Source organism: Nibribacter koreensis, assembly GCF_039541795.1.
GTDB lineage: Bacteria > Bacteroidota > Bacteroidia > Cytophagales > Hymenobacteraceae > Nibribacter > Nibribacter koreensis.
Window position 1 is genome coordinate 519,045 of sequence record NZ_BAABGX010000003.1, and the last position, 56,815, is coordinate 575,859.

Sequence of the window (56,815 nt, forward strand, 5' to 3'; positions counted from 1 at the left end):
CACGTGTACGGCGACGCCCAGCAGTGGCACAAAATACACCAAGCCAATACAGACCAGGTTAAGGATCCTAACTTGATCCACCCAGGTCAAAAGTTAATCATTCCTAGATAGCAAGACATTCAAAAAGCTTCTTTGTAGGTTTGTTTGGAAAAAGAGTTTCGGTGTGAGCACTGAGGCTCTTTTTTTATGCCCTGCCTTAAGTGCTAACAAAAGAGCCGTTTTTGGTCTGTTTTCCAGAAAACAGACCAAAAACGGCTCTCACTATTCTACAAGACGTGTGCTCTGCTTACGCCTGCGGATTCTTCTTTAAGTAGGTGGCCACGGCGGTGCAGGTAGCGCGTACCTCAAAACCGTTTTGTTTGGCGTGGTCCAGGCCGTGTTGAATCAGTTCTCCGGCCAGGCCTTTGCCGCGGTATTGGTCCTCAATGTAGGTATGCTGAAAATCCATCACCTTGTCTGCTGGCAGGGCGTAGGCCAGTTCGCCAATCTCCTGGTTGTCCATATAGGCAGTGAACTGCTGGTTTTCTGTGTCGTGTTTTATATCTAAGGCCATGATAGGGTAGTTTAAATGGAAAGATGTTCCTGCTTGTACCCTGTTTCAGGTAAAAGGTTAGCCCATGGGGTATAGGTGGCCCAGGCGAGGAAGAAAAAAGGAGCCTACAAGGCTCCTTTTACAATCTCATCTACCACCGGCGGGTCCAGCAGGGTACTGGTATCGCCTAGGTTAGAAACATCGCCTTCGGCTACTTTGCGTAGAATGCGGCGCATGATCTTGCCAGAACGCGTCTTAGGCAGGCCGGTCACAATCTGGATCTTGTCTGGCTTGGCAATTTTGCCAATCTGGTCCACCACGGTTTCAATGACCTCGGCCCGAAGGTTTTCTTCATTGGTGGGTGCCTCCTCCCCACAGACCACAAAGGCGTAGATGCCCTGGCCTTTCACGTCATGGGGGTAGCCCACCACGGCGCTTTCTACAATGTGCCGGTTCTGGTTGATGGCGTTCTCAATCTCGGCAGTGCCAAAACGGTGCCCCGACACATTGATTACATCATCTACGCGGCCAATGATGCGCCATAAACCGCCCTTATCGCGCTTGGCGCCATCACCGGTAAAGTACAGGTTTTTATAGGTGCTAAAATAGCTTTGGCGGCAGCGCTCATGGTCGCCGTAGGTGGTCCTGATGATGCCCGGCCACGGGAATTTCATGCACAGGTAGCCTTCCTGCTCGTTCTCCGTGATTTCCTGGCCTTCCTGGTTGATGAGAATGGGTTGCACGCCCGGCAGCGCGAAGCCCGCGTGACTAGGTTTGGTAGGCGTGATGTTGGCCAAGGAACTAAGCATGATGCCGCCGGTCTCCGTCTGCCACCACGTGTCTACCACCGGACAGCGCTCTTTGCCCACGTGAATATGGTACCAATGCCAGGCTTCCTCATTGATAGGTTCGCCCACTGAGCCCAGCACTTTCAAGGAGTCCAGGCTATAGGATAGGACGTGGTCCAAACCAGCCGCCATCAAAGACCGGATGGCGGTAGGGGCGGTGTAGAAGATGTTCACGCCAAATTTGTCAATCACCTGCCAGAAACGGCCCGGGTCTGGGAACGTGGGCACTCCCTCAAACATCAAGGTTGTGGCACCAGACAATAGCGGCCCATAGAGCAGATAGGAGTGACCGGTTATCCAGCCAATGTCGGCGGTGCACCAGTAGATGTCACTTTCCTCGTACTGGAATACATTCCGGAAGGTATAATCTGTGTAGACCATGTAGCCGCCGCAGGTGTGCACCACGCCTTTGGGCTTGCCCGTTGAGCCCGAAGTATACAAGATGAACAACAGATCCTCGGCGTCCATTTCTTCTGCTGGGCAGTTCTTGTCCACGTGCTCCAGCTCTTCATGGTACCAGACGTCACGGCCTTCTACCATGTTCACGGCCCAGCCTATGCGGTCTACCACCACTACTTTCTCTACGCTGGGGCAGTCTACCAAGGCTTCATCTACTACGCGCTTGACCGGGATCTGCTTAGGCCCGCGGTTCAAACCATCTGAGGTGAGGACTATCTTGGCCTGGGCGTCATTGATTCTATCGGCCATGGCCGTATGTGAGAACCCTGCAAAGATTACCGAATGCACTGCGCCAATGCGCGCACAGGCCAGCACGCTAAACGCCAGCTCTGGGATCATAGGCATGTAAATGCACACGCGGTCGCCTTTCTGCACGCCGTTGCGCTTTAAGATGTTGGCCATCTGGCAGACCTTCTCGTGCAACTCGCGGTACGTGAACCGGATGAAGCGCTCCTTGGGGTCATTCGGCTCCCAGATTAAGGCCAGTTTGTTGCCGCGTTTCTCCAAATGACGGTCCAGGCAGTTCTCCGTGATGTTGAGCTTGCCGTTTACAAACCACTTCACGTTAGGCTCCTCAAAATTCCAATCCAAGACCTTGTCCCATTTTTGACGCCATGTAAAGTTCTCGGCCACGTCTGCCCAAAATTGCTCAGGCTGGTCCACGCTTTTTTGGTACGCAGCCTGGTACTCTTCCATTGATCTGATGCGGTAGTCCATAGGTTAGTAGGGTGGTGTTTGGTCGCTTAAAGTTAGATTTTCTCAGTAAAGTGCCAATACTAAGACGGAGTTAGTGAAGAGATGGGTGCGTTTTTAGGCTGTTTCTGAGAAAGTAGGCTGAAAACGGATTTGAAATGGCGGGATGTCCTTGATGTGGTTGGGGTTCTCGCCAAGGTGCATGACAGCCTCTTTGGCTTTTCTTTTTTGGTGCGGATGTAACACTTGTGACTTTCTGAGGTGACTTGAGTACTAGCTGTTGGCAGTTCCCTGAGTAAGACCGCTCTTTCTGGTGCGCACTACCATTCTAGTTGCATTTTGTCCGCTAAGCGCTCAAGGCCGCGGGGCCCCGTCTTGGCCCTTCGCACTGCTGTTGTACTCTGGGCCTTTGGCCCCGCCTTTCAGACGACGAAACAACAGAGGCGCTCAGAGCCAAGACTGGTTCTGGTTCCTCTCTGCATAGGCTGGATGGTTGATTGGTTGTTTGCAGGTGATGACTGACACTGTCGCTGCAGAGTCATGCGTGCTGCCGCACGGCTGTAACTATCTGCTTGCACGTGGCCATGGTTGTTCAAGTCTTTGACTTGGACCCATGATGGCGGGCAGTTTGCAACTGCCCTGAAGCGCTGGCTTCAGGCTGCGCATTCCGTCCCCTTTGAAGTCGAAGATCCCGGACTTGTTTCGGGAGGGGTAGGGAGAGGAAAGGAGCTCTTTCAGACTAAAGACTCATGACTCAGGACTAAACAAGTAGAGTCCGGCAGCACCTGCGAGCGTCTGCGGCTATGTCAGTCCTGCCAGCAGCATCTCTTTTAAGGGAATGGGGCGGTTCATGGTAGATAGATAAGTAGACCCTTCTGCGTATCTTTACCTCGAATTATTTCTAGAGAAGCGCTGTTTTACCTTCGCATTGAAAATAAAGAAAGCTCATGCTGATTGCCAACCATAGTGGTAAGATTTTAGAAGCGGGACTGGACGAGGCGGGGAGAGGCTGCCTGGCCGGGCCAGTGGTAGCGGCGGCCGTCATCCTGCCACCCGACTACCACCATGCCCTGCTCACAGACTCTAAGCAACTGTCTGCCAAGCAGCGTAACCTGCTCCGCGAAGAAGTGTGCAAAGAAGCCATTCACTGGGCGGTGGCCGAAGTCTCACCTCAGGAAATTGACCAGATCAACATCCTCAATGCCTCTTTTGCCGCCATGCACCGCGCCGTGGATCAATTGACCGTAGTGCCAGAATATTTACTAGTGGATGGCAACAGGTTCAAAGCATATAGAGAGATTCCGCATGCGTGTATGATTAAAGGAGATGGGCGCTATTTTAGCATTGCGGCGGCGTCTATCCTGGCCAAAACCCACCGGGATGACCTCATGCGACAGCTGGGTGAGCAGCATCCTTTTTATGGCTGGGGGCAGAATGCGGGTTATCCTACCAAAGCCCATCGTGCAGCCATTGCTCAGTACGGTACCACTGCCCATCATAGAATGACCTTTAAATTATTGGCCGAACAAATGCCTTCCTTGGAGCTTTTGTAAGTAGCAATCAACGTATAAACAGAAAGGCGTTTTTGGCGTGTTTCTTGGGAAACAGGCCAAAAACGCCTTTTTTATGCTAAAATAGGACGTGCCTATTGCGGTTTCATTTTCAAGAGGTCCAGGAACAGGCTAAAGGAGTCAATGCCAGAGCCGCCTTCGCCAAAGGAGTCAAAAGAAAGTGGTTTTACAATGTAGCCGCTCACGCGCAGGTCTTGGGCCGCATGGCGGTCAGAGTCTTCGTTAGAAGTGGTCATGATGAACACGTTTAAGTTGGACAGGCTGGGGTCTCTACGTATTTCCTGTAAGAATTCAATGCCGTTCATGCGGGGCATGTTGATGTCTAAAAGCACAACGGTTGGTAAAGGGCTTAATTTGGGAGTGCCTGGTTCGCCGCGGAGCATGGCCAGGGCCTCGCGTCCGTTTTTGGCTTTGTGTAGCGGGGCCATCACCTTGATTTTACGTAGTTCACGCTCTACGCTCATGGCATCCAGGTAATCATCTTCCACTAACAAAATACTGGCTTGAGATTCACTCATAATATATATTTAAGGACTAAAAAAGTTTCAATACTAATTTTTAGGCTGCCTGAGCCAATTTGGCTTTGGGCCAGGTAAAGGTAAAGACAGAGCCGTTGCCTGGTGTAGAGGATACTTCTATGCGCCCGCCTTGCCGTTCTATGATCTTCTTGACAATGGAGAGGCCCACGCCCGTGCTTTCTACGGCATCGCGCTCCTGGAGTGTCTGAAATAAGACAAAAATTCTTTCATGGTACTCTGCCTCAATGCCCGGGCCGTCATCTGCCACAGAGAATTGGTGGTAGTCTGGGAACTCCTGGTACCCAATGGAGACGTTGCCAGTTTGCTTGTCATGGTACTTGATGGCGTTTCCTATCAAGTTACTGAACACTTGCTGCAACTCTACCTTGGCAGCGCGCAGGACGGGTAAACGGTCTGGCAAATGCACCTGAAAACCGGCCGGCGGGTTTAGCATATCTATCACGTCAAAGAGTAAATGCTGCACGTTGACGGCTTCCTCCTCTAGTTTGGCTCTACCCACGCGGGCCAGGGCCAGAATTCCGTTAATGAGGTTTTCCATGCGGTGCACGCGGGCGCGCATCATGAGCAGGTATTCTTGTATGTGGCTGGGCAGTTCTTTGCCCATGTCTTCTTCTACCCACTTAGAGGCGTTCTCAATGCCGCGCAAGGGAGCCTTCAAGTCATGGGAGACCACGTAGGCAAACTGGTCCAGCTCCTTGTTCTTGCTGTCCAGCTCAGTAAAGGTTTTGTCAATGGTGCCAGACATGCGGTTAAGAGAGTCTGACAGCAAGGTGAGCTCATCATGGGCATCGTCTTCAATGGCAATCTTATATTCACCGTTGGCAATGCGGTCTGCCAGGTTCACCATCTTCATGATGCGTCTGGAGATGAGGCGGGTAATGTAGTAGGCCCAGGCCAGACCCAGCATCACCGAGATGATAGTGAGGGCAGTAGAGACCCGGCGCGTCTCATTGATACTTTTGTCCAGGCGCTCACGGCGCACCTCGCGTACTTTGTACTCAATGCTGTTAAACGCCCTGAAGTAGATACGCATCTGGTCTGTGAGGCGCTTGCCTTCTTCATTGATCACCAGATAGCCGTGTTCCAGGTTTCTAATGCCTCTAATGCTCACACCTGCCTCGTTCTCCTTGCGCTTCTCGGCAATGAGTAATTCGGCAAAGTCGTTTTTCCATTTCACCTGCAGTTCCTCAATCTCCTGAATCTTCTTGAGTTGCTCCGGGGAGTCGTCCACCAGCTTTTTAAGGTCTGTGAACAAGGCAGGCATAAGACGGTCTGCCGTATGGTAGGGTTGCAGGAACTCCTCATTGCCGGTAAGCAGAAAACCGCGCATACCGGTCTCCATGTCAATGATGTTCCGTTGCAGGGAAGAAGAGTTACGGATAATGTTCTGAGACTCAGAAACAAACTTGGAGTTCTCAATCACGTCTTCAGACAGGCGGTAGTTCACCACCCCCACGGCCGTAAAGAGAAAAGAGATAAGGACAAAACCAGCAAAAAGCTTGGTAGATAATTTTATATGCATGGGTATAGATGACGAAAAGGCCACCTCCGGGAGTCCAACATGAAAACGGAGCGCCTCCCATGAAAAGAGGTATCTCCGCAAAAATAGAAAAATATCTTAACCTGCCTTGGGCCGAAGGTCTTGCGGCAACCTTGATGGCGTACAACAGATGGTTAATGTGATATGGTCATGATATACAAGTGTTTAGCGCGCCGGTGCCTGGCGTAATGCCTATGCGTGTTGCGTAACTTCTGCCCGACTAAGCGCTATAGGTACTTGTAGCTGAATGGCTGTACGGCTACCGCCCTAAGTGAGTTTTGGACCTTATGCGAAGAATGCTGTACTCAAAAAAGAATCAACCTATGCAAGTCTTATTAAAGGAGCAGTGCTGGATTTAACCGGCTTTTTGCGTTCACTGTGCCGCATAGTGGCGTACGGGCCTGCTAAAGACCATTAGGTTGTACCCTATAGGCTGTCTGCAAAACTTGAGGAGATGTGGTTTTCAAACCCGCGCCAAATCAGTACTTTTGCTCAGGTAGTAAAGTCATTCCTTCTAACAAAGACATATATGGAATTAAAGAAAGTTGCCCTTAATGACGTGCATGAGGCCCTAGGTGCCAAGATGGTGCCTTTTGCCGGATACAACATGCCGGTGCGTTACTCTTCAGACTTAGAGGAGCACCACACGGTACGCAAGGCCATGGGTATTTTTGACGTGTCGCACATGGGCGAGTTCATGGTGACCGGACCGGGTGCCTTGGACCTGATTCAGCGCGTTACCTCCAATGACGCCTCTAAACTGACGCCGGGCAAAATCCAGTACTCCTGCTTCCCTAACCAGGAGGGCGGTATTGTGGACGACCTGCTGGTGTATTGCCTGGGTGAGGAAGAGTACATGCTAGTGGTAAACGCCTCTAATATTGAAAAGGACTGGAACTGGATCAACCAATTCAACACCGGCAATGTGAAGCTGGAGAACATCTCTGATGAGATGTCCCTGTTTGCCGTGCAAGGACCAAACACTGCGCAGGCGCTTCAGTCTCTGACCCCGGTGGACTTGCCTAATATGGTGTATTACACGTTTGACAAAGGCACCTTTGCAGGCGTACCCAACGTGATCATCTCGGCCACGGGTTACACCGGCGCCGGTGGATTTGAAATTTACGTACCCAATGAAAACGCCAAAGAGGTGTTTGAGAAAATCATGCAAGCCGGCGAGCCTTACGGCATCAAGCCAATTGGTTTAGGCGCCCGTGACACGCTGCGTCTGGAGATGGGTTACTGCCTGTACGGCAATGACATCACAGATTCTACCTCGCCACTGGAGGCTGGTTTGGGCTGGATCACCAAGTTTAGTAAGGACTTTACCAACGCAGACAACTTAAAGGCCCAGAAAGAGCAAGGCGTGAGCCGCAAACTAATTGGCTTTGAGATGATGGAGCAGGGCATTCCGCGCAGCCACTATGAGATTGTGAACGCCGAAGGCGCGACTATTGGCGAAGTAACTTCGGGCACCATGTCGCCTTCTTTGGGTAAAGGCGTTGGCTTGGGCTACCTGCAAACTGAGTACACCACGCCAGGCACCGAGATCTTCATCAAGGTGCGCAATAAGCAACTCAAGGCCCAAGTGGTAAAACTGCCGTTTTATAAACCAACAGTATAGTATAGTTAAGAGTTAAAAGTTATGAGTTAAGTGTTGGTGTTTTGAGGAGCTCCGTTTTTGGCTTGTTTTCTAGAAATCAGGTCAAAAACGGAGCTCCTATTTTATGCCTAACTGCTACTTCCAAAACTTTGAACTCTTAACTTTTAATTCTTAACTCAAAAAACCGTGCCTTCTATAGATGTTTGCTTCAGCCCAGAGCTGTTGCCTTTGTATGATTTAAAAGGAAAGATTGCCGTAGCTGTAGATGTGTTGCGCGCTACGTCCAGCATGGTCACCGCCCTGGCCCACGGCGTCACGCACATTGCCCCCGTGAGTGAACTGCATGAATGTTTGGCCTACAAAGAGCAGAACTACCTGGTGGCCGCAGAGCGCGACGGCGTAAAAGCTGAAGGGTTTGACCTGGGCAACTCGCCGTTCCATTACCGTGAAGATGGCGTAAAAGGCCGTTTCCTGGCCATCACGACCACCAACGGAACGCAGGCTATCAATCGGTCCCGCACCGCAGACGCGGTCATAGTAGGCGCTTTCCTGAACGTTGGGGCGGTGGCCAATTACCTGAAGGCCGCTAACAAAGACGTAGTGGTGGTTTGCGCCGGCTGGAAGGGGCTGTTCAATCTGGAGGATACGCTGTTTGCCGGCGCCTTGGCTGAGCGCTTAGAAGATGATTTCTCCCTGAACCATGACGCCACGCTGGCCGCGCATTCTATGTACCAAAGTGCCAAGCATGATTTGCTAGGCTACTTGTCCAAGTCCAGCCACGTACAGCGCCTGGAGCGCCTGCACATTCTACCAGACATTGAGTTCTGTTTGCAGCATGACGTCTATGACGTAGTGCCGGTGCTGGAAGGCGATTTTCTGGTACCTGCTAAATAGTCGTTGTTAGTTATCCATTGTTCAAAGCAAAAAACGGAAGGGGCCCTTACTTACAGAGTAAGAGCCCCTTCCGTTTTTTGCCTGTTTTCCAGAAACTAGACTAAAAACGTTTTTGGCTCAGTCTTTCAGTTTCGGGTTGTTCTGGTGGCGGTCCTTGTCGCGGTGGGTACGTTTGGCCAGGCCTTTTTCAAACTCCTCGGTGAGGTTGACGCCGGTCTGGTTGGCCAGGGCAATGAGCACAAACAGCACATCGGCTAGCTCTTCACCTAGGTTCACGTCCTCGTCGCTTTTCTTGAAGCTCTGGTCGCCGTAGCGGCGGGCAATGATGCGGGCTACTTCGCCTACTTCCTCGGTGAGAATGGCTAGGTTGGTGAGTTCAGAGAAGTAGCGCACGCCTACGTCTTTTATCCAGGTATCTACGGTTTCTTGGGCTTCTTGTAAGGTCATTTGGGTAATGTGCTAATGATTTAATGTGCTGATGTGCTAATTGATTTGAAAATTTGGAGATGAGCAGATTTGGAAATGCATGGGGCGTGGCCAGCTTTTTCGTTTTTGGCCTGTTTTCTGGAAAGTAACCTAAAAACGGTCTAGTGGTCTTTTCACGCAATCAGTCATTAACAACCAACAACCTATTCTTTGTTCTGAGAATCAATGGTGATGGTGACTGGCCCGTCATTGATGAGGCTAACTTTCATGTCTGCGCCAAAGACACCGGTGGGGATGGGTCTGCCTAGTTCAGCCTCTAAAAATTGATGGAACTGCTCATACAAGGGAATGGCCACGGCGGGCGGCGCGGCCTCAATGTAAGAGGGACGGTTGCCTTTCTTAGTACTGGCGTATAGCGTGAACTGACTGATGAGGAGAATGCCGCCGTTTACGTCCTGCACACTCAGGTTCATTTTGTCCTGGTCATCTGAGAAGATGCGCAGCTGGGCTGTTTTCTTGGCGGTCCATTGCAAGTCTTCTTTGGTATCTGTGGGCGTAAAGCCGGCCAATACCAACAGCCCCTGCTCAATCTGTCCGTTCACTTTTCCGTCTATTACTACAGAAGCCTGGTTTACTCGTTGTATCGCTACGCGCATAAAATCTATTTATTTATTAAAAGCTAAGAGGACATGAGGAGCTATTGAAGAGCCACTTCTAGTAAAATCCGTTTTTGGCTTATTTCCCAGAAATCAGGTCAAAAGAAGAGCAGCTTACCACCCGCCACCCATTTGCAAATTTTCACATCTATACATTTCCAAATCAATTAGCACATCAGCACATTCCCCATTAGCACATTTATCCTTGGCAAGATAAAAAGAAAAGTGCGGCCACAAGGCTAGAATGACAGTATATGCAAATTGCCGGGGCCTAAACGCTGAAGCGCAGCTTTTTCCGTTATTTTTGTGGTTCCTAACTCTGTAAGGATGCCGAAAAAGACGATTTACTGGCTGTGTGGCTTGTTGGTGCTGGGTGCGCTGGGATTTTACGGATTTACAAAATGGCAGGAGACCCGCGAGAAAGTGGATCTCTGGACGGTAGTACCCGATGATGCCGTTTTTGTAATTGAGACCAACAACGCGCCGCGCTTTGTTGACCACCTGCAACAGACAGATTTGTGGGCCACGGTGTCCCGCATGCCGTACGTGCTTCGGTTAGAAGACCAACTTTCACTGCTAGACACTCTTTCCTCGGGCCGCATTCAGCTTAAGAAATTCCTGACCAAGAAGAACGTGCTGGTGTCCATGCACGTGCTGGGCCGCTCAGACTTTGACTTTATTTATTACGTGCCGGTAAAGACCGTAGGCGAGCACCGCTACATACGCACGCTGGTAGAGAACCTGGGGCGCAACCCAGAATACCGCCAGGAGCTTAGAGAGTACCAGGGCTTCCAGATCACAGATATATCGCATAACGGTAACAAAGAGAACCTGTCCTACTTCTCTTACCACAACAACTTGATCATAAGCCCCAGCCCAGTCTTGATTGAAGAGATTGTGCGCAAGATCAACCGCGGGCAGTTAGAGTCGCCGGCCAAGGACTACAAGACCACCAACTACCTAAGCCAGAAAGACGTCTACGCCAACATCTTCATCAATTACCAGCACTTGCCAGACCTCTTAGGCGTTTTCTTGCGCAAAGACCTGCAGGGCGATGTCAACCTCATTAGTAGCCTTTGCCGAAGCAGTCTTTTAGGCCTCAAGCTAGACAACAACCGCCTGTTCATGAACGGCTTCTCTGTACCTGAGACGGTAGAGGGTTCCCTTTACAGCCGTCTTAAAGGCCATGCGCCCAAGACCTTTAAGATGAAGGACTTTCTGCCCAGCAGTGCGGCGGTGGTCTTGCACATGGGCCTGGACAAGATGGGCGCGCTCAAGGGCGGACCGGGAAAGGACGGCCCTGGCTTTGTAGACACGCTGGCCAACTCGTTTGCCGGTGAACTGGGTTTGTGCTACCTGGAGTCATATGACACCAAGACTGCCACAGAGAAAGTATTGTTTGCACAGTCTAGCAATCCGGCGTATACCAGTGCCCTGCTCAACCGCCTGCAACCCGGGCGCACCAACGGCACTGAGGAACGCCACGGCAAAAACGTGATCAGGCTCCTAACCACCCGTGAACTCCCAGAACAATTGTTTGGCGAGCTGTTCAGGGGCTTTGAGCAGGTGTATTACACTACCTTGAGTGATTACATTCTGTTTACAGATGATGTGCAGACCATGCGCACGCTCTTAAAAGAGGTAGAGGCGGGCAGGGTCTGGAGCAAGTCAGAGGCCCTGCAACCCCTATTAGAGCAAACCCAGCAAGAAGACAACGTGGGCCTCTACATCAATACGGCCAATGCCTGGAACCTGCTCATGCGCGGCATGAGTACAGAAAAGCAGACGGCCCTGGTGCGCAACAGCTCCATCATCAAGAAATTCAACCACTTCAGTTTTCAGTTTAGTGCCAAAGAGGAACGCTTCTATACCAGCCTGTTGCTAAGGCACCAGGAAGAATCTTCTGTGAAGGCGGTGCTGGCCAGTGCGGGGTTCAGGCAGGAGGATGCATTTGCCTTTAAAAGCCAGTTGCTGACCTCGGCGTTCTTGACGCAGTATCCCGTAGACCGTTCAGACGAAGTGGTGGTGCAGGACTCCTCCTTGGTGGTATATGGCCTGGGCACGCAGACGGGCAAGCAGAACTGGACCGACACCTTGGAAAGCCCCCTCATTGGACAGGTGCAGCAATTGATTTACGGACCGGACAACCGCCTCAAATACCTTTACGCCACGCCTAACCGCATCCATTGCGTTGATAAGAACGGCAAGGATGTCAACAGCTTCCCGTTCACGTTGGGAGACACGCTAAAATTGCAGCACCTCACGGCCTTTGACTACAACAAGAACGGTGACTACCGCCTGGCCGCCGATGACAACCTGGGCAATCTGTACTTGCTGGACATGCAGGGGAATCTGCAGACAGGCTGGAGCCCCATGCGCCTGGACAGCCGCTTGGCCGCGCCGCCCCAGCATCATAAGGTAAATGGCCGTGATGTGATTGTGGTGGTCTTGGAGAATGGATTTGTCTATGCGTTCACCACGCAGGGCGAAACGTATCCGGGATTCCCGTTGAACCTGGAGAAGAACCTGCGCTCTACGGTGTATGCCAAGCCGGGTATTTCGTTTAGGCGCTCCCTGTTCACCACCGTCACCCAAGACGGACAGGTGATCACCTTTGACTTGACCGGCGAAATCACCAAAAGAGAGCAACTCCTGCGCACAGACAGAAGAAGCACGTTTGAGCTGGTGCCCGAGGTTGGGGGCAAGTCGTTTATCATTGCCAGGACAGACCCGGGTCGCGTAGCCTTGTATAGCCAAGACTTAAAACTACTTTTAGATAGGAGGTTTGTGACCTCGTCCAGGAAAGTGATCCAGTACTTCCATTTTGGGGGCGACCGCAAGCTCTATGTGATTACAGAAACAGGGCCTGGCAAAGCGTATCTGTATGACGTGCAGGCCCAGCCGCTAGGGCAGGAGCCTATCAACGCCAGTTCACCGGTAACAGTGCGCTACCATGAGGTGCAGAACCAATACACCGTCTTTGCCACCTATAAGGATGCGGTGCAGAAGATCATAGTGCAGGGCCGGGATTAATCTCTGCTTGCGGCCGCGCAAAAATTCCCGATTAATTAAAAAGAGAGTCTCTGCTCAGACAGCTTTTCGTTTTTGCCCTGTTTTTTAGAAAACTGTCTGAAAAGGAAAAGCTGCGTGGGTTTTGGTAGCGGGCAGTGAGCTACGCCAATCTTCAATCCTAAAAGAAATTTGGCTCATACCTGAACCAAAAAAATATTTTTCATGTAAACATATGTATATACATCATTTGTTTATACATTTGTAACATCAAATAAAAAATAACCATAGCCATGAAATTAAAAAACACCTTATTAGTAGCCCTGGTGGCCTTTGTAACGTTCTCTTTTGCCGGCAAGGGCATTGACTACAAAGTAGTAAACGGTCAGTCTAAAGTAACCTGGGTAGGGAAGAAGGTAGCCGGTGAGCACTCGGGCGCCATCAAAATTGCGCAGGGTAAATTGACCAGCAACGGTAAAAACATCACTGGCGGTACGTTCACTATGGACATGACTTCTATCAGTAACACAGACATCACTGACGCCAAATACAACCAGCAGTTAGTAGGGCACTTAAAGAACGATGACTTCTTTGCCACAGACAAATATCCAACTTCTACCTTGGCTATCACTAAAGTAACCAAAGCCAAAAACGGCCAGTACCTAATCAACGGTGACCTGACCATCAAAGGCATCAAAAAGCCAATTTCGTTCCCGGCCACGGTGACGCACGCTGGCAATCAGATTAAAGCCAAAGCCGCTATTAAAGTTGACAGAACTGCTTATGACATCAAGTATGGTTCTGGAAGCTTCTTTGACAACCTAGGCGATAAAGCCATTGACAATGAGTTCATCTTGAACGTTGACCTGGTAGCCCAGAAATAATAAACACCTTTTCTTTAAAAGCCCTGTCCTTGTGCATATGCATGGGGGCAGGGCTTTTTGTTTTACCGTTGCTTTTAGTCAAGCAATCTTTTATGCAGGTGCCTGCCTGGTTAGAATATTTGGATAAGAGAGGATAACATGGCAAACGCGTTGCTAGTCTGGTACAGTGGTAGTTTTTATTTTATAATGAGCTTGATACCAACGTGTAAGGCCGTTTAAAGAAAAAAATATGCTCTTTTTGTAAACAATTAGATAGTAGTTATTGTCTTTGTAATAGTATTGCTATTATTTTTGAGGGTAGTAGCCTTTTTTATAATCTACGTCCGCTAGCTGCATGAGTACAACCATTAAGGTAGAGTTGAACAATAAGCTTTATATACGAGATCCTGAGCTCACGGAACTGGGTAGGGTGATTGTGCGAGAGTCTATCAAGCTCATTGATGAATTGGGCTTTGAGCATTTCACGTTTAAAAAACTGGCCATAAGCATCTCTTCAACAGAGGCGTCTATTTACCGGTATTTTGAGAACAAGCACAAGCTTCTGCTGTATCTGGTGTCCTGGTATTGGAACTGGTTGGACTACAGGCTTAGCTACCATACCCACAACGTGACCAATGCTACAGAGAAGCTAGAGATTTTCCTCAAAATATTAGCAGAAAGCCAGTTGCATGATGGTTTAAACCCGCAGGCAGACGTGCAAGCGCTGTCTAGGATAGTCATCTTAGAAGCCTCTAAAGCCTACTTAACCAAGGAGGTAGACTCTAACAACAAGGAAGGGCTTTTTCAGGATTACAAGAGCATCTGCCATAAGATGGCCTTGGTGGTGTTAGAGATAAACCCGGTTTACCTTTTTCCGCATGCGTTGATCACCACGCTGTTTGAGGCCACCCGCAAGCATTTGTTTTTTGCGCAGCACCTGCCGTCGCTTACAGAGGTACAAGTGAATGAATCTGGCGAAAATACATTGTTGCCGTTTCTGCATCACCTTGCTTTTAGTGCCATTGCCCCAGGGGCAGACTTGCCCTCTTTAAACCGTTGATGTATATATGTCTACAAAGCCACTAATCTCACCTACTCCTTTCAAGCGGTTTTTAGAATTGCTCTCATCTGAGCGCAAGGTCATTGGGTACATCTACCTATATGCCATTTTCTCTGGACTAGTAAGCCTTTCCTTGCCTTTGGGTATACAAAGCCTGATTGGGTTTGTCTCCAGTGGGCAGATGGTTACGTCCGTAACGGTGCTTATTGTGTTAATCATTCTGGGCGTTTTGGTAGTGGGCGGGTTGCAGGTCATGCAGCTTTACCTGGTTGAGCACATCCAGCAGCGCATCTTTGCCACCAAGGCTTTCCAATTCACTACGCACCTCACCAAAATAAAAGGCAACCAGCTGGCCAAGCAGAACCTGCCCGAGATGATGAACCGCTTTTTTGACGTCATCTCCCTGCAAAAAGGATTGGCCAAAATGCTCACAGACTTCTCTGCGGCGGCCATTCAGATTCTGTTTGGGGTGATTCTGCTATCTTTTTACCATCCGTATTTCATCTTCTTCGGTTTGGTGCTGGTGATCATGCTCATCCTCATCATTAAGTTCACCAGCCCTAAAGGCATGCGGACCAGTCTGGAGGAGTCTAAGTACAAATACCGGCTGGTGCACTGGTTAGAAGAGGTGGCCAACAACATCACCATCTTTAAATCGGCTTCGCAGGAGAAGTTGTCCTTAGAGAAGACAGACTTTTATACCAGCAGATACCTAAAGGCCAGAAGCAATCATTTTAAAGTCCTCATCACTCAATACATAGGGTTCATAGGTTTTAAAACCGTCATTACTGCGGGTCTGTTGTTGATGGGAAGCATGCTGTTGCTAAACCAGGAGATCAACCTGGGGCAGTTTGTGGCTTCTGAGATCATCATCATCCTAATCATTACCGCCGTAGAAAAGCTGCTGGTAAAACTAGACGTGGTGTATGATGTCTTAACCAGCCTTGAGAAACTAGGAGGCGTGACAGACCTACCCATGGAAGAAACCAAGGGGCTTACCAGAGAAATGCCTTCTACCACGCAGGGGGTGTCTGTCCAGGTAAGGAACCTGTTCTTTACCTACGCCAACGCCCAGGCGCCTGCCCTGCAGGGAGTAGACCTCACTGTAGCTTCCGGCGAAAAGCTATGTCTGGCCGGCGCTGAGGAGGCGGGCAGGTCTACGTTGTTACAGATTCTGGCGGGCATCCATACAGACTATGAGGGCGCGGTGGTAGTGAACGGCCTGTCCCTGAATGATTACCAGCCCGAGGCCCTGCATGAACACATTGGCTTCTACCTCTTGCCCGCCCTTTTGTTTGAAGGATCCATCTTAGAGAACATCACGCTGGGGCAACCCAACGTCACCTTAGAAGATGTCTTGTGGGCCCTGCAGACGGTAGAACTCTCTGACTACATCCAAAGTAGGCCAGAGGGGCTTTACACCATGATTCACAGCAATTCAAAGGGAATTCCCAATGGCGTGGCGCAACGGTTGGCCCTGGCGCGCAGCATAGCCAGAAAACCTAAACTGCTGTTGCTGGATAATTTTCTGCCGCTGGTAAACAAGCCGCTCAGGGCTAGAATAGCCGGTCGGCTCTTCACCCCAGAAATGCCTTGGACGGTAGTGGTTATCTCTAATGATAAGGCCGTCATGGGGCATTGCTCCAGAGTGGCGCTTTTGCAAGCAGGTAAAGTACAACAAGTAGTGACCGGGCCAGAAGCTGTCAAGGCAGCATTTAACAAGGTGGTGTAATGGCAAAGCAGACAACAAATCATCCGGTGCAAGAGGAGTGGGAACAGTTCAGCTCCTTTAAGCTAGTAACCAAGCCCAAGCTGGCCAAAGTGCTGGCGTATTGGACCATCGGGCTGTTTACCTTACTGTTCATTGCCCTTTGGTTGCCCTGGACGCAGAACATACGGTCTACCGGGTCCATTACCACGCTACAGGCGCAAGACAGACCCCAGACCGTGCACAGTACCATTGCGGGCAGAATAGAAAAATGGCAGGTGCAGGAGGGTCAGAAGGTGAAAAAAGGAGACACCCTAGTGGTGCTTTCTGAAGTAAAGGAAAAATACTTTGACCCCCAGCTGCTGAGCCGCCTAGAAGAGCAGTTGCAGGCCAAGGGAGGAAGCCTGTCGGCTACCCAGGCAAAAGCCGATGCTCTTCAAAAACAGATTGCCGCTTTGCAAGAAGGCTTGCAGTTTAGTTTGCAGAAGGCCCGCAACAAAATGCTACAGGCCAACTTAAAGGTGCAAAGTGACAGCGCAGAGTTGGTGGCCATGCAGGCAGAATATGAGGTAGCCCAGAGCCAGTACGCCCGGCAGGAAAAACTCTACCAACAGGGCCTTAAATCCCTGACAGAGCTGGAAAGCCGCCGGCTCAAGTTCCAGGAAGTACAGGCCAAGCGGCAGAGCGTGCAAAACAAACTCAACATCAGCCGAAATGAAAAGCAGAACGCCCGCATTGAGCTTTCTTCTTTAGAGGCCGAATACCAGGATAAGATTTCCAAGGCGCGGTCTGACCTGAACGCCACCCTGGCCTACGTGAACGACAGCAAGGGCGAAATCTCTAAAATGGAGAACGAGTATGCCAACACTCAGATTAGAAGCTCTTTTTATCAAATCACCGCGCCGCAGGATGGGTACGTGGTACGGGCCTTAAAGGCTGGTATTGGCGAAACGCTTAAAGAAGGGGAGCCGGTGTGTAGTATTATGCCGGCAGATCCACAGCTGGCCGTGCAGCTGTATGTACGGCCCATGGACGTTCCGCTTTTGGCGGTAGGCCGGGAGGTGCGATTGCAGTTTGAAGGCTGGCCGGCTTTGGTCTTCTCTGGTTGGCCCAATCTGGGCTTTGGTACGTTTGGGGGCAAAGTGGCTGTCATTGACAACCTGGACAGCCAAGGCAAATACCGGATTCTGGTAGTGCCAGACCCCGCCGAAGGTCCTTGGCCGGAAGCGGTGCGCGTGGGTTCAGGCGCCTACGGTTGGGTGATGTTAAATGACGTGTCCATCTGGTATGAACTATGGCGCCAGCTAAATGCCTTTCCGCCGGACTACGTGGGCGAGGTGACTGGCCAGAAAGAGGAACAAGGAAAAGCATCCGTGAAAGAAGAGAAATGAGAGGCAACAGGTTTTTCTTGTGCGTAATCTTAAGTGCAGTCTTGCTCCTGATGAGTGGGCAAAGCCGTGCGGGAGACAGTACCGCCGTCTTTACCATCCAGGATTTAATCAATCAGATGGCGTTGCACCATCCGGTAGCGCGGCAGGCCAACCAGCTTTCTGAGCAGGCCCGGCAGGAACTACGCATGGCCAGAGGGGTTTTTGACCCGGTGGCAGCGTCAAAGTTCTACCAGAAGGAATTAGGCGGCAAGAACTATTATACGTTGTGGGACAATGTGCTAAAAGTGCCGCTCTGGATTGGCGAGGTAAAGGCGGGCTATGAGCGCAACCAGGGCGCCAATGTCAATCCTGAGAACGTCACCTCGTCTCAAGGACTCCAGTACGTGGGCCTCTCTGTACCCATTGGGCAGGGATTGCTCATAGACGAACGCAGAGCCACCTTACAGCAGGCCAAACAGGCGCTTGCCCTGGCAGAGGCTGACCGCGTGAAGAACATCAACAAGTTGCTGCTGGAGGCCACCAAAGCTTACTGGGACTGGGCCAATGCCTACCATAGAGGACAGTTGCTGGCGCAAGGGCTGCAATTGGCCAACGTGCGCTTACAGGCAGTGAAGGAAAGAGTAAAGGAGGGAGACCTAGCAGCTATTGACTCTGTAGAAGCCCAGATTGAAGTCCAGAACCGGCAAGCCTTACTTGCCCAAGCGCAGCTAGAAAGCCAGAACGCCGCCCTATTGGTGTCCAATTATCTGTGGGGAGAAAACAACACGCCTCTGGAGTTGCCCGCCCAGGTGACTCCCTCCTTGCAGGGCACAGAGCTAGAGCCTTTGGCTGCTCAAGACGTTGCTGTTTTGTTGGACCAGGCCCGGGAGCGGCACCCAGAGGTGATGAAGCTTCAGATAAAATTGAGGCAGCTAGACATAGAACGGCGCTTTACGCAAAACAAGCTGTTGCCCAAACTCAATCTGGAGTACAATGTGATTGGAACCGGCGGCACGGCAGGAGAGCAGTGGCTGCAAGAGCGGTATCTGTCAGATAATTACAAGCTGGGCGCCAGCTTTAGCGTGCCTCTTTTCTTACGGCAGGAGCGGGGCAAGTTGCAGATAACGCGGCTCAAGATCAACGCCACCCAACTAGAACTGGCCCAAACCACCCGCGAGAGCCTGAACCTGGTCCAAGCCTCTTACAATGAACGGAAACAGCTAGAAGAGCAGATACAATTGCAGGAACAGATTATACGCAACAGTGAATTGTTGCAGCGCGGCGAGCAGGAACGGTTTGAAAACGGCGAAAGCTCCCTTTTTCTGGTCAATACCCGCGAGGCCAACCTTCTAAGCCAACAGATAAAGCTCTATGAGCTAAAGACCAAATACGCAAAAGCCAAGTACTACCTGCAATGGGCCGCAGGAGACCTTGGCATTGGGGCAACCAGATAGGCTTTAAAAACAGATGATAGGTTGTTGGTAAAATTACTGCCAAACCTACAGCGTCACCTCTAAGGCTGTTTTATGCACATAAGGAGGTCATCTGCACATAAAATGAGGATGGCAGGTACTTAATTTAGCCAGCCTTTGCGGTAGAAGTAATAGACCATGCCCACCACTACCAAGCCCATAAAGCCCAGCAAAGTCACATAGCCGTAGGGGTGGTAGAGTTCCGGCATGTTCAAGGGGTTTATTTCGCCGTCAGGCTGCTCTCTGGAGAAGTTCATGCCGTACAAGCCCACAATAAAACTCAAAGGAATGAAGATGGTAGAAATGATAGTAAGTACTTTCATGACCTCATTCATGCGGTTGCTCACATTGGACAGGTACAGGTCTGTGAGGCTGCTGGTGGTCTCTCTGTAGTTGTCTACCAAGTCTATCAACTGAACCGCGTGGTCATAGATGTCTTTAAAGTAGATTCTAAGATCATGCGGAATTTGTGCCTCGTCCATGCGCAGAATCTCATTGATCTTGTCGCGCTCTGGCCAGATAATGCGCCTTATTTTAACCACCTCGCGCTTCAGGTCCAGGATCTGGCTCAGGAGTTTTTTGCTGGGGTTTTCAAACAGGCAGTCTTCCAGTTCCTCGGCGTACTCGCCTAGTTGCGCCATGGCCGGGAAGTAATGATCCAGCACCACGTCCAGGATGGCATAGGCCAGGTATATGGAGGATTTCTTCCGGATGCTTCCCTTGCCCGCCCGTATGCGTTCGCGTAAGGGGTTTAGACAATCCTCATAATCACTCTGCAGGGTAAGCACGTAATTGGGACCCGTGAACAGGGAAATCTGGTCATCGTCAATCTCATGCTCTTCGGTAAAGGTGACCATGCGCGAAATGATGAACAACCGGTTGCCGTCTTCCTCTACTTTGGGGCGCTGGTAGTCATTGATCACGTCCTCCATCTGCAAGGCGTGTATCTGAAAGTCTAGCATGAGGCGCTCCATCAGCTCCAGGTTTTGGTAGCCCCGCACATCTATCCAGTGGCGCGCCTGCGGCTGACTCACAAAGGCCGCCATGAGGCTGTCATAGTTCTCAAACTCGCGGCTTTCATACAAATCACCGTCAAAGGAGACCATAAACAGCCTGGGCGGAAGCGAATGCTCATGAACATTCAAAAAGCCCGGTTTCTGCCCGACTTTGCGTTCTAAGATGTTTTTGGTGAATTGCTTGGTAGGACTAGGCGTCATGCAATAGTGATTTTAGGCAGTTAGGCGCTACAAGAAACGCCCACGAGCAAAAGGTACGCAAAAGCTAGAAGAATGATTAATGACCACTGAATAATGACCAGTAACTAGTAATTAATGACCAATGAAAAATGAAAAGCATATGGTATTTAATGGGATAATGATTAATAGTATCCAGGCAGCGACTACTAAAGACTTAATTCATAGTATCCTGGCTTCAAACAGTAGGGAAGTCCCTTCTCCCTGAGGGAGAAGGTTAGGATGAGGGGGAAAGGAATTGAGGCAACAAGCAGAAGCCTATGAAATGATACCCTCACCCTAGCCCTCTCCCAGAGGGAGAGGGGATTTACATCCAGGTCCGTTTTTAGCCTATTTTCCAGAAAACAGCCCAAAAACGACTCGTCCACTTTCCATTATTCACTAACCACTACCCTCGTTTCTAGTTTTTCAAACTGCTCCTGCAGCTGAGGGACAAGGCCTTTTCTGGCTTCTAGGGTAAGACGGCAGTCCAGGTTAAAATCTTGTTGGCGCACGGGCAGCTCATGGTCTTTGACCAGTTTCATCACTTCGTTCATCTGCTCGTACCCAAACTGAATGGTCAAGAATGACGTCTCGTGGCGTTCAATGAGGTCGGCTTGCGACAGAGCTTCTGCGGTGGCGGTTTTGTAGGCATGGATGAGGCCGCTTACGCCCAACTTGGTACCTCCAAAATACCTGATCACCACCACCAGCACATTGCTCAAACCGGCAGATTTTATCTGGCCCAGAATAGGATCTCCGGCTGAGTGGTTGGGCTCACCGTCATCATTGGCGCGGTAGATGGCCCGGTCGGCGCCCAAGAGGTAGGCGTAGCAATGGTGGCGGGCATCAAAGTACTCTTTGCGCAAGGCTTGCAATACTTCTTTGACCTCGTCCTCTGAGTACACGGCATAGGCCTTGGCAATAAACTTACTGCCTTTCTCTTTGTACAACCCTTCTGTGGGCGCGGCTATGGTGCGGTACTTGTCCTCCATGCAGGCAAAGGTACACAGTAAAACAGAATTGCGGGAAGGCTCCGTTTTTGGCCTGTTTTCAGGAAAAGAGGCTAAAAACGGAAGCAGTAGTTGAGCCACCTCTGGAAGGGAAGCCCACCTGCCGGAAATGAGATTAAAACGCCCAGCTGAATTATAGTTGCTTACTTAGAAAGACCGAAGTCCCCGATGGTTAACCCCACGTATACTCCGCCGTAGGCTACTTCTTTGGTGGCCGTGGCGGTGAGACCTGTGGTCAATCCTAAAGATTCTCCCAAAAGAAAGGCGAACTCTGTTTTAGCGTTCCAGCCAAAGAGCCCAAACTCCTTTGTGTCATATTCATAAGAACTGCTTCTTATGATACCGCCCCATCCTCCTGTATCAATGGTGATGTTGTAAGGCATTTCATATTTGACAAAAGAGGGACCAGTGCTGTAGGTGAAAAACACTTTCCTGCTGATTGGCGCTAGACCTCCAATTGAAAAGTTGAACTCCTTGATTTTATGGATGGGAGGGTTGATTTCGGCTTCTTTCTTGTCATACTTTCTGTCTTTGTAATTGACAGCAGTAAAACCCAGAGAAAGGAGAAAGTTGGCTTTGGTCTGCGCCACTAGGGATAGGTTCACGCCAGAGCCCCTGCCTTCAGAGAAAGGATAGAGGTAGCCCAGAGAACCATAGGCAATGGTTTGTTTGGTAGCGGTAGAATCTTGCCCCGCCGCCTCCAATCCAAAGAACAGGGAAAGCGCTAAGCATAGTACAGTGGCTCTTTTCATGATTTAATTTTGGTATAGCTATATCTTATTCAACTTCATTAACCTTACAGGAAGATATGGTTTCTTTTTAATATAGAACTGTATTTTATCTATGTTTTATGTTGAGTGAAAGTCATCTTCCGTTTTTGGCCTGTATTCCAGAAAACAGGCCAAAAACGGAAGATGCACTAGGCCACCACTTCGGCTAACTGCTTGTCAATGGCTTGGAATAGAGCTTTATTTCCATCTTGCTGGTAATGCGCAAGCTGCTTTTGAAACCCAGGTACGTCATACAGAAACGCCTTTAGGCCGTCTGCGGTGAATTCTGCAAAATACCGGCCGTACCCTAACTGCTGCACATATGCCGCATTCATGAACTGCTCAAACTGCTTGGGAATAGGCACTGAGCAGATGGGCTTCTGTAAATACACCGCCTCACTTATCAAGGAGAAGCCTCCGTTGGCCACCACCGCCTTGGCAGAGGCCAAGTCTTGTATGAAACCGTCTTCACTAAAGGCTTTCAAGTGCACGTTGCCGTGTTGCTCTTCTTTATTAAAGCCATACACATAGAAAGTTTCCTGAGGCAACTGCTGCAAGGTCTCCAGCAAATTCTTCTGGTTGGTGCTGGACTGATACACCAGTACATGGTTGCCCTGGCTTGGCTTTGCCCGAAGGATTTCTTCTCTTATGATAGGCGGTACCACCGTGGTATTCTCCTTGTGGACCGGCGCCTTAAAAAAAGAAGAGACCAGGTAATGAGCCGCCCGCGGTACTTTGGCCTTGACAATGTTTTTGGCCACCTGGTAACTGCCGCGTTCTTCTTTAGGAATGGGTATGTCTAGCTGGCAGCGGTTCATCACCTGCATATTGTCTATGCTGATGATGGGCAGGCGGTGGTGCTTGGCAAACAGAAACGTGAAAGACTCAAAATCTGAGATCACTACCTCTGGCGCGAAACTTTCCATGAGGCCCCGGTACCGGTTGAAATTTACCTTAAGGCTTTCTGGGGCTGTTTTGAGCGTAAGCAGAGCGGTATTTAATTTAGAGACAGCCGCCTCACGGTACGCAATGTGAAAACCTTTAATCTCCTGCACGCGGCCCGGGAATGCCTTGTTCAAAAACTGGTAGGCCCTGGCGCTGGAAACCACCTGCACGTCATGGCCCTGGCTTAACAGATGGGTGATGATGACCTTGCTGCGCGTGGCGTGGCCCATGCCCTCGCCGGGCACTCCATATAAAATCTTCATATATTATTTTCTGGGTGAGAAGTAGTAGCCGCTTTAAAGACCTTATGCAACAGGCCCGTCACCGAAAGCACATATGCCACGGTAAAGCCAGCGGCAGAGCCCAGGGCAACGTCCCATTCTGAGTGAACGCCTAACGCCACTCTGGAGAGGCATACCAGGAGCGCCCAGCCCAGAGGCACTAGGAGCCAAAGCTGCTTTCTGCGGGGCAGCTGCCAGCCAAGGTATAAGGTGAGCATGGTCCCTAATAAAAACACGTTCAAAGAATGGCCCGAGGGGAAAGAATACCCACATTCCTGCACCCAGTGGGCTAACACCAAGGGAGAGACATTGCTGGAGACAGCAGGATTGCTGTGCAGGTATTGTTGCAGAAACGCTGGCCGGGCAGACACGTCTTGCAGGTAGAATTTCTCTATCTCGCCGGCAGGCTTTAACAGAAACAAATGGCTGGGCCGCGGAACCTGTGTAATGGGCTTGATAAAGTATTCATTGACAAAGGCAATGCCGCCTAGGGTAACCAGTAGAAACCCGAATGCTACGGCAAAAGACCGTATCTTCTGTTTAATGCCTTTTTGCTGCCCCGCCGCCAATCCGCAGAGGAGTACGGCTAAAGCAGTGGTGCCAAACACGCCGCCAGACTCAGAGAGCCAGTACCAGAAATTTGTGTCGGCGTCTGAGGCCAGGTATCCGCTAAAGGCAATGGGTAAGGTCCAAAGCAACACCACCAAGAACAGCCAGACGCCTCCAGAAATCAAAAGGGCGCTTTTATGCTGACGATAATGCGTTTTCATGAGAAGGTATGGAATATGGTATAGCTATCGTGTAGGGCAATGAAACCAAAAATACAAAGTTTCAAGGAGTTGGTGGGTGTAGCGGGCTGGCTTAAATGGTTTTTGGCCTACTTTCTGGAAAATAGGCCAAAAACGCGTGCCTAGAGTAATTGGGTTTAGACAGTGCGTGCCTCAGGTTAGACCTTGTATTGTGAGACTATGTGGGCCAGTTGCTGCCACCAATTGCGCGGCATTGCGTAACTTGGGCACATGAACTACCCGGCGCCGCATTTACTTTCTTTTAAGCAAATCAATAACGTAGAAGGCATCCTTATCTCCACCCAAGATGAGAAAGGCCTGCCGTTTACCGCCAAGCGGGTATTCTGGGTGATGGACACCACGGCCAACTCTGAACGCGGCGGTCATGCTCACCATACTACCCAGGAACTTATGACGGTGCTGCGCGGCACCGTGCGCATTGAAACCGAAACCACTCAAGGCACTGACTCTTTCCTGCTGGATGCGCCCACCATGGGACTCTACATTCCGCCGTACTGCTGGATTAAGGTATTTCCCACCCCAGACGCCATTCTCTGCTGCATGGCCTCTACCGTGTATGACGAGGCTGATTATATGCGCGACTACCCCGAGTTTAAGAACATCATCCAACAGCAGGCAACCTCCAAATAATAGTAGATTCTCTGGTATTCACTGAACCACCTATGCACGTTCCGTTTTTTGAGTTGAGGGATTTCCCCGAAGGGATAGAGACTGCCATTCAAGAAAAGGTGGCTTTTACCCTGGCAGAGAAACGGTTTGTGTTGGGCCCCGCAGTGAGTGCTTTTGAAGATGAGTTTGCCCGCTATCAAAATGTGCCGCACGTGGTGGGCGTAGGTAATGGCTATGATGCCCTGGTCTTGTCTTTAAAAGCCTTAGGGGTTGGCAAAGGGGACAAAGTATTGCTGCCGGGCAACACCTACATTGCCACTATCAACGCCGTGCAACAAGTAGGCGCCATGCCCGTGCTGGTAGAGCCCGATCCAGAATCCTACAACCTTACTGCTTCTGGAATAGCCCGCGCCATTGACAAAGACGTGAAAGCCATCTTGCCGGTGCATTTGTACGGTCAGGCCTGTGACATGGAAACCATCATGGGCATTGCAAACCAGGTGGGGCTGCTGGTGGTGGAAGACTGTGCCCAGGCCCATGGCGCCGAAGTAGGAGGAAAGAAAGCAGGGACCTTCGGGCAGGCCAACGCCTTCAGCTTTTACCCCACCAAAAACCTGGGTGCCTACGGTGATGCTGGTGGGGTCACTACTCATTCTGAGCAGGTGGCAGACTTCCTGCGCAAGTACAGAAACTACGGCCAGTCAGAACGGTACTATTATGACGTGGTAGGCGTGAACTCACGGCTGGATTCCCTGCAAGCAGCCATCCTTTCGGTCAAGCTAGCGCACCTGGACGCTTTAAATACTGAGCGCCAACGCTTGGCCAAAATCTACCTTCAAGAGTTACAAAGAGTAGGGGATTTGGTGCTTCCTGCAACACAAGCGGGTTGCGGACACGTGTACCATCTGTTTGTGGTGAGAACCCAGCGCCGTTATGCCCTGCAACAATACCTTCAGGCGAAAGGAATCACCACCTTGATTCATTACCCGGTGCCTGCCCATCTGCAACCCTCTTATGCGCATTTGGGCTTGAAAGCCGGCGACTTGCCCATCACCGAAGAACTTGCCAATACCAGCCTCAGTTTGCCGCTTTTCCCGGGCATGACGGAGCAAGAACAGACGGCAGTGGTGGAAGCCATCAGGCAGTTCTTCGCTTAATCTCACCTGTCAAGTAAATATATTTGTCGTTTTTGGCCTGATTTCCCGAAAAGAGGCTAAAATCGGGAATCCTGCACCAATCTTCGTAGTTTGCACCATGGCTCGCAAACAGCTCATTCATCAGTTTTTGGGAGGTTCTTTGTGGTCGGGGCTGTCTACGGTGGCCCGGGCGGTGAGCGCCTTGGTGGTGAATAAACTGTTTGCCATGGCCTATGGCCCCAGCGGCATCACCTTGCTGGCCCATTTTCAGAGCCTCATCGCCATTCTCACCACCCTGCCTAACAGCGGCGTGAACGTGGGCCTAATCCGGTACCTGGCCAAAGGCACACCCGAAGACGCTGGATACCAATCCTATTTCTGGACAGGCCTCGGGCTAAACCTGCTTACTTTTTTGGCGGTGTTAGGTGGCTTGTTACTGTTTCCAGAGTTCTTCTTTGAGCGGTTCGGTATGCCAGAGTTTCTGTCACTGCACCCGTGGTATTGGATAGCAGGACTGGGACTTTTTCTGTTGCTGCTGTTGCAGTTGTTCTGGCTGTCGGTGCTGTTGGCGCGGCAGGCTTTGCAGGTGTACGTGGGCTTGAGTCTGCTCACCAGTGTGCTTTCCATTACCATTACCTGGCTAACGGTGGGTAAGATGAGCTTGCCCTTGGTGCTCTTGTTCTTTCTGGGGGCGCAAGCGGTGACCGGTCTGGTGGCTACTGCTGTGGTCCTTAGTAAAAAGCTGGTGCCAGCCTTGCAAGGTCATTTCTCCAAAGTGTCGCTCCAGGATTTGGGGAAGTTCCTTCTAATGGCCATTGCGATGTTAGTAGGGGGCAAGCTGGCCGAGTTCCTAGTCAGGGAGATGGCTATCCAGCATTTCTCTCTGCATGAGACAGGCATGTGGCAGGCCGTGGCTAAAGTTTCTGATTCGTACACGCTGGTCTACACTTCCGTCTTGGGCATGGTGTACTATCCTAGAATTGCGGCCCTGCTGCACCAAGAGGAAAACGACCTCCGGAAATACGTACGCACCATCTTCTTCACCTTGACCCCTTTGATTGCAGCCGGTTTGGCCTTGGTCTGGCTGTTACGGCGCTTCCTGCTGCTGCTGTTTTTTAATGATGAATTCTTGCCTGCCCAGTCGCTTTTTGAGTACCAGTTGTTAGGCGATTTTCTGAAGATGGTGGCCTGGATTCTGTCCTATGTGGTGACCGTGCGGGCGCAGGTAAAGCTGTACGTGGGCGTGCATCTGGTGTCGCCGGCTATTTACGTGTTGCTGGTACTGTGGCTGTTGCCCTTGTATGGCTTGCAAGGTTTGTTGTGGGCGTATGCCTTAGACTGGGGACTGTTTCTGCTATTTCACGTATGGCTGTTCAGGTCGTATTTTTATCCCCAGAAATGACACAGCCGCTGGTTTCTATCATCTGCCTCTGTTACAACCATGAGCGCTTTTTGCGCGAGGCCCTGGATTCTGTCCTGATACAGACCTACCCGCAGATAGAAGTGATTGTGGTGGATGATCTGAGCTTGGATAACAGCGCGGCCATCATACAGGAATATGTAGCCGCGCATCCTCATATTCAGTTCATTCAGCATGCCCAGAACCAAGGTAACTGCCGCTCTTTTAATGAAGCGTTTGCCCTGAGCAAAGGTGAGTTTATCATAGACTTCGCCACGGATGATGTCCTTCACCCAGAACGCGTGGCCAAACAAGTAGCGGCGTTCCTGTCACTGCCAGAAAAGGTGGGCGTGGTCTATACTGATGCCGAATTGATAGACGAGCAGTCCAAGCCCTTAGGCCTTTTTTACCGAAGAAATACCAAAGGCGAACTATTCCCAAAACCAGCTCAAGGAGACGTATTTGCCGATGTGCTGGGTCGTTACTTTATCTGTCCGCCTACCATGATGGTGCGCCGGCAGGTGTTGGAAGAATTAGGTGGGTATGACGCCTCCTTGGCCTATGAGGATTTTGATTTTTGGGTACGCTCTGCCCGCAACTGGCACTACTATTTTTTAGACGAAGTGCTGTGCCTACGCCGCGAACATGCCCATTCGCTGTCCAACCAAGTCTACAAGCCCGGCGACCGACAACTCCAGTCCACCATTCAGATTATTCAGAAAGCCCAAGCCTTAGTGCAGACCGAGCGAGAAAAAGAAGCCCTGGTGATACGCATCCAGTACGAGGCGCGGCATGCCTACTTCACGGGTAACTATGCAGAAGCGCTAACGCTGTTGCAAATGTTGGAGGATGAAGGAGGCATGAGGCCTGCGTATAGATTACTAAAGTGGCTTACTCAGAAACGCGTGCCTTTGCAGATGTTCCGGAAGTGGTATCATCTATTGCGCTATGGACGTACCGCCGCATAAAATTGCCTATCATTTGCGTGAATACCTTGTCTACACTCAAACCGCTGCCGCTTTGAATAGAACCGGTAGCTAGTACCGCATGTTGCTTTGACAACTCAGTAATAGTCATCTCGCCGCCGCCAGTACTATCCCAAGCATTGTCCTCTTGCTTATAAACTTCCACATCAGAGGTAGCAGTGGCTTTGTTCAAGCCACGGGCCAAGACCACTGTATTTTCAGGGCTGCTCCAGGTAGTTTTATCGGTTTCATCCCCGCAAATGGGTAAGCCGTCTATTCCTGCCTGGCCAAATATATCGCCGTTTTTCACCTCGTAGTTTTCAAATAGCCAATGACTTGCTTCTATAACTTGATAGGGAGCGTAGGTGTTTATGCCGGCTTCGGTGAAGTGCGCGCCCAGCAGTAGACTTTCTGGGGTGGAGGTATGTCGCCAGAGGCCTCCTCGTTTTGGGCTGTTTTGGAAAAAAGAGCCGTTTTTCGGGCATTCTACCTGCGTGAAGTTCTGGTGCCAGCGCACTTGCCAGTAGACTTGGTTTCCGCCTAAAGACAGTAGAGATTTGTTTTGTTGCAAGACCAGATTCTGCAGGGTTTGGAACATGGCCTCAGAGAAATACTCGGCGTGGTAGGATAGTACCAGCACTTGATAGGAATCCATTCGTTCTGGATGCTTCTCCAGCCAATAATCGGGGAGGAGGTCTGCCTGGTAGTGTTCCGCAAACCAATGGTAGATATGGGATTCTAGGCGCAGGTCGTGCTGGTGGCTGCTGCTTCTGTGGTACGTCAAAGCAGTGTTTGGTCTGAGCGTTGAGACGAAAGACACGGATTCTGCTGCCACGGCGTTCCGGTAGAGGGAATGTCCGCCGTAGGCATTATAGGCTTGCCAAGTGGTGACTGGCGCCAGCACAGCCACCTTGCTGATGGGTTGAGCGCTTCCTACTATAAAATGAGTTTCTGAAGACAAGTTGAACGCCTCATTGACCAATAATGCCCGATAATAGCCTTGGGGCTGGTTATGCGGCAACGCGTATTCCCAACCCACGCTCCAATGGCATCCCTGCTGCGCATCCTCCAGCGTTTCAGGCTTTACTATTTCCCCAAACGAATGCTCTGTGACAAGCTCCCAAGTTTCTGTCGCGGTTCTGCGTTGTAATACCAACCGGTTGCCGTGTTGTAACGCTTTTAAGTGGAACAGGACAGTTTGGCCCGGGGTGTAAAAGAGTTGGTGGGCATAGCCTTCCAAGGGTTGCGGAACCATATCTAGTGTGACAGGGTCCGGTGCCGTTGGTTTGGTGAGACGCATTCGCCACCAAAAATGCCGTAATGGCCCGGCCCACCGTAAGGCCAGCTTTTGCAAGGCGGGTGTTGCGTGTATCAGGCGCTTAAGCAGGGACATGGGCAGAAGGAGTGGCCACAAAGATGATTTCTTGCTGACCCAGGCCTAGGTGTTGCTGTTCTTGGCTGGTTCTGGTTTGGGCGTAGTCTACTGGACTCACTGCAAAGCCTTGCGCGCTCACCCGCTCACTAAAATCCAAGCCGTACTTCCTGAACCTGTCTGCCTGGCCATGGGCTTTAAGGCGTTGCTGCGGCGTGGCTACGTCGGCTTCTTCCAGCGTCTGCGGCAGGTCTAGGAAGATTCTAGCTTGGAGTAGCAACCGGCCTTTTGGTTTTAAGACACGGCTCAATTCCTGCAAGGCTAACTTCTCATCTGGCACGTGGGCCAGCACATGGGAACACAAGATCAAGTCAAAGGACGCGTCTGCGTAGGGCAAGCGTTGGATGTCTACTTTGTCCATGGCCAGGGGAGAGGATAAATCTGCGCTGCGGTACTGGAGGTTGGGCAGGCGCTTGAGTTTCTCCTGCAACACCGGCTCAGGGGCCATATGCAGGACAGACAGCTGCTGGGTTTCTACCTGTACCTGTTCCTGCAAGTACAGCCATAGCAGGCGGTGCCGCTCCAGGGTATGGCATTTTGGGCACAGGGCCTGCGGTCTGCGCTCTACGCCAAAGGGCAGAAACTTCTGAAAGTGGCCTTCGCACAGTGGGCAAAACACTTCCTTGCCCTGGTAGAACCAGCCTCTGGCCCACCAGGAATAACTGCGCAGGCGCAGACGGGTTTGGGCGGGCAAAAGGGCTTTCAACAGGTACATGGGCAGGGCAAATCTTACCAAATATACAGACCGTTCCGTATTTTATCTGCATGCGCACGGGATTAGTACTGACATCTTTAACGGCTGGTTTACGTAGGTATCAGTTCCTTCCTTCTCCCTTTCTTAGCGTAGGTTCAGTAATTAGGCCAAGAGTCGGGTAGAATGCTTGAAAACTAGTATATTTGACATTCCATATAGATACACGTATGATCTCAACGCTCACGACCACCCGTTCTGAGGTAATGAAATACCTGGAGAATTTCCTGGAGCAGAAGCTTCCGGAGTTCCTGAAATCAGTGGAAGACAGCTGGCAACCCGCAGACTTTCTGCCAGACGCCCGCTTTGACAACTTCTTCTCTGAAATAAAAGACCTGCAAGAGCGGGCCAAAGAACTGTCTTATGACCTGCTAGCCGTGCTTATTGGTGACACCATCACCGAAGAGGCCCTGCCTACCTATGAAAGCTGGATCATGAGCATTCATGACATCAACAATGACGAGCACAGCGCCTGGATGAAGTGGAACCGCGGCTGGACCTCTGAGGAGAACCGCCACGGCGATTTGCTCAACCGCTACCTCTACCTGACCGGCCGCATTGACATGCGCCAGATGGAGGCCTCTACGCAGTACCTGATTGCCGACGGCATGGACATTAAGACTGACAATGACCCATACCGCAGTTTTGTGTACACCTCTTTCCAGGAGACGGCTACCAACGTGTCTCACCGCCGCGTGGGTGCCCTGGCCAAGAAAGTAGGCGAAACCACCTTGTCCCGTATCTGTAACTTTATTGCCGCAGATGAAGGACGTCACGCCCTGGCTTATAAAACCTTTGTGAAGAAAATCTTTGAAGTAGACCCGTCAGAAATGATGATGGCCTTTGAAGACATGATGCGCAAGAAGATTGTCATGCCGGCCCACTACCTGCGCGAACTAGGAATTGACCAAGGCCAGACCTTCGGGCACTTCACAGACGCCGCCCAGCGTATTGGTGTGTACACGTCTACCGATTATGTAGAAATCATGGAGACCTTAATTAGAGAGTGGAAAATTTCTACCATGACCGGCCTCAATGAAAACGGCGAACGCGCCCGTGACTACATCATGCAACTGCCTAACCGCCTTCGCCGCGTGGCAGAGCGTCTGCGTGTGCCAGAATTGGAATACAAGTTCAAGTGGATTGAAGTATAAGGCAAGAGCCGTTTTCGGCCTCTTTTCTAGAATATAGCCTAAAAACGCCCTGCTGAAAAGTGGGGCGTTTTTGTTTGATACAGTTTATTATTTAGTAACTTCAATAACTATATTACACATCGAATTCTTAAATGATATTATAAGTGAAGAAGTGTTTAATAGGGTTTATTTTGATTTTAGTGATTGTCATCGAATCGCGAGATTCTATTTTGGGTTATATTATCCAATTTACATTGACTAGGGTTAATCTGAATTTACTATCAGAACAAGTGCCTCTAGTAATCTCAAGCCAAAGAGGCGATGGTTCTGAAATGCTGGTAAAAGATTTGCCCAAAGAATTGCAAAGTGACTTTACTACCTTAGTTTATGGAGCAAAGGTGTTTTATGGCCCTAGCACAAGGATTTACTTCACCTTGAGGAAGGAAATAGCTGAACGTGCATCTGATAGCAAAAATCATGATAGTATTTATCATTTGCATATAGAAGCTTCTCCTTTATGGCGAGATAGCTTTATGTTTTATAATATAGGTACTACTTTTCATTACTATAGCAATGAGGATATAATAGACAGTGATATATTAGAAAATAAAATAAAAGTTAATTCTAATGTTTTAAAAGAATAGGGTCTTTTCTAGTGACAATCACAATAAGGAAAAAGTATTTGGAACAAGGGAAGGTTTATTAAAGTGAATTATATTGTTTATTATGAGCGATATTTTGTAGATATAATGGTTTTATAAAATCAGTTCATAATATTTTTAAATATCGGATTAAGACAAATTCAATTTTAATTTTCATTAATAAACCAAAACGCCCCACTTCTCAGCGGGGCGTTTCTTTTTACCAAATCACCATTAACTGTGTACGGGAGACGGGTGGCTGTGGACCACTTGTACCCCTTTCCAGAAGGCCACGTAGCCTTCAATAGGTTTGGCGGCTTGTTCTTGGGTGTTGGAGTAAGTCCAGGCGGCGTCTTTGTTTTCAAACAGTCCCACCTTTACAGAGTAGTAAGAGGCTTCGCCTTTCCAGGGGCAGAAGGACTGGCGGGTGCTAGGCTGCAGAAATTCCCACTTAAGGGCACTCGGCGGAAAATAATGATTGCCTTCTATCTCCACGGTCTGTTCGCTCTCTGCAATAATTGTGTTTTTCCAAATGGCACGCATACTTTACTATAAAAAATGTAATTATTTTACTAAAATGATTGTATTCTCTCTAGTTGTTTACTGCTTTGCCTTGAGAAGGTTGTGCATTTAAGGAACAATGCCGTTTACTCGTTGTTTAGTTATAGAAACAAGCCGTAAGACATAAGACACAAGATTTTCTTCTGTTACTTGGTTAAGAACGTTCTTTGTTCTTTCAGGAGTAAAGTGTAGAAAAGGATACCATCTAATAGAAACTGTTCTTACCTGCGCCTTGTATCTTGTGTCTCACAACTTATGTCTTTTACCATGTCAGCCGGATATAGATTTACCAATTTTGTGCCCGAAGAAACCACGCAGAAGGGGTTTGAGGCACTGCTCAACATTTTCTTGCAGATTATCACCCTCACCGCGGGTGATGTAGCCGAAGCCATGTCCTGGCTCAACCAACTGGACCAGAAGTATCGCCTCACCGACGATTCTTACGGCATGGGCGATTTCTTTGAAGACCTCAAGAAACAGGGCTACATAGATGACAAAGGCCCAGACGGTCAGTTTCAACTGCAGGCCAAAGGGGAGCAGAAGATTAGAAAGAGCGCGCTGGAAGAAATCTTCGGGAAGCTGAAGAAAGGCGGCCGCGGAAGCCACACCACACCCAAGTCGGGCATTGGCGATGAGCCCAACGCAGACCGCCGCGAATTCCGGTTCGGGGATGCGCCCGAGCAGATTGAACTCACAGAATCCATCCGGAACGCCCAGATTCATCACGGCCTCACCGATGACTTCTTCCTGACAGAAAATGACCTGGAGGTAACCGAGCGGGAACACAAAACGCAGACCAGCACCGTGCTCATGATTGACATCTCGCACTCCATGATACTGTACGGTGAGGACCGCATCACACCCGCCAAGAAGGTAGCCATGGCCCTGGCCGAGCTGGTCAAACTCAAATACCCCAAAGACAACCTGGACATCATCGTGTTCGGGAATGACGCCTGGCAGATTACCGTTAAGGACTTGCCCTACCTGATGGTGGGTCCTTACCATACCAACACCGTAGCGGGCCTGGAACTGGCTATGGACCTGCTCAGAAGAAGAAAGACCAGCAACAAGCAAATCTTCATGATTACAGACGGCAAGCCCACTTGTCTCAAAGAAGGCCTTAAGTACTATAAAAACAGTTTCGGGCTGGACAGGAAAGTGGTGAACAAAACGCTCAACCTGGCCGCGCAATGCAGAAGGCTCAACATCCCCATCACCACCTTCATGATTGCCTCAGACCCGTACCTGCAACAGTTTGTAGAAGAGTTCACCCAGGTCAACAACGGTCAGGCTTATTACAGCAGTCTGCAAGGTCTGGGAGACTTGGTGTTCAGAGACTACGGCCGTAACCGCAAGAAACGGGTGTAATTAATGTGCTAATTGGGTAATGTGCTATTGGAACAATTCAAAAGTTTGGAGATGATAGCACGCATTTCGTCCCCCTTTGAAGGGGGTAGGGGGATGATAAGTAAGGTTGAAATCCCAACATCAGCAGTTTATGAATGAGAAAAATGATTCTCGGGAATGAGTTGCTCTACATGAGTGAATCATCCCCCTACCCCCTTCAAAGGGGGACGGAGAAGCTCCTTATGCAAGCTCCGTTTTTAACCTCTTTTCCAGAAAACAGATCAAAACGCTAAGTTTTTATTTTATCTCTTGTCTCCGCTTGCCATTTGCCATGATGCCTAGCATCAAGCTGGCACCAGCTACATAGTTGAAATAAGTCAGACTGATAACATGGGTGAGTTGTAATACTAAACCAATGACTATAAGGATAGAAGCAATCAGATACAGGATAGAAGACGTTTTCACAGAGAAGAGAATTAAGACTGGAATGTATAGAAAATACTTACAGTAATGAAAATGCAAGGAAATTTAGCTTTCACTTTTGGCCTAATTTCCAGAAAACAGGCCAAAAACGGCTAGTCCTGGTCTTGGGCTTCTGAGCGGTCGTTCTGGTAATTGAGCACGCGGGCGATGACCCTGAGTACCAGGCCCAGGCCAATGAAAATGAACACCACTGTGAGGCTGGCCAGATGGAAAACGCGCAAAAGCAGCCCGCATACAAACAAGATGATTGCAATGACGGTTAACCACGTAGGCACAGCAGTTTTTTTCATGTGACAAAGACACCAATACGCAATACCATTTTTACGTAAGTCAGGATAGAACAATCAACAACCAGCAATCAACAATTATTTAGCCATCAGTCCTTAAAAATGCATTATACAGATATAGCACCCGCCCAGCTTTTGAAAATAAAGACTTTGGGGCAGTTGAACGCCGCCGGCTATGAGCCGCGCAGTGTCAAAGAAGAATTAAGAGCCAACCTCATCAAAAAGCTAAGTTCCGGCGAAGACGTTTTTCCGGGCATCTACGGCTATGAAGAAACGGTTATTCCAGATTTACAGCGGGCCATCCTAAGCCGACACCACATCAACCTGCTGGGTTTGAGGGGGCAGGCCAAGACGCGTATTGCGCGCCTCATGGTAGACCTGCTGGATGAGTACGTGCCCGTAGTGGCCGGCTCAGAGCTCAATGATGATCCAATGCAACCGCTCTCCCGGTACGCCTTGGACCAGATAGCCCACCACGGCGACGAGACGCCTGTGGGTTGGCTCCCCCGCGCCGAGCGCTACACTGAGAAGCTGGCCACCCCAGACGTGTCTGTGGCCGACTTAATTGGCGATGCTGACCCTATTAAAGCGGCCACACTCAAGTTGCCGTACTCAGATGAGCGCGTGATTCATTTCGGGTTGATACCAAGAGCCCACCGTGGCATTTTTGTCATCAATGAGCTACCCGATTTGCAGGCCCGCATCCAGGTGTCCTTGTTCAATATTTTGCAGGAAGGGGATATCCAAATACGTGGTTTTAAGATTAGACTGCCCCTGGATATTCAGTTTGTATTCACGGCCAACCCAGAGGACTATACCAACCGCGGCTCTATAGTGACGCCGCTCAAAGACCGCATAGACTCCCAAATCATCACCCACTATCCTAAGAGCCTGGAAGTGGGCAAGCGCATCACCAAGCAGGAGGCGCGCATCACAGACGCCCAGAAGGACCGCGTGCTGGGTCATGAGCTTATCCATGATCTAGTAGAGCAGATTGCCTTTGAGGCCCGCGAGAGCGAGTACGTAGACGCTAAATCCGGCGTGTCGGCGCGTCTGACCATCTCTGCCTATGAAAGCGTGATTAGCGCCGCTGAGCGCCGCGTTTTATTGAACGGCGAAGCTAAAACTCATGTACGCATCACCGACTTTCTGGCCGCAGTGCCGTCGGTGACGGGTAAAGTAGAGTTGGTGTATGAAGGCGAGCAGGAGGGAGCCGGTGGCGTAGCTTATAGGTTAATGGGCAAAGCCATCCGGACGCAGTTTGTGCACTACTTCCCAGACCCGGACAAGTTCAAAAAGCAGAAGGACAAGGACCCCTACAAAAAAGTAACCGAGTGGTTCTCTGACGGTCACACCCTGGACATTTTGAACGATGCCTCAGACGCCGACTATAAACGTGAACTCAACCAGGTGCCGGGCCTTTCTGAAGTGGTAAATAAGTTTCAGCCCACGCCCAAGAAGGAAGCTGAGCACCTTTTCTGGATGGAGTTCTGTTTGCACGGCCTGGCAGAGTACAGCTTGATTTCACGCAACCGCCTCACCGCCGGACTTCAGTTCAAGGACCTCTTGAGCAGTATGTTCTCTGGCGGCGGCTTTAGCTTGAGCGAAGAAGATGAGGACGATGAAGACGAAGACCGTTTTTAGCCTGTTTCCCAGAAAATAAGCCAAAAATGAAGGATAGCGCCCTGTTGCCAATGAGCAATACGGGCGCTTTTGCTTTTAATGCTCAGCAGAAATAAGGCGTAGTGAAGAACTATTTGTTACTTTGAAGCTGAAGTAGGCAATAAAATCAAAGTCCTAAACTTCACTTAGCGCCAATATGCTCCAGTACCTGAAACACCATGAGATAGATTACGCAGAATGGGACCGTTGCCTGGAGGCCTCGCCCAATGCTATCATCTATGGGTTTACTTGGTATCTGGACATTGTAGCGCCAGACTGGCACGCCATTGTGAAAAAGGAAAATGGCAAGTACGTGGCCATAATGCCCATTCCGGTGGTTCAGAAGTTTGGGGTGAACATAGTGCGTCAGCCTATCTTCGCGCAGCAGCTGGGAGTATTTCATGCGCAACCGCTCACGCCAGCAGAATGGGAGGAGATTGGCCGTCTGCTGTACCAGAACTTCCAATTGATTTCTAGCTATGAGTTCAATAATGGCAATGTAGAACTGGTAAATAGCGGCCTGCCAAAATTTGAAACCGATAGATTCTCTACTTATCACTTAGACCTAAAGCAGGGCTACCCAGCTATTGTGTCTGGCTACCGGAAAGACCGGCGCTGGCGCATTAACCAAGCCAAACGCGCGGGCCTAACTGTAAGGCCCTCTACCAACATAGACCTCATTATCCAGATTTTTGACCAGCACATTGCCCACAAGATTTACGGGGTCATAGGAGAGGCTTATGAGTACAAGATGCTACGGCAACTCTATGAAGCAGCCAATCAACGCGGCCTAGTCTCTATGCATGAGGCGGTGAATGCGCGGCAAGAAGTGGTGGCCATGATCATGCTCTTCCATTACAACCAGAAGCTCATCTACATCTTCAACTCCTCTACCCCCGAAGGCAAGAAAACCAACGCCATCTCATTTCTGGTAGACCATATTCTGCAGACCTACGCTGGGCAGGATTTGGTGTATGACTTTGAGGCTCCGGAAGTGGGGCCCATCTCAGACTTCTACAGCAGTTTTGGGTCTACGCCCACGTATTTCCTGTCTGTCAAAGCTAACAACCTTCCAGCACCCATCAAGTGGCTACAACAGCTCAGAGCGAAAGCCTACTCTTTTATTAAAAAGTAAATCTTGGTTGCCTCTGCTTCAAGTTTTCAACTTGGAGCCATTCTTATAGCAAGTTTTCAACTTGCGTCTCTCTTCTGCCAACCTACGCAAGTTGAAAACTTGCCTCATCACAACCACAAGTTATAAACTTGCGGTAGCAACTATTTTTCACCTAATTCCAAAAAAATAGCCGAGGAACGAACATTCCTCGGCTATTTTGATTTAAAAGAAGTCTAGTGTCTAAAATCTAGCTACTAACATCTAAAGAAGCTTATGCTTCCGTCACAACTATCTTCTCGATTTTGTCACCGGCTTTGATTTCGTCAATCACGTCCAGGCCTTCTACCACTTTCCCGAAGCAGGTGTGGTTTCTGTCCAGGTGGGCGGTGTTGTTACGGCTGTGGCAGATGAAGAATTGTGAACCACCAGTGTTACGGCCAGCGTGGGCCATAGACAACACACCACGGTCATGGTACTGGTTGCCGCCGGTCAATTCACAGTCAATTTTGTAACCTGGTCCGCCGGTGCCGGCCATGCCTTTAGAACCTTCGCGTGAATTTGGGCAACCACCCTGAATCACGAAGTCAGGCAATACGCGGTGGAACGCCAAGCCATCATAGAAGCCGTCTTTGGCCAGCTTGGTGAAGTTCTCAACGGTTTTTGGCGCGTCTTGCTCGTAGAATTCTACTTTCATGACACCTTTGGCGGTATGGATTTCTGCAGTTTTCATGTTATATAATGTGCTTTGGTTAATGTGCTAATGAGTAAATGTGCTGATGTGCTATTTAAATAACCAGCATGTTTATTCTGACTACAAAGGTACGCAAATTTAAAATGTTAGGCTTAAGCCTACTTTGCTGATAGCACTTCCGTTTTTCGCTTGTTTTCCAGAAACAAGGCGAAAAACGGATTTAGCGCTTAACTATTGCTGTCTAGTTCGCCCACAAAGTCCCCCGGGTCAAGCCCGGGATGTGCCACTTTCAGGATGACAAAGTGGAAGGGTGGCGAGAGCCTATAACAAGGCCAGTCTATTAATTCTTAATTATTAATTAATTCTACCGGTGGCTATCCTCGTCTTGTAACAAGCTCAAGTAGCTCTCATACCGCGGAAGAGCGATTTTGCCAGCCTTGACGGCGGCTTGCACGGCACAGCCAGGTTCGTTTAGGTGCAGGCAGTTATGGTATTTGCACTGGCTTCTCATGTCACGGATCTCTGGGAAGTAAAGGCCAATTTCCTCGCGCTTCATCTCTACCACGCCCAGTTCCTTGATGCCCGGAGTGTCTATGAGGTAGGTGCCCGGTTCTACTTCAAACATCTCCGCAAACGTGGTGGTGTGCACGCCCTTGTCTGAGAAGGCAGAGATTTCTGTGGTCTTCAAGTCCAAGTCTGGGACCAGCACATTGATGAGCGTGCTCTTGCCCACCCCTGAGTGCCCCGAAAGCAAGGTGGTCTTGTCTTTGAGCAGCCCCTTTATTTCTTCAATCCCTTCGCCGCTGTGCGCTGAGCAGCTGATGCCCGGGTACCCAATCTGACTGTACAGTGCCATCACTTGTTTCAAATAGGCCTGGGCGTCTTTATCATACAGATCGCTCTTGTTAAAGAGCAGGGTAGTGGGGATTTGATAGGCCTCTGCGGTCACTAAAAAGCGGTCAATGAACCCGAACGAAGTACGCGGCGAGGCCAGCGTCACCACTAGAAACGCTTGGTCCAGGTTAGAGGCTACAATGTGGGCGTGGTGCGCTTTGTGCGTAGACTTTCTTATGATGTAGTTGCGGCGCACAGCAATCTCAGTAATGACGCCGTGGCCCTCGTTGCCTTCCAGTTCCAGCGTCACCTCGTCGCCTACGGCAATGGGGTTGCTGACCTTAAGGCCTTTGTTCTTGAACTTTCCTCTTAGGCGGCACCGGTACAGTTGTAAATCTGCATGGTTGCGCACCAGATACCAGGAACCGGTTGATTTTATGACAGTGCCAATCATGTAGTAGGAACGGGAATCCAGGTCTCCAGCGCCTCTAAAATGCGACTGGTGGCACCTGCCTGTTTGTGTATGTAGTGTTTAATGTGCTCTCTTATTTTGGCCATCTGCTTGTCATTGCTAGACACCTTGTTGAACATCTCTTCCAACTCCTGCGCTGATTTCACGGGGAACGCCGCACCCAACTCTACCAAGTCAATGGCCTCCTGAAACTTCTGGTACTTGGGCCCAAAAAACAAGGGCGGACCAAACACCGCGGGTTCCAGCGTGTTGTGCAATCCCTTCCCGAACGCCCCGCCTACGTATGCAAAATCTGCATACTGGTACAGCGCGCTAAGCATGCCAATGTTGTCAATCAAGAGCACGTCAAACGAGCCCACCGTTTCTGGATTCGCCAGAGAGAACCGCACGGCTTTGCCCGCCAACTGTTGTGACATCTCTGTAAGCTCCTTCTCCTTTATCTCATGAGGCGCGATGATGAACTTGAGGTTGCCTACCTGCTTTTTGATGAAGGGTAGAAGCACTTTCATGTCCTGCGGCCAACTGCTCCCCACTACCATCACGGGGCTGTCCTGTCTAAAAGCTTCCACCAATGGAATAGGAGCGACGTTGTCTGCCGTGTGCAGTACGCGGTCCATTCTGGTGTCACCGGTCATGGTGGCTTTGCTGATGTCAATGGTGGCCAATAACTCAGCGGACTCTTGGTTCTGGGTGAAGAAGAAGGTGAATCGTTTTAATATTCTGGTGTAAAAATCGGCGCCTTTCTTAAAGTAAATCTGGTTGGGCCTGAAGATGGTAGATACGGAGAATAAGGGAATGTGCCGTTTCTTCAGTTCTTTGGAGAAGTGGTGCCAGAACTCATACTTCACAAAGAATGCTACCTTGGGCCTCACCCTGGCAATAAACCGCTTGGCGTTGCTAGCCGTGTCCAATGGCAGATAAAAGATGTAGTCTGCGCCCGCGTAGTTTTTTCTTACTTCATACCCTGACGGGGAGAAGAAGGTGAGTAGAATCTTAAAATCGGGGTATTTCTCTTTGAAGGCCTCTATCAGGGGACGGCCTTGTTCAAACTCGCCTAAGCTGGCGCAATGGAACCAGGCCACGGGCTCTTTGTTGCCCTTCATCCTGGCGCCAATGTCTTCCAGCAGGTTCTTCTGGCCTTTTACCCAAAGCTCGGCCTTCTTATGGAATGGAGCGGCCATTCTGGCTCCCAGTCCATAGGCTTGAATGCCGGCATTGTATAAAATCAAAGACATACCTTTTGTGTGTACGTTAGTAGGTTTGGGGGAATACCACCTGATAAGGTATATTCATTTATTGGAAACAAAGGTAAGGGTATTTTACAATTGCCCTTCGCTTAGAATCTTGGCCTGTCTGTTTAACGGTTTTTAGGTAGTGGCTGTTTTGATTTGGCAGGTAAAACCCAGCCGTTTAAAACAAAGAAGCCTCTACCAGGGGCAGAGGCTTCTTACATTAAAGAGCTGAGCTCTTGTTAAATTACTTGGCTAGGTAGCTAGAAACACCTTCGCGGGTGGCTTCCATGGCTTCTTTGCCTTCTTCCCAGTTAGCCGGGCATACTTCGCCTTTCACCTCAAAGTACTGAAGGGCGTCAATCATTCTAAGCGCCTCGTCAATGCTACGGCCTAGTGGCATGTCATTTACTACTTGGTGACGCACAACGCCTTCTTTGTCAATTAAGAACAAACCGCGGTATGCTACTGGCTCACCTACGAAGGTCATTTCGCCTTCTTCATTGTAATCATAGTGACCGGCCAACACGTCATAGTTCGTCGCGATGGTCTTAGTAGTGTCAGCTACCAATGGATAGGCTACGCCTTCAATGCCGCCTTTGTCGCGCGGGGTGTTCAACCAAGCCCAGTGCGAGAAGTGAGAGTCAATAGAGCAACCTACTACGGCTACGTTCTTGCGCTCAAAGTCTTCCATACGGTCCTGGAACGCGATGATTTCTGTTGGGCACACAAACGTGAAATCCAGTGGGTAGAAGAAGAAGATAACGTGCTTCTTACCAACGTACTGCTCCAAAGAAAAATCTTCTACAAACTCACCGTCAACTACTGCGGTCGCTTTAAATGCAGGAGCTTTCTTACCTACTAATACTGCCATGATGCTATGTGTTAAAATGTAAATTAAACCTTGCCGGGAAATGGGTGAAATTACCTTCCCGTTTGCGGGTGCAAAGGTACAACCCATATACCTAAACCACAACCAAGAACCCTAACATAGAAGTACCCAAAAGGGTATCTACATACACTTACAAGGAAAATTGCTTCTTCCGTTTTTGGCCTGTTTCCTGTGAATCAAGCCAAAAACCGAGGAGCGGGATCATTTATAGAAACCCATCATACGATTTTATAGATTCTATCTATGGCTGATAGAATAATGAATGTAATCTATTCTCTTTTCAAGATATCATCTTACTGAAGTAGATCTAATAGGTCCTGTTGTACTGGTCTTTCCTGATTGAGGTAAGTGCATAGTCATTTATAATATGAACCACAGCCTAGTCAGGTCTGAAAAAGCAATTCCCGTTTTTGGCCTGCTTTCCAGAAAGCAGGCCAAAAACGGGATGAATGAAGATACTTGATACAATTATTTATGAGCGAGACAGGCTTCTGCATAACCTATCACTTCAGCCATTTCTAGCTCATCTAAATATTTTTTAATAGGTTGGTAATCAATATTTGCAGGAACGTCTACAGAAAAGTATCCAGGTAAATGACTGCCTTCCCAAGCACATCCAAACCCCTCCAGCTTTTTCTGTATGGACTGAGCCATTTCCTTTTTTAAACACATGATTTGCAAAGTGCTATTGCCAGATTCTTTAATCAACCCTTTGACCACCAATCTTCCATTTTCTACTTCGGCCAACACAACATCCTCGCTTGCATAACTAGTAACAAAAAAGGGAATATTTTTTAATCTATATTCTCCTTCTTCTTCATTTTCAATGGAAGCCCACAAGCTTTCTACATAATCTTCCTCAAGAATCTCATTATAAAACTCAAAGAATACCTTTACTAAACCTTCAGTTTCTTCTTCTGTAGAAATCATGTAGTTGATTGAACGTCTTGTGTCTTGAATCTTACGTCTTGCGTCTAAAGAAAACTACCTTCCTGTAAACGTTGGCTTGCGCTTCTCCACGAAGGCGTTCATGCCTTCGGTTTGGTCTTCAGAGGCGAAGGTGAGGTAGAAGTTCTTGCGCTCAAAATGAAGGCCTTCGTCCAGATGGGTTTCATACGAACGGTTTACAGATTCCTTGGCTAGCTTCACAGCCACCGGCGACAGTTGCGCAATCTCAGTGGCTAGTTTGAAGGCTTCCTCCAGGTACAGTTCTACCGGCACCACCCGGTTGATGAGGCCGTGCTTTTCGGCTTCCTGGGCCGAGATGAATTTGCCGGTCAAGACCATCTCCATGGCTTTCGCTTTGCCCAAGGCACGCGTCAAGCGTTGGGTGCCACCCGCGCCGGGCATCACACCAATCTTGATTTCGGGCTGACCGAACTGGGCGGTCTCTGAGGCGATAATCATATCACAGGTCATAGCCAACTCACAACCACCGCCTAAGGCAAAACCGCTCACGGCCGCAATGATGGGCTTCTTGGTTTTCTTGATTTGGTCCCAGGTAGAGAATTGGTCAATGTTGAGCATGTCAATGGCGGTCTTGCCAGCCATCTGCTTAATATCAGCGCCGGCGGCGAAGGCCCGGTCATTGCCCGTCAAGACAATGGCGCGCACGTTCTCATTGTCGTCCAGCTCTTTTAAGGCATCGCGCAGTTCACCCATCAGTTGCAGGTTAAGCGCATTTAGTTCTTTGGGACGGTTTAGTTGGATGAGAGCTACCTGGGGGCGGGCCTGCTCGGTTACTTTTATGAATTCCATAGCAATGGGTTTTGGCGTTTTTGGGTTGATTTGGTGAAAATAGGCAAAAAACGGAAAATGCTTAGTGCTCAATGGTGTCGGTGGGTCTAGACACAAACTGAAACGTATGACGCGTGCGCTGTTCCATCAGGATTTCGCGGCCGTTGGTGAGGCGCTGAATGCTCCCCTTGTCATAGTTCTGGATGGTGAACAGATGCAAAGGCTGGTTGTATTTGATGATGAACTGGTCGGATAGGCTTAGTTTGAGTTGCTGCACGCGAGCCTCGTCATAATCACAGCACACAGAAAAAGAAAGCGCTGAGTTCTGCATCATGTTGATCTTAAGCCGCACCGCATGCACCGCCTGAAAAATGGCGCTCAAGTGTTCCTCAGAGATGAACCCCAAATCCTTGGCCTTGAACGACAGCAGGCATTGGTTCTGCTTTAAGATAAAAGACGGCGCAATTTTGCCGTGCTGGCAGTCATGAATCACCGTGCCGGGCAATTCTGGGTGCAGAAACGACTTTACATACAAAGGAATGCACTTGTTGGCCAGCGGCTGAATGGTCTTGGGGTGAATAACTGATGCGCCGTAATAGGCCATCTCAATGGCCTCCTGGTAGGCCACCTCGTCATAGCGGGTGGCTTCTTTAAAGAGTTTGGGGTCAGCGTTGAGCAGGCCGGGCACGTCTTTCCAGATGGTAAGCGATGCGGCATTGAGGCAGTACGCAAAAATGGCGGCGCTGTAGTCAGAGCCTTCACGGCCCAGGGTGGTGGTGAGACCGTCTGCAGTGCCGCCAATAAAGCCCTGGGTAATCACAATCTGTTTCTGCAGAATGGCGGGCAGGGTGCTTTGAATCTGGTTCTCGGTGTAGGTCCAGTCCAGGCGGCCTTCGCGCCAGGTACTGTCGGTGCGCAGGCAGGTGCGGCAGTCCAGCCAGTAGGTAGAGAGGCCCTGGCTTTGCAGGTAATGATGCAGGATGATACTGGAGAGCAGTTCGCCGCGACTGATGACCTGATCGTACTGTTGGTCCCAGTGGTCGGGCTGGAGAGATGACAGCGTTTGTTCTAACTCCTGAAACTGCGCGGCTACTTCTGCGTAGACGGGGCACCCGGGGTCTGGGAACAGTTCCCGCACAATGTCTAAGTGATAGGCTTTGGAAGATTCCAAGGCTGGGGCAAATTCCTGCCGTTGGTGCGCTTTTCTATAGATGTCTTCCAGTGCATTGGTGGTCTTGCCCATGGCAGACACTACTACCACCAGCTGCTCTTTCTCTGGCAGGTCAGAGAGGATCTTGAAGATGTTACGCACCGCCGAGGCATCCTTCACAGAGGCTCCCCCAAATTTGAAAACTTTCATTTACACGCCTTAAAAAATTGCCGAATTTATAAAAACATTGCCCTCTCTAACAGAATTAGTAGTATTTTCGTAATCTAATTCGTTCTTACCCCTCTTTTATATGACTATTACAGAGAATCTGGCCCTGCCGGTAGGCACAACGCTTGACCGGTTTATCATGCGCAAGCAAGAGGACTTTCCTTTTGCCACTGGGGAGCTTTCCCAGTTGTTGCGTGACATTGCCCTGGCGGCAAAGATCGTAAACCGCGCCATTAATCACGCAGGTTTAACAGATATTGGCGGCGCCTACGGCAAACAAAACGTGCAGGGCGAGGACCAGCAGAAGCTGGACGTGGTGGCCAACATCCGTTTCATTAGAGCGTTGCGCAACGGCGGCGAGGTTTGTGCCATCATCTCTGAAGAAGACGAAGAGGTCATCCAGACCGGCAATCACAAAGGTAAGTACATTGTGGCCATTGATCCCCTGGACGGCTCTTCTAATATTGACGTGAACGTGTCCATCGGGACTATTTTCTCTGTATACCGCCGTTTGTCTGACCAGGGCTGTGAAGGCACCTTGGAGGATTGCCTGCAACGCGGTGTGCAACAGGTGGCCGCCGGCTATATTATCTATGGCTCCAGCACCATGCTGGTGTACACCACGGGTTGCGGCGTAAATGGCTTCACCTATGAGACGTCTCTGGGCGAATTCTTTTTATCGCACCCTAACATCACCATTCCTACCACGGGTAGCATCTATTCCATCAATGAGGGAAGCTATAACCAGTTTCAGCCGGCCATCAAGCAATACGTAGAGCTGTGCCGTGAGCGCAACTACTCGGCACGTTACATTGGCTCTTTGGTGGCAGACTTCCATAGAAACATGCTCAAGGGCGGTATCTACATGTACCCAAGCACCACCAAGGCCCCTAACGGCAAACTGCGTCTGTTGTATGAGGCCAACGCCTTGGCGTTCATAGTAGAGCAGGCCGGCGGAAAGGCTTCTAACGGTTCTGAGCGCATCATGGAACTCTACCCAACTGATCTTCATCAGCGTTGCCCGCTCTATATTGGCTCCACTGAGATGGTAGAAGAAGTGGAGAGACTTTTGGCTTCTTCTGAGGCTTCTGTGTCCTCAACTATTTCAGCCACTGCACATAATTAATTCAAGCTTCGTTTTTGGCCTCTTTTCTGGAAAAGAGGCCAAAAACAGAAAGGCCCCAACCAATGGTTGGGGCCTTTCTGTTATATAGGAGCGCGGTTCGCTTATTTTTTGGCGGCCGCTTTTTTAGCCTTCGGTTCTTTGGCAGGAGCCTCTTCTTGGCTGTCTTCTGTTTTCTCAGCCTTGGCCTCTTCTTTGGCAGGAGCTTCCTCATTTACCTCTGTGTACGGCACAAACTTGCTTACCAAGGTGTACCATTGCACCAGTTTTTTCATGTCTGAGGCATACACGCGGTCCTGGTCATAGTCAGGTAGCACGGTTTCCATGAACTTGGCAAGCTCTGGGTTGCTAGACTTGGCAGTTACCGGCAGGGTGTCACCGTACTGGCTGCGCACGCGGTCAAAGATGTCCTCTAACGGCACGGTGCTTTCCTCGTCATTGGTGTACATAGAGATCTCATGCAGGATAGACACGCGGTTGCGGGCCTGGGCCACGCTGCGCACCGGGGTCTCTGCCAGGCTTTCTACAATAATGCCGCTACGGGTAGGGGCTACAATACGGTATAGACCGGGCATGCCGGCAATAGAGGCAATCTCTCTCAGGTCAAATGGCATAGAGAAACAGGTTGGTTAGGGTTGATTATAATTTAAAGTTCACCGGCAGGCTGTACGTCTGGCTGTAGCCTGGGGCTTTGAATTTTAAGTTTTGTACCACGCGTAATGCTTCGGCGCCGGTACCACTGCCTACTTCCTTCAAAATCTTGAAGTTGCTGGTAGAGCCGTCCTCGTTCAACAAGAAGCTGACAATGCACTGGCCCATCACGCGGTTACGCTTGGCAGAGGCCGGGTACTGGATGTTGCGCTTAATGTGCGCCACCAATGAATCCTGACCGCCTTCATAATGCGCAGACACCGGGTACTTAGTGGTCTGCACGGCAACCGTGGCTGGCTCATTAGACGCAGTGGCAAATGCGCCGGCTGTGAATAAAACTAAGATGGCGGCTAAAATAGTGTGTTTGGCTTTCATTTTCTTTAAGCGGTTATAAGTATTAATATGAGTCTTCTTCTTGGGAATGGTAGCGTTTGTTGATCTCTTCTATGAAGGACAAAATCTCCTCACGGCCTTCTTTGGACGTAGACGAGCTTTTAAACATAGTAGGGAGTTCTTCCCAGCTTTCTTTCAAGACCTGCATGAACGCGGCAATGTTAGAATCTGTCTTGGGTGCCGATTGCTTGTCGGTTTTTGTGAAGATAAGCACAAAAGGCACCCCCATGGTTCCCAATAACTCTATAAATTCTAAATCAACTTTCTGGGCGGGCAGGCGCGAGTCAATCAACACAAAGACGCAGGCCAGGTTGGGCCGCTTCTTTAGGTAAAAATTGATCATCTTGCGCCAGGCCTCTCTGGAGTCCTTGCTCACCTTGGCCCAGCCGTACCCTGGTAAGTCTACCAAATACCATTCCTCATTTATGAGAAAGTGGTTGATGAGCTGCGTCTTGCCCGGAAAAGAAGACGTCTTGGCCAGCTTTAAGTGGTTGGTGAGCATGTTGATCAAAGAAGACTTGCCCACGTTTGACCGTCCAATGAAGGCGTACTCTGGCAGCGTGGTGGTAGGGCAGAGGTCTGCCCGGGTATTACTGCAGATAAACTTGGCTTCTTTGATTTTCATGGTTTCTCCCTCAAAACTTTAAGCGGCAACCACAAAGTTACCAAATAAAGTGGCAAGGCAATAATTACGATACTTTTAGGTGTGGATAAGTTAAATGGCTAAAAAGGCAACCCTAGGCCTGTTTTCACAGTATCGAATCTCGGATAAGTCCGGTGAAAAGGGATTTCATATATAGCCATGGGCTAATGAAACCAGCCTCTCATTAATTTACGTATAAAATATCTGGAATTTTTAATATCATTGTCCTTTCATGTACACAAGTGCCAAGTGAACACCCCGGTCAAAACGGCTTTCTGGCCCAACAACCTACTATGTGTTTGCACTTGTTCCCAAAATTAAGCTATACCAAAATCTTTACCTATGGATCACTTAGACAAGCGGATGTTCAAATCTTCTTTAATTGCGCTTATGCTTTTTGTCCTGGCCTCTACTGCGGCTATGGCACAGAGCACGCGGCAATTGATCAGAAGCGGAGACAAATTATTCAACCAGACCAACTTCCGTTCCGCGCTTCCTTTCTATGAGCGCGCGTTGGAGCGTGAGCCAGACAATGCCAAGGCCTTGTACAGAGCTGGTATCAGTTTAATCGCCTTTGACAAAGAGAAGGCCAGCGAGTACATCTACAAAGCCTATTCGCTTAAGCCTAGGGTAGAGGAAGACATCCTTTACTGGCTGGGCCGCGTGGACTTGGTAAACTATGAGTTTGACAAGGCCATCCAGCACGCACAGGAGTATCAGAAAACCCTGGGCAAGCGTGACGAAGAAGGCAAAGAGCAAGCAGCCTTGTTGATTCAGCATGCGCGCAACGCCAAGAAAGAAGTAGCCAACCAGAAGGACGTGTTTGTGAAGAACCTGGGCCCAACGGTGAACACGCCTTTCTCTGAGCACAGCCCGGTTATCTCTAAAGACAACAACTACCTTCTGTTCACCTCGCGCGGGCAGAACGTAACGGGTGGTAAAGAAGCCTATGACGGAGAGTACTTTGAAGACATCTTTGAGACCCGTAGAGTAGGCGTAGACACCTGGGAGCAGCCACGTGCGTTGAGCGGCGTGCTGAACGGTACCGGCCATGATGCCTCCATCCAGTTGTTTGACAACGACTCTAAATTGTTAATGTACCGCCAGGATGAGAACGGTGACATCTTTGTGACCAGCCGTGAGGGTGGTGACTGGGGCAAGCCAACCAAGCTGAACCGCAACATCAACTCAAGAGAATTTGAAAGTGATGCCTTTATCACCGCAGACGGCCAGACTATCTATTTCTCTACCAACCGGTATTCAGAAAACGGTGACCTAGACATTTACTACGCCAAGCGCGACAAGAACGGAGAATGGGGTGAGGCTAAAAACTTCGGGAACGGAGTAAACACCCAGTTTGACGAGGACAGCCCTTACTTCACGCCAGACGGTTTGACCATGTTCTTTAGCTCACGCGGTCATACCACTATGGGTGGTTATGACATCTTCACCATTAAGTATGACACCGTGGCCCGTCGTTGGAGCCGTCCCGTGAACATTGGGTATCCTATCAACACACCAGATGATGACACCTATTACCGTTTGAGCGGTGATGGTAGCTTGGCTTACTTGTCTTCCTACCGCATGGGTGGTTACGGCGAGAAAGACATCTATACCATCAACTACATCAAAAACGCCATTGTGCGCGGCCATGTGTACAGCCTGCGTGACTCTTCTATCATCCCAGGCGTGGAGTTGGTGTTCACGGGTAAGACCGCTGCCAACACGCCGCTAGAGTACCGTGACGTGACCAAGCCAGACTCTGGCAACTATGAGGTAACCGTTCTGTCTAACCGTCCTTACACCGTGACGCTTTCTAAAGACGGTGCCAACATTGCCACAGAGCAGTTTGAAGTGCCTTTGTCTTTGGTAGACACTACCGTGGTAGAGAAAGACTTCTACATTGACTTTGCCGGAGGTTCCAGCATCAACGTGGCTTCTTACGCCTTCAAGAAAATCTACTTTGACACTGACAAGTGGGACCTGCGTCCAGAGTCTATCAGAGAGTTGGACAACATTGTACGCATCATGAAAGCCAATCCAGACCTGCGTATCTCTGTAGACGGCCACACGGACTCCAGAATGCCAGACTCTTACAACATGCTGCTGGGTGAGAACAGAGCCAGCGCCGCGTATGACTACCTGATCAAAGCAGGCGTACCGGCTAACCGCTTAATCTCAAGAAGCTACGGTGAGCGCAGACCAATTGCGCCAAACAACTCTGCTGAGAACATGCAGCTGAACCGCCGTACAGAGTTCACCATCATCAAAGGTGACGCTCCTAAGCAATAAGAATTCGTTTTTGGCTTAAAATCCAGAAACCAGCCCAAAAACGCCGCCCCAGACCAGCAATGGCCGGGGCGGCGTTTTTATTGGGACGGGGGCTGTACAACATATTACAGGAAATGTAGTTAAAGCATAGTAGCTTTGCCCTCCATAACATGATGAGCAATCAATGTCAGTAGTACCGTATAAAGATCAAAACGAAGGCAAGAAGACCCAGGTGGCAAACATGTTTAACAGCATTGCCAAGCGGTATGATTTCCTCAACCATTTCCTGAGCGCCGGCATAGACATAATATGGCGCAAGAAAGCCGTAAAATTACTGGAGAAGGCGCAACCCAAGACCATTCTGGACATTGCCACCGGCACGGGAGACTTTGCGCTGGAGGCAGTTCGTTTAAAGCCCCAGCAGATCACGGGCATTGACATCTCTGAAGGCATGCTGGCCGTGGGCCGCGAGAAAATTCAGAAGCGCGGGCTCAGCCATTTAATCCAGTTGCACGTAGGAGACTCAGAAAATATCCAGTTCCCAGACAACCACTTTGACGCCATCACGGTGGCGTTTGGGGTGCGCAACTTTGAGAACCTGGAGAAGGGCCTCTCTGAGATGTACAGGGTCTTGAAGCCGGGGGGCACGGTGGTGATTCTGGAGTTCTCCAAGCCCCAGAGTTTTCCCATGAAACAGGGTTATAATTTTTACTTCAAAAACATTCTACCGCTTTTTGGCAAGCTGATCTCTAAGGACAACGCCGCCTATACGTACCTGCCCGAGTCTGTGCAGGCATTCCCAGACGGCAATGACTTCCTTTCCATCTTCCAAAGAATTGGTTTTAAAGACACAAAATGGCATTCACTTACATTTGGCATAAGCTCCATTTACACAGGCATAAAATAATCTTGGCGTTGGCTGTGGTGCTAGCAACTGTAGCGCAACCCACATTTGCCCAGCGCACCATCAAAGGCGAAAACCTGCAAGGCTATGAGAGCCGTCAATTTAGATGGGGCTTCTCTCTGGCCATGAACACGTCCTGGTACCAACTGGAGCATTCCAACAGCTATGTAGACCGCCTTAAAACGGCTGACCTTAGCGATGACATCTCCATGAACGCCAAGATGGGCATAGGTTTCAACGTGAACTTTATTGGTTCTTACCGGCTGTCGCCAGACTTTTTGATTAGGCTGCAACCGGGCGTGGGCTATTATAGCCGTTCTATAGAGTACAAGGGAGACGTGACGGCACCCGGCACCACTGAGCCCTCTGAGGACGGAGCGGTTCTGCAGGAGATCAACACCTTTGCCGGCGAGTTTCCGGTGTTGTTAAAGTATGAGTCCTTGCGCCGCAAGAACACGCAGATGTACTTTATTGCTGGCGTCAAGCCTTCTGTGGTAGTAGGTGGCCAGAAAAAGGACAATGAGATTCTGCAAGTGGGCACCACTGATTTTAGCGTGGATTTTGGCGTAGGGCTGGACATGTTCTATCCGTTCTTCAAGTTTGCGCCTGAGCTACGCTTCTCCAGAGGCATCACCAACCTGCACAAGCCCGTTGACAACAACTTTAATAACAGCATACAGCGCATGAGTAGCAATACCATCACGCTCTACCTCAACTTTGAGTAATCTGTCCTTTCCCATGTCACAGAAGAAAACAGCCCTCATTACTGGTGCCAGTTCGGGCATTGGCAGAGCCACTGCCATGGTGTTGGCTCAAAACGGTTTTAGAATCATTGCCGCCGGCCGCCGCGTAGAGCGTTTGCAGGAACTAGTCAACCAGTACGGCGAAGATACCATTCTCCCCATTGCCTTTGACGTACGGGATAAAGTAGCGGTGCAAGACGCCTTTACCAACCTGCCGTCTGACTGGTCTACCATTGACCTGCTTATCAACAACGCCGGCAACGCACACGGCCTGGCGCCTATCCAGTCTGGTGATGTAGATGATTGGGACGCCATGCTAGACATTAACGTAAAGGGCTTGCTCTACGTGACCAAGGCGGTGTTGCCGGGCATGGTGGCGCGCAAAAGCGGTCACATCATCAACATTGGGTCCATTGCCGGTAAAGAAGCCTATGCCAACGGAAACGTCTATTGTGCCAGTAAATTTGCCGTAGACGCCCTCTCTAAAGCCATGCGCATTGACCTGGTACAAGAAGGCGTGAAAGTTTCTGAAATTAATCCCGGGGCCGTAGAAACTGAGTTCTCTGAAGTGAGATTCAAAGGTGACAAAGAGCGCGCGGCCACGGTGTACAAAGGCTATGAAGCCCTGCAACCTGAGGATATTGCAGACCTCATTCATTTCATGGTCACCCGCCCCAGCCGCGTTAACCTAGCCGAGGTCTTGATTCTGCCTGCCGCCCAAGCTTCTGCCACGGTTATGCACAAGCAGCTGTAGTTTCTTAAAGACACAAGACACAAGATATAAGACATAAGATTTCAATCATTCACGGCAACACCTCCTAAGACCACCTTAGGAGGTGTTGCCGTTTTTGGGCTGTTTTCTGGAAAAGAGGTCAAAAACGAAGCATCTTTTAGAATTGGCCTCTCGTTGAAATAGAAAAGGCTTGCGCGTATGGAATTCACCCAAATCAAAGAGACTTGTCTGTATGTGCGTGATCTGCACCGCACCACGCACTTTTACGCCGACATCCTGCACTTACCCATCATTGGACAGATGCCGGGCCGGTACGTCTTTTTTAGGGTGGGGAGTTCCGTGTTGCTTTGCTTTGACCCAGAGATGAGCCGAGACAACCATGGGCTGCCGCCGCACTTCGGGTCTGGTCACATACACTTGGCCTTTGAGTGCCGCCCCGAGGACTATGAAGCTTGGAAGGAAATGCTGCAACAGTCAGGCATTGCCATGGAGCATGAAGAAATCTGGCCCCACGGCCGCCGGTCCTGTTACTTCAGAGACCCAGACCAACACCTACTTGAGATCATCATGCCCGGCATCTGGGGCGAGGAGTAAGGTCATTTTTAACCTGTTTTCTGTAAAACAACCCAAAAACGGAACATTGCCGTCTTTTCTCCCTCATTGAGAAGGTTAGGATGAGGGGTGGTTGATTGCTGCTTGTTAATTGCTAATTGTTAGTTGATATACCTGCCGGTATAAACAGCCTCCTTTTGAGCTGCGCTCTAGGGAGAATCTGCAATTGCCAAAGCCATAAGCACAGACGTCCGCAGGTCCTGCCGGACGCAACGAGGTCCTTTGAGTAGCGGCGTTTGTTGATTGCTAGGTGATTCATCTGTTGGTGTAAACACCCCCCTTAGCCCCCCTCAAGGGGGGAGTCTGCGGTTAGTAGAAGCCTTTGCCACTGGCACCTTATCCAGTCTTTCCGTCGAGTCGCCTAAGCAGGTTGCTGCCTCTGAACCGGCCAGCGGTCATGCCCCGGCAGGAACCGTCAAATACCCAGGGAAGCTGCCATGCAAAGGAGGCAAGCTGGTACAGCGCGAGGCGGGAAGACGGGGCCCCGCGGCCGCGAGCGCTTGGCGGAAACAATGAAACGAAGGGCATAAGGGCACCGGATGAAGCGGCATTGCTCAGGATTAGCCAACGGAAGCGCACGGCAAAAAGTCACGGAGGTAACATCCGCGCCATAGAAGAGGCACAAAGCTAGTCAGAAAGGCAGTCTGGGTCGTTGGTGAGAACACACAACAACGGCGGGAGTTAAGAGTGAAGGCAGAAAGAATAAATCACAACCGGCAATCATCCCCCTACCCCCTTCAAAGGGGGACAAAGAAGCCCCTTTCTTACATTTGAAAGGCGTTTTAGGCTTGACTCCCAGAAAACAAGCTAAAACCACCTTATGCTATCCCCCTAGTCCTCACCATCCTCAGCATCCTCCATGCCTTCCAGAATGGAAAGGTACTCCTCCCAGTCAGGGTCATCTTCTGCAGTAAGTTCTAGGGGTAATGGACCAAAATAAGACAAGGCCTCATTGAGTTGTTCCTGGGCGACGGCCATGTCTGAGGTGTACCAATGCCATTCTCTTCGTTCTTGCCCGGTAAAGACAAAAGCCAAAACCGTCTGGGCATTCGCTTCTAAATGGTGAATCAGTCTTTCTTCTGCGTCTGCCATCATGTCTGCATCTTCCGGAGTGGGGAATAAGTATTCGTCTTCAGAAACGTAATTCCAAAGAATGATGAGGCGCTTGGTGAACTGGTGCGTATTGATGAAGGGCTGCAGATGCGGCCTGAACCGAACAAGAAAAGGGGTGCCGGCATTCTCCCCCTCGGCCATGGACCAAGTGTCATCTTGGGTGATCAACGCTTTTAAGTGTTCTGAGGAGGATGCATGTGACATAGCAAAGTAAGTTTTATATAGTATTGGCTTTTAGCTGGGCCAGGATGTCTTTGTTCAATTCGTGCTTGCCTTCAAACGGAATTAGGATAGGTTGGATGCCTTGAGACCTGAGGATCTCTAGCTGGTTGTGCAGGCGCTCTTTGGTAATGAAGGGGTCTTGCAGGCCGTACACCATGTACACGGACGTATGGGCCAGCGTGGTGCTGAGGCCTGTGTATTCAATGTCTTCTGGGAAGGCACCAGCCCACAGGATGAGCTTTTCACAGGGAACGGCAGAAAACGCCAGCCAGCGGCAGACCGTGACGGCACCCTGTGAGAAACCTAAAAGGGTAAGCCTGGCGTTGGGCGCCTCTTTTTGTATTAATTGCCACACCAAGTTAAGGTACTCTACATAATCGTCAATCTCCAAGAGGCGTTCTTCCTTTGTCATCCAGGTGGCACCCACGCGGCCTGAGAAACCCTCTAGGTAAAACCTGGATAATGCTTCTGGCGCCAGAAGCACCGTCTGCTCATCCTCCAGTCCTTTAAAGTGCCGGATAAAGTACTTAGCCAACTGGCCATAGCCGTGACAAACCACCCATACGTGTTGGGTGGCAGATGACAGCGTACCTAGCTGGTGCAGATGCGCGGTTCTTGGAACAGATAAAGTACGGTGTTGGGCAGTCAAGCTTAGAGGCTCTCCTTAGAGAAAGAAAACGGCAGCAAATCCAAGGCGGTGGAGAAACGGACTACTTTCCCATCCTCGGCCTGCATCAATAATTTGATGGGTCTGCCTTGGCGGTTCTGGTACTCGGCCATGACCTGACGGCAGGCGCCGCAGGGGCAGGCCGGCAAGAAATGCGACTCATGGCGGCGACGGGCCGTTACGGCTAAAATCTCAATCTGCTGGTCTGGGAAGTTGGAGCCCACGCCAAACAACAAGGTGCGCTCAGCACAAAGCCCTGACGGGTAGGCGGCATTTTCCTGGTTGGTTCCTTGGTGGGTGGTTCCGTCTGAAAGCAACAGCGCAGCGCCTACCATGAAATTGGAGTAGGGGGCGTACGCTTTGTCGGTGGCTTTCTGGGCCAATTGGAGCACTTGTCTCTCTTGAGCGGTGAGGTCTTCTGGCGAAGATACCACGTCATAGGTGATGTTAAGTTGTACTTGTTCGGTCATAAGATGCGTTTTCCGCACGAGCACGTACGGGAGTCAAAGTTAATAAGTTAGCCCGAAAAACCAAGCAGAGGTTGCCTGTCCCGCAGAAAATGCCCATTTTGAAGCCCCATTCTAGTCTGCTATGAAAAACATTCTGCTGTTAGGTGCCGGTCGGTCCGCATCGGTACTCATTGAATACCTTGTTGCCAATGCTGTCAAAGAAACCTGGTTGTTAGCCATAGGCGATGTGCGCGTAGACCACTTGCCTGCCTCTGTTCTGACCAACCCACTGGTGCGCGCCTTCACGTTTGACGTACATGACGTAGCCCAGCGCGAGGAAGAGATAAGCCAGGCAGATGTGGTGATTTCCATGCTTCCGGCGCTGTTTCATCCCTTGGTGGCTACTACCTGCCTTGAAAAAGGAAGACATTTGGTAACGGCCTCTTACGTGCCAGAGGATATCAAGCAACTGCACGCGCAGGCACAGGAGAAGGGCCTCACGTTCTTGATGGAATGCGGCCTGGACCCGGGCATTGACCACATGTCGGCCATGCAAATCATCCATCATCTGCAGAGCCAGGGCGCTACCATTACGTCGTTTAAATCATTTACAGGCGGTTTGATGGCCCCCGAGTCAGACACCAATCCCTGGCACTACAAATTCACCTGGAACCCCCGCAACGTCATCCTGGCCGGGCAGAGTACCGCTAAGTACATTGAGAACGGCAGCTACAAATACATACCCTACCCAAGACTGTTCAGTCGTACGGAGACCTTTCATGTGGAAGGCTACGGCCACTTTGACGGTTATGCCAACCGTGATTCTTTAAGCTACCGCGAGCCCTACGGCCTGCAGGAAATCCCGACCATGTTACGTGGTACGCTTAGAAGGCCGGGGTATTGCCAGGCCTGGCAGGTGCTGGTGCAACTGGGCCTGCCAGATGATACTTATTTTCTGGACAATCCGCAGGAGATGACGTACCGGGAACTGGTGGAAAGCTTCTTGCCTGCTGGGAATGAACACGCACCTCTCAGGGAAAGAATAGCCGACTACGTGGGTATTGCTCCAGACGCCCGGGAGCTGGACATGATAGAATGGACCGGTCTGTTGGAAGACGAGCCCATTGCCATGATGACCGCCACGCCCGCCCAGGCCTTAGAGAAACTGCTTACCCAGAAATGGCAGTTGAGCCCCGGCGACAAAGACATGATTGTGATGCTCCACCTCTTTGAATATGAGCTGGA

Annotated in this window: 55 protein-coding genes (2 of these 55 only partly in view); 26 read left to right on the plus strand and 29 right to left on the minus strand. The window is 50.0% G+C overall.

Annotation, left to right across the window (positions count from 1 at the left end; all coding sequences use genetic code 11):
- Positions 1 to 111 carry the 3' end of a LysM peptidoglycan-binding domain-containing protein gene (locus ABD880_RS17530; protein ID WP_345169072.1) on the plus strand. 183 nt of this gene lie to the left of the window's left edge, so only the last 111 of its 294 coding nucleotides appear in the window; its start codon lies beyond the left edge, outside the window; the stop codon is at positions 109 to 111.
- A gap of 175 nt (positions 112 to 286) precedes the next feature.
- Here ABD880_RS17530 and ABD880_RS17535 read toward each other — a convergent pair whose 3' ends face one another.
- On the minus strand, positions 287 to 553 hold the full coding sequence (locus tag ABD880_RS17535; protein WP_345169074.1) for a GNAT family N-acetyltransferase: 267 nt from the start codon (positions 551 to 553) through the stop codon (positions 287 to 289).
- Between the two features lie 104 nt (positions 554 to 657).
- Positions 658 to 2,556, minus strand: a complete 1,899-nt coding sequence (gene acs, locus ABD880_RS17540) for an acetate--CoA ligase (RefSeq protein WP_345169077.1) — start codon at positions 2,554 to 2,556, stop codon at positions 658 to 660.
- Between the two features lie 923 nt (positions 2,557 to 3,479).
- On the opposite strand from acs, the gene ABD880_RS17545 reads away from it, so the two are divergent.
- Positions 3,480 to 4,085 carry a ribonuclease HII gene (locus ABD880_RS17545; protein ID WP_345169080.1) on the plus strand — a complete coding sequence of 202 codons (606 nt, stop codon included), beginning with the start codon at positions 3,480 to 3,482 and terminating at the stop codon, positions 4,083 to 4,085.
- 92 nt (positions 4,086 to 4,177) lie between these two features.
- On the opposite strand, the gene ABD880_RS17550 is transcribed toward ABD880_RS17545, so the two are convergent.
- Together ABD880_RS17550 and ABD880_RS17555 are read right to left on the minus strand one after the other, a co-directional pair.
- The gene (locus ABD880_RS17550; protein WP_345169083.1) at positions 4,178 to 4,621 is read right to left on the minus strand and encodes a response regulator; all 444 of its coding nucleotides are present in this window, start codon (positions 4,619 to 4,621) and stop codon (positions 4,178 to 4,180) included.
- Positions 4,622 to 4,661: 40 nt separating this feature from the next.
- Complete coding sequence (locus tag ABD880_RS17555; RefSeq protein WP_345169086.1) at positions 4,662 to 6,164, minus strand: sensor histidine kinase; 1,503 nt, start codon at positions 6,162 to 6,164, stop codon at positions 4,662 to 4,664.
- 547 nt (positions 6,165 to 6,711) lie between these two features.
- On the opposite strand from ABD880_RS17555, the gene gcvT reads away from it, so the two are divergent.
- Both gcvT and ABD880_RS17565 read left to right on the plus strand, forming a co-directional pair.
- Positions 6,712 to 7,806, plus strand: a complete 1,095-nt coding sequence (gcvT, locus tag ABD880_RS17560; RefSeq protein ID WP_345169089.1) for a glycine cleavage system aminomethyltransferase GcvT — start codon at positions 6,712 to 6,714, stop codon at positions 7,804 to 7,806.
- 165 nt (positions 7,807 to 7,971) lie between these two features.
- Positions 7,972 to 8,679 carry a 2-phosphosulfolactate phosphatase gene (locus ABD880_RS17565; RefSeq protein WP_345169092.1) on the plus strand — a complete coding sequence of 236 codons (708 nt, stop codon included), beginning with the start codon at positions 7,972 to 7,974 and terminating at the stop codon, positions 8,677 to 8,679.
- A 117-nt stretch (positions 8,680 to 8,796) separates the two neighbouring features.
- On the opposite strand, the gene ABD880_RS17570 is transcribed toward ABD880_RS17565, so the two are convergent.
- Together ABD880_RS17570 and dtd are read right to left on the minus strand one after the other, a co-directional pair.
- Complete coding sequence (locus tag ABD880_RS17570; RefSeq protein WP_345169094.1) at positions 8,797 to 9,126, minus strand: nucleotide pyrophosphohydrolase; 330 nt, start codon at positions 9,124 to 9,126, stop codon at positions 8,797 to 8,799.
- Positions 9,127 to 9,308: 182 nt separating this feature from the next.
- Complete coding sequence (gene dtd / locus ABD880_RS17575) at positions 9,309 to 9,761, minus strand: D-aminoacyl-tRNA deacylase (RefSeq protein ID WP_345169095.1); 453 nt, start codon at positions 9,759 to 9,761, stop codon at positions 9,309 to 9,311.
- 327 nt (positions 9,762 to 10,088) lie between these two features.
- On the opposite strand from dtd, the gene ABD880_RS17580 reads away from it, so the two are divergent.
- The 6 genes from ABD880_RS17580 to ABD880_RS17605 all read left to right on the plus strand — a co-directional run bounded on the left by ABD880_RS17580 (position 10,089) and on the right by ABD880_RS17605 (position 19,225).
- Entirely contained in the window at positions 10,089 to 12,794 is a 2,706-nt protein-coding gene (locus ABD880_RS17580; protein ID WP_345169097.1) for a hypothetical protein, read from the plus strand.
- Positions 12,795 to 13,063: 269 nt separating this feature from the next.
- Positions 13,064 to 13,654, plus strand: a complete 591-nt coding sequence (locus tag ABD880_RS17585; protein WP_345169098.1) for a YceI family protein — start codon at positions 13,064 to 13,066, stop codon at positions 13,652 to 13,654.
- Positions 13,655 to 13,988: 334 nt separating this feature from the next.
- Entirely contained in the window at positions 13,989 to 14,693 is a 705-nt protein-coding gene (locus ABD880_RS17590; RefSeq protein WP_345169099.1) for a TetR/AcrR family transcriptional regulator, read from the plus strand.
- A 7-nt stretch (positions 14,694 to 14,700) separates the two neighbouring features.
- On the plus strand, positions 14,701 to 16,425 hold the full coding sequence (locus ABD880_RS17595) for a peptidase domain-containing ABC transporter (RefSeq protein WP_345169102.1): 1,725 nt from the start codon (positions 14,701 to 14,703) through the stop codon (positions 16,423 to 16,425).
- Positions 16,425 to 17,792, plus strand: a complete 1,368-nt coding sequence (locus ABD880_RS17600) for an HlyD family secretion protein (RefSeq protein ID WP_345169105.1) — start codon at positions 16,425 to 16,427, stop codon at positions 17,790 to 17,792. The genes ABD880_RS17595 and ABD880_RS17600 overlap by 1 nt, the downstream gene beginning before the upstream one ends.
- A gap of 50 nt (positions 17,793 to 17,842) precedes the next feature.
- Positions 17,843 to 19,225, plus strand: coding sequence for a TolC family protein (locus ABD880_RS17605; protein WP_345169107.1), 1,383 nt, complete (start codon positions 17,843 to 17,845; stop codon positions 19,223 to 19,225).
- 119 nt (positions 19,226 to 19,344) lie between these two features.
- Here ABD880_RS17605 and corA read toward each other — a convergent pair whose 3' ends face one another.
- From corA to ABD880_RS17635, 6 genes are all read right to left on the minus strand, one after another.
- Positions 19,345 to 20,460, minus strand: coding sequence for a magnesium/cobalt transporter CorA (gene corA / locus ABD880_RS17610; protein ID WP_345169110.1), 1,116 nt, complete (start codon positions 20,458 to 20,460; stop codon positions 19,345 to 19,347).
- A 185-nt stretch (positions 20,461 to 20,645) separates the two neighbouring features.
- Positions 20,646 to 20,864, minus strand: coding sequence for a hypothetical protein (locus tag ABD880_RS17615; protein ID WP_345169113.1), 219 nt, complete (start codon positions 20,862 to 20,864; stop codon positions 20,646 to 20,648).
- A 6-nt stretch (positions 20,865 to 20,870) separates the two neighbouring features.
- Complete coding sequence (locus ABD880_RS17620; RefSeq protein ID WP_345169115.1) at positions 20,871 to 21,470, minus strand: IMPACT family protein; 600 nt, start codon at positions 21,468 to 21,470, stop codon at positions 20,871 to 20,873.
- Positions 21,471 to 21,631: 161 nt separating this feature from the next.
- Positions 21,632 to 22,240, minus strand: coding sequence for a hypothetical protein (locus tag ABD880_RS17625; protein ID WP_345169118.1), 609 nt, complete (start codon positions 22,238 to 22,240; stop codon positions 21,632 to 21,634).
- Between the two features lie 167 nt (positions 22,241 to 22,407).
- Complete coding sequence (locus ABD880_RS17630; protein WP_345169120.1) at positions 22,408 to 23,466, minus strand: MJ1255/VC2487 family glycosyltransferase; 1,059 nt, start codon at positions 23,464 to 23,466, stop codon at positions 22,408 to 22,410.
- Positions 23,463 to 24,254, minus strand: a complete 792-nt coding sequence (locus tag ABD880_RS17635) for a phosphatase PAP2 family protein (protein ID WP_345169122.1) — start codon at positions 24,252 to 24,254, stop codon at positions 23,463 to 23,465. Before ABD880_RS17635 ends, ABD880_RS17630 begins: the two co-directional genes overlap by 4 nt.
- Positions 24,255 to 24,503: 249 nt before the next feature.
- Between ABD880_RS17635 and ABD880_RS17640 the strand changes: the two genes are divergently transcribed.
- The 4 genes from ABD880_RS17640 to ABD880_RS17655 all read left to right on the plus strand — a co-directional run bounded on the left by ABD880_RS17640 (position 24,504) and on the right by ABD880_RS17655 (position 28,405).
- A complete protein-coding gene (locus tag ABD880_RS17640) occupies positions 24,504 to 24,923 on the plus strand; it encodes a sugar 3,4-ketoisomerase (RefSeq protein WP_345169125.1) in 420 nt (139 codons plus the stop codon).
- Between the two features lie 32 nt (positions 24,924 to 24,955).
- Entirely contained in the window at positions 24,956 to 26,059 is a 1,104-nt protein-coding gene (locus tag ABD880_RS17645) for a DegT/DnrJ/EryC1/StrS family aminotransferase (protein ID WP_345169127.1), read from the plus strand.
- A 97-nt stretch (positions 26,060 to 26,156) separates the two neighbouring features.
- Entirely contained in the window at positions 26,157 to 27,440 is a 1,284-nt protein-coding gene (locus ABD880_RS17650; RefSeq protein WP_345169130.1) for an MATE family efflux transporter, read from the plus strand.
- Complete coding sequence (locus tag ABD880_RS17655; protein WP_345169133.1) at positions 27,437 to 28,405, plus strand: glycosyltransferase; 969 nt, start codon at positions 27,437 to 27,439, stop codon at positions 28,403 to 28,405. The genes ABD880_RS17650 and ABD880_RS17655 overlap by 4 nt, the downstream gene beginning before the upstream one ends.
- Here the strand turns inward: ABD880_RS17655 and ABD880_RS17660 are convergent.
- Both ABD880_RS17660 and ABD880_RS17665 read right to left on the minus strand, forming a co-directional pair.
- Positions 28,329 to 29,657, minus strand: coding sequence for a N,N-dimethylformamidase beta subunit family domain-containing protein (locus tag ABD880_RS17660; RefSeq protein ID WP_345169136.1), 1,329 nt, complete (start codon positions 29,655 to 29,657; stop codon positions 28,329 to 28,331). The two genes, ABD880_RS17655 and ABD880_RS17660, sit on opposite strands and share 77 nt — an antisense overlap.
- Before the next feature lie 124 nt (positions 29,658 to 29,781).
- Complete coding sequence (locus tag ABD880_RS17665) at positions 29,782 to 30,549, minus strand: methyltransferase domain-containing protein (protein WP_345169139.1); 768 nt, start codon at positions 30,547 to 30,549, stop codon at positions 29,782 to 29,784.
- 206 nt (positions 30,550 to 30,755) lie between these two features.
- Between ABD880_RS17665 and ABD880_RS17670 the strand changes: the two genes are divergently transcribed.
- Both ABD880_RS17670 and ABD880_RS17675 read left to right on the plus strand, forming a co-directional pair.
- Complete coding sequence (locus tag ABD880_RS17670) at positions 30,756 to 31,739, plus strand: acyl-ACP desaturase (RefSeq protein ID WP_345169141.1); 984 nt, start codon at positions 30,756 to 30,758, stop codon at positions 31,737 to 31,739.
- A gap of 143 nt (positions 31,740 to 31,882) precedes the next feature.
- Positions 31,883 to 32,362, plus strand: a complete 480-nt coding sequence (locus ABD880_RS17675; RefSeq protein ID WP_345169144.1) for a hypothetical protein — start codon at positions 31,883 to 31,885, stop codon at positions 32,360 to 32,362.
- A gap of 231 nt (positions 32,363 to 32,593) precedes the next feature.
- On the opposite strand, the gene ABD880_RS17680 is transcribed toward ABD880_RS17675, so the two are convergent.
- Positions 32,594 to 32,902, minus strand: a complete 309-nt coding sequence (locus ABD880_RS17680; protein ID WP_066505317.1) for a DUF427 domain-containing protein — start codon at positions 32,900 to 32,902, stop codon at positions 32,594 to 32,596.
- Positions 32,903 to 33,187: 285 nt separating this feature from the next.
- Here ABD880_RS17680 and ABD880_RS17685 point away from each other — a divergent pair, with 285 nt between their 5' ends.
- Entirely contained in the window at positions 33,188 to 34,288 is a 1,101-nt protein-coding gene (locus ABD880_RS17685; RefSeq protein ID WP_345169148.1) for a vWA domain-containing protein, read from the plus strand.
- Between the two features lie 554 nt (positions 34,289 to 34,842).
- Here the strand turns inward: ABD880_RS17685 and ABD880_RS17690 are convergent.
- A complete protein-coding gene (locus ABD880_RS17690; protein ID WP_066505314.1) occupies positions 34,843 to 35,040 on the minus strand; it encodes a hypothetical protein in 198 nt (65 codons plus the stop codon).
- A 99-nt stretch (positions 35,041 to 35,139) separates the two neighbouring features.
- On the opposite strand from ABD880_RS17690, the gene ABD880_RS17695 reads away from it, so the two are divergent.
- Both ABD880_RS17695 and ABD880_RS17700 read left to right on the plus strand, forming a co-directional pair.
- Entirely contained in the window at positions 35,140 to 36,681 is a 1,542-nt protein-coding gene (locus tag ABD880_RS17695) for a sigma 54-interacting transcriptional regulator (RefSeq protein ID WP_345169151.1), read from the plus strand.
- Positions 36,682 to 36,856: 175 nt separating this feature from the next.
- Positions 36,857 to 37,834, plus strand: a complete 978-nt coding sequence (locus ABD880_RS17700) for a GNAT family N-acetyltransferase (protein WP_345169154.1) — start codon at positions 36,857 to 36,859, stop codon at positions 37,832 to 37,834.
- A 250-nt stretch (positions 37,835 to 38,084) separates the two neighbouring features.
- On the opposite strand, the gene ABD880_RS17705 is transcribed toward ABD880_RS17700, so the two are convergent.
- From ABD880_RS17705 to ABD880_RS17735, 7 genes are all read right to left on the minus strand, one after another.
- Entirely contained in the window at positions 38,085 to 38,543 is a 459-nt protein-coding gene (locus ABD880_RS17705) for a peptidylprolyl isomerase (RefSeq protein WP_066505308.1), read from the minus strand.
- Between the two features lie 325 nt (positions 38,544 to 38,868).
- Positions 38,869 to 39,792 carry a ribosome small subunit-dependent GTPase A gene (gene rsgA / locus ABD880_RS17710; protein WP_345169160.1) on the minus strand — a complete coding sequence of 308 codons (924 nt, stop codon included), beginning with the start codon at positions 39,790 to 39,792 and terminating at the stop codon, positions 38,869 to 38,871.
- Positions 39,789 to 41,045, minus strand: coding sequence for a 3-deoxy-D-manno-octulosonic acid transferase (locus ABD880_RS17715; RefSeq protein ID WP_345169162.1), 1,257 nt, complete (start codon positions 41,043 to 41,045; stop codon positions 39,789 to 39,791). Before ABD880_RS17715 ends, rsgA begins: the two co-directional genes overlap by 4 nt.
- Positions 41,046 to 41,286: 241 nt before the next feature.
- Positions 41,287 to 41,913 (minus strand): peroxiredoxin, encoded by a 627-nt coding sequence (locus tag ABD880_RS17720; RefSeq protein ID WP_345169165.1) that lies wholly within the window; start codon positions 41,911 to 41,913, stop codon positions 41,287 to 41,289.
- Positions 41,914 to 42,399: 486 nt separating this feature from the next.
- On the minus strand, positions 42,400 to 42,861 hold the full coding sequence (locus ABD880_RS17725; protein ID WP_345169168.1) for a DUF4265 domain-containing protein: 462 nt from the start codon (positions 42,859 to 42,861) through the stop codon (positions 42,400 to 42,402).
- Between the two features lie 54 nt (positions 42,862 to 42,915).
- Positions 42,916 to 43,689, minus strand: coding sequence for an enoyl-CoA hydratase-related protein (locus ABD880_RS17730; protein WP_345169170.1), 774 nt, complete (start codon positions 43,687 to 43,689; stop codon positions 42,916 to 42,918).
- A gap of 61 nt (positions 43,690 to 43,750) precedes the next feature.
- Positions 43,751 to 45,028, minus strand: a complete 1,278-nt coding sequence (locus tag ABD880_RS17735; protein WP_345169173.1) for an aspartate kinase — start codon at positions 45,026 to 45,028, stop codon at positions 43,751 to 43,753.
- 100 nt (positions 45,029 to 45,128) lie between these two features.
- Between ABD880_RS17735 and fbp the strand changes: the two genes are divergently transcribed.
- Positions 45,129 to 46,172, plus strand: coding sequence for a class 1 fructose-bisphosphatase (fbp, locus tag ABD880_RS17740; RefSeq protein WP_345169176.1), 1,044 nt, complete (start codon positions 45,129 to 45,131; stop codon positions 46,170 to 46,172).
- A gap of 101 nt (positions 46,173 to 46,273) precedes the next feature.
- Here fbp and ABD880_RS17745 read toward each other — a convergent pair whose 3' ends face one another.
- From ABD880_RS17745 to yihA, 3 genes are read right to left on the minus strand one after another with little or no spacing between them, the layout of a single operon-like run.
- Entirely contained in the window at positions 46,274 to 46,783 is a 510-nt protein-coding gene (locus tag ABD880_RS17745; protein WP_345169178.1) for a DUF5606 family protein, read from the minus strand.
- Between the two features lie 25 nt (positions 46,784 to 46,808).
- Positions 46,809 to 47,195 (minus strand): energy transducer TonB, encoded by a 387-nt coding sequence (locus ABD880_RS17750; protein WP_345169179.1) that lies wholly within the window; start codon positions 47,193 to 47,195, stop codon positions 46,809 to 46,811.
- Between the two features lie 22 nt (positions 47,196 to 47,217).
- Positions 47,218 to 47,838, minus strand: coding sequence for a ribosome biogenesis GTP-binding protein YihA/YsxC (yihA, locus tag ABD880_RS17755; protein WP_345169181.1), 621 nt, complete (start codon positions 47,836 to 47,838; stop codon positions 47,218 to 47,220).
- A gap of 360 nt (positions 47,839 to 48,198) precedes the next feature.
- On the opposite strand from yihA, the gene ABD880_RS17760 reads away from it, so the two are divergent.
- The 5 genes from ABD880_RS17760 to ABD880_RS17780 all read left to right on the plus strand — a co-directional run bounded on the left by ABD880_RS17760 (position 48,199) and on the right by ABD880_RS17780 (position 53,101).
- Entirely contained in the window at positions 48,199 to 50,148 is a 1,950-nt protein-coding gene (locus tag ABD880_RS17760) for an OmpA family protein (RefSeq protein WP_345169184.1), read from the plus strand.
- Between the two features lie 163 nt (positions 50,149 to 50,311).
- Positions 50,312 to 51,034 carry a bifunctional demethylmenaquinone methyltransferase/2-methoxy-6-polyprenyl-1,4-benzoquinol methylase UbiE gene (gene ubiE / locus ABD880_RS17765; protein WP_345169186.1) on the plus strand — a complete coding sequence of 241 codons (723 nt, stop codon included), beginning with the start codon at positions 50,312 to 50,314 and terminating at the stop codon, positions 51,032 to 51,034.
- On the plus strand, positions 50,983 to 51,756 hold the full coding sequence (gene porT, locus ABD880_RS17770) for a type IX secretion/gliding motility protein PorT/SprT (RefSeq protein ID WP_486348239.1): 774 nt from the start codon (positions 50,983 to 50,985) through the stop codon (positions 51,754 to 51,756). The genes ubiE and porT overlap by 52 nt, the downstream gene beginning before the upstream one ends.
- Before the next feature lie 13 nt (positions 51,757 to 51,769).
- On the plus strand, positions 51,770 to 52,528 hold the full coding sequence (locus ABD880_RS17775; protein ID WP_345169190.1) for an SDR family NAD(P)-dependent oxidoreductase: 759 nt from the start codon (positions 51,770 to 51,772) through the stop codon (positions 52,526 to 52,528).
- 177 nt (positions 52,529 to 52,705) lie between these two features.
- Positions 52,706 to 53,101, plus strand: a complete 396-nt coding sequence (locus ABD880_RS17780) for a VOC family protein (RefSeq protein ID WP_345169192.1) — start codon at positions 52,706 to 52,708, stop codon at positions 53,099 to 53,101.
- Between the two features lie 849 nt (positions 53,102 to 53,950).
- Here ABD880_RS17780 and ABD880_RS17785 read toward each other — a convergent pair.
- Genes ABD880_RS17785 through cdd form a run of 3 tightly spaced genes read right to left on the minus strand, consistent with a single transcriptional unit; the run spans position 53,951 to position 55,591 of the window.
- On the minus strand, positions 53,951 to 54,436 hold the full coding sequence (locus ABD880_RS17785) for a DUF695 domain-containing protein (protein ID WP_345169194.1): 486 nt from the start codon (positions 54,434 to 54,436) through the stop codon (positions 53,951 to 53,953).
- 13 nt (positions 54,437 to 54,449) lie between these two features.
- Entirely contained in the window at positions 54,450 to 55,103 is a 654-nt protein-coding gene (locus tag ABD880_RS17790) for an alpha/beta hydrolase (RefSeq protein ID WP_345169195.1), read from the minus strand.
- A 2-nt stretch (positions 55,104 to 55,105) separates the two neighbouring features.
- Positions 55,106 to 55,591 carry a cytidine deaminase gene (gene cdd / locus ABD880_RS17795; protein WP_345169196.1) on the minus strand — a complete coding sequence of 162 codons (486 nt, stop codon included), beginning with the start codon at positions 55,589 to 55,591 and terminating at the stop codon, positions 55,106 to 55,108.
- A gap of 121 nt (positions 55,592 to 55,712) precedes the next feature.
- Here cdd and ABD880_RS17800 point away from each other — a divergent pair, with 121 nt between their 5' ends.
- A protein-coding gene (locus tag ABD880_RS17800; RefSeq protein WP_345169199.1) for a saccharopine dehydrogenase family protein crosses the window boundary here: on the plus strand, positions 55,713 to 56,815 show its 5' portion. Its footprint extends 238 nt past the window's final position; 1,103 of the gene's 1,341 nt are visible here — the first part of the coding sequence; the start codon lies at positions 55,713 to 55,715; its stop codon lies beyond the right edge, outside the window.

Coding starts and splice junctions, on each gene's coding strand:
- ABD880_RS17535 (WP_345169074.1), bottom strand. CDS start 553: ATGGCCTTAGATATAAAACACGACACAGAAAACCAGCAGTTCACTGCC.
- acs (WP_345169077.1), bottom strand. CDS start 2,556: ATGGACTACCGCATCAGATCAATGGAAGAGTACCAGGCTGCGTACCAA.
- ABD880_RS17545 (WP_345169080.1), top strand. CDS start 3,480: ATGCTGATTGCCAACCATAGTGGTAAGATTTTAGAAGCGGGACTGGAC.
- ABD880_RS17550 (WP_345169083.1), bottom strand. CDS start 4,621: ATGAGTGAATCTCAAGCCAGTATTTTGTTAGTGGAAGATGATTACCTG.
- ABD880_RS17555 (WP_345169086.1), bottom strand. CDS start 6,164: ATGCATATAAAATTATCTACCAAGCTTTTTGCTGGTTTTGTCCTTATC.
- gcvT (WP_345169089.1), top strand. CDS start 6,712: ATGGAATTAAAGAAAGTTGCCCTTAATGACGTGCATGAGGCCCTAGGT.
- ABD880_RS17570 (WP_345169094.1), bottom strand. CDS start 9,126: ATGACCTTACAAGAAGCCCAAGAAACCGTAGATACCTGGATAAAAGAC.
- dtd (WP_345169095.1), bottom strand. CDS start 9,761: ATGCGCGTAGCGATACAACGAGTAAACCAGGCTTCTGTAGTAATAGAC.
- ABD880_RS17580 (WP_345169097.1), top strand. CDS start 10,089: ATGCCGAAAAAGACGATTTACTGGCTGTGTGGCTTGTTGGTGCTGGGT.
- ABD880_RS17585 (WP_345169098.1), top strand. CDS start 13,064: ATGAAATTAAAAAACACCTTATTAGTAGCCCTGGTGGCCTTTGTAACG.
- ABD880_RS17590 (WP_345169099.1), top strand. CDS start 13,989: ATGAGTACAACCATTAAGGTAGAGTTGAACAATAAGCTTTATATACGA.
- ABD880_RS17595 (WP_345169102.1), top strand. CDS start 14,701: ATGTCTACAAAGCCACTAATCTCACCTACTCCTTTCAAGCGGTTTTTA.
- ABD880_RS17600 (WP_345169105.1), top strand. CDS start 16,425: ATGGCAAAGCAGACAACAAATCATCCGGTGCAAGAGGAGTGGGAACAG.
- ABD880_RS17605 (WP_345169107.1), top strand. CDS start 17,843: ATGAGTGGGCAAAGCCGTGCGGGAGACAGTACCGCCGTCTTTACCATC.
- corA (WP_345169110.1), bottom strand. CDS start 20,460: ATGACGCCTAGTCCTACCAAGCAATTCACCAAAAACATCTTAGAACGC.
- ABD880_RS17620 (WP_345169115.1), bottom strand. CDS start 21,470: ATGGAGGACAAGTACCGCACCATAGCCGCGCCCACAGAAGGGTTGTAC.
- ABD880_RS17625 (WP_345169118.1), bottom strand. CDS start 22,240: ATGAAAAGAGCCACTGTACTATGCTTAGCGCTTTCCCTGTTCTTTGGA.
- ABD880_RS17630 (WP_345169120.1), bottom strand. CDS start 23,466: ATGAAGATTTTATATGGAGTGCCCGGCGAGGGCATGGGCCACGCCACG.
- ABD880_RS17635 (WP_345169122.1), bottom strand. CDS start 24,254: ATGAAAACGCATTATCGTCAGCATAAAAGCGCCCTTTTGATTTCTGGA.
- ABD880_RS17640 (WP_345169125.1), top strand. CDS start 24,504: ATGAACTACCCGGCGCCGCATTTACTTTCTTTTAAGCAAATCAATAAC.
- ABD880_RS17645 (WP_345169127.1), top strand. CDS start 24,956: ATGCACGTTCCGTTTTTTGAGTTGAGGGATTTCCCCGAAGGGATAGAG.
- ABD880_RS17650 (WP_345169130.1), top strand. CDS start 26,157: ATGGCTCGCAAACAGCTCATTCATCAGTTTTTGGGAGGTTCTTTGTGG.
- ABD880_RS17655 (WP_345169133.1), top strand. CDS start 27,437: ATGACACAGCCGCTGGTTTCTATCATCTGCCTCTGTTACAACCATGAG.
- ABD880_RS17660 (WP_345169136.1), bottom strand. CDS start 29,657: ATGGTTCCGCAACCCTTGGAAGGCTATGCCCACCAACTCTTTTACACC.
- ABD880_RS17665 (WP_345169139.1), bottom strand. CDS start 30,549: ATGTACCTGTTGAAAGCCCTTTTGCCCGCCCAAACCCGTCTGCGCCTG.
- ABD880_RS17670 (WP_345169141.1), top strand. CDS start 30,756: ATGATCTCAACGCTCACGACCACCCGTTCTGAGGTAATGAAATACCTG.
- ABD880_RS17680 (WP_066505317.1), bottom strand. CDS start 32,902: ATGCGTGCCATTTGGAAAAACACAATTATTGCAGAGAGCGAACAGACC.
- ABD880_RS17685 (WP_345169148.1), top strand. CDS start 33,188: ATGTCAGCCGGATATAGATTTACCAATTTTGTGCCCGAAGAAACCACG.
- ABD880_RS17690 (WP_066505314.1), bottom strand. CDS start 35,040: ATGAAAAAAACTGCTGTGCCTACGTGGTTAACCGTCATTGCAATCATC.
- ABD880_RS17695 (WP_345169151.1), top strand. CDS start 35,140: ATGCATTATACAGATATAGCACCCGCCCAGCTTTTGAAAATAAAGACT.
- ABD880_RS17700 (WP_345169154.1), top strand. CDS start 36,857: ATGCTCCAGTACCTGAAACACCATGAGATAGATTACGCAGAATGGGAC.
- ABD880_RS17705 (WP_066505308.1), bottom strand. CDS start 38,543: ATGAAAACTGCAGAAATCCATACCGCCAAAGGTGTCATGAAAGTAGAA.
- rsgA (WP_345169160.1), bottom strand. CDS start 39,792: ATGATTGGCACTGTCATAAAATCAACCGGTTCCTGGTATCTGGTGCGC.
- ABD880_RS17715 (WP_345169162.1), bottom strand. CDS start 41,045: ATGTCTTTGATTTTATACAATGCCGGCATTCAAGCCTATGGACTGGGA.
- ABD880_RS17720 (WP_345169165.1), bottom strand. CDS start 41,913: ATGGCAGTATTAGTAGGTAAGAAAGCTCCTGCATTTAAAGCGACCGCA.
- ABD880_RS17725 (WP_345169168.1), bottom strand. CDS start 42,861: ATGATTTCTACAGAAGAAGAAACTGAAGGTTTAGTAAAGGTATTCTTT.
- ABD880_RS17730 (WP_345169170.1), bottom strand. CDS start 43,689: ATGGAATTCATAAAAGTAACCGAGCAGGCCCGCCCCCAGGTAGCTCTC.
- ABD880_RS17735 (WP_345169173.1), bottom strand. CDS start 45,028: ATGAAAGTTTTCAAATTTGGGGGAGCCTCTGTGAAGGATGCCTCGGCG.
- fbp (WP_345169176.1), top strand. CDS start 45,129: ATGACTATTACAGAGAATCTGGCCCTGCCGGTAGGCACAACGCTTGAC.
- ABD880_RS17745 (WP_345169178.1), bottom strand. CDS start 46,783: ATGCCATTTGACCTGAGAGAGATTGCCTCTATTGCCGGCATGCCCGGT.
- ABD880_RS17750 (WP_345169179.1), bottom strand. CDS start 47,195: ATGAAAGCCAAACACACTATTTTAGCCGCCATCTTAGTTTTATTCACA.
- yihA (WP_345169181.1), bottom strand. CDS start 47,838: ATGAAAATCAAAGAAGCCAAGTTTATCTGCAGTAATACCCGGGCAGAC.
- ABD880_RS17760 (WP_345169184.1), top strand. CDS start 48,199: ATGGATCACTTAGACAAGCGGATGTTCAAATCTTCTTTAATTGCGCTT.
- ubiE (WP_345169186.1), top strand. CDS start 50,312: ATGTCAGTAGTACCGTATAAAGATCAAAACGAAGGCAAGAAGACCCAG.
- porT (WP_486348239.1), top strand. CDS start 50,983: ATGGCATTCACTTACATTTGGCATAAGCTCCATTTACACAGGCATAAA.
- ABD880_RS17775 (WP_345169190.1), top strand. CDS start 51,770: ATGTCACAGAAGAAAACAGCCCTCATTACTGGTGCCAGTTCGGGCATT.
- ABD880_RS17780 (WP_345169192.1), top strand. CDS start 52,706: ATGGAATTCACCCAAATCAAAGAGACTTGTCTGTATGTGCGTGATCTG.
- ABD880_RS17785 (WP_345169194.1), bottom strand. CDS start 54,436: ATGTCACATGCATCCTCCTCAGAACACTTAAAAGCGTTGATCACCCAA.
- cdd (WP_345169196.1), bottom strand. CDS start 55,591: ATGACCGAACAAGTACAACTTAACATCACCTATGACGTGGTATCTTCG.